At 38.7% G+C, this 57,671-nt stretch carries 33 protein-coding genes (2 of these 33 running past the window's edge); 9 read left to right on the forward strand and 24 right to left on the reverse strand.

Annotation, left to right across the window (positions count from 1 at the left end):
- The 4 genes from NMG88_RS15635 to NMG88_RS15650 all read left to right on the forward strand — a co-directional run.
- Positions 1–210, forward strand: partial view of a hypothetical protein gene (locus NMG88_RS15635; protein WP_026787635.1) — the final stretch only. The gene continues 363 nt to the left of window position 1, outside the view; the window shows 210 of its 573 coding nt (coding positions 364–573); the start codon falls outside the window, past its left edge; its stop codon occupies positions 208–210.
- Between the two features lie 19 nt (positions 211–229).
- The gene (locus NMG88_RS15640) at positions 230–3,004 is read left to right on the forward strand and encodes an ATP-binding protein (RefSeq protein ID WP_235751484.1); all 2,775 of its coding nucleotides are present in this window, start codon (positions 230–232) and stop codon (positions 3,002–3,004) included.
- Between the two features lie 6 nt (positions 3,005–3,010).
- A complete protein-coding gene (locus NMG88_RS15645) occupies positions 3,011–4,315 on the forward strand; it encodes a sensor histidine kinase (RefSeq protein ID WP_254035589.1) in 1,305 nt (434 codons plus the stop codon).
- Positions 4,316–4,445: 130 nt separating this feature from the next.
- Positions 4,446–5,564, forward strand: a complete 1,119-nt coding sequence (locus NMG88_RS15650) for an alkene reductase (RefSeq protein ID WP_227397841.1) — start codon at positions 4,446–4,448, stop codon at positions 5,562–5,564.
- A 179-nt stretch (positions 5,565–5,743) separates the two neighbouring features.
- On the opposite strand, the gene NMG88_RS15655 is transcribed toward NMG88_RS15650, so the two are convergent.
- Entirely contained in the window at positions 5,744–6,073 is a 330-nt protein-coding gene (locus NMG88_RS15655; protein ID WP_235751482.1) for a hypothetical protein, read from the reverse strand.
- A gap of 431 nt (positions 6,074–6,504) precedes the next feature.
- Positions 6,505–6,630, reverse strand: coding sequence for a hypothetical protein (locus NMG88_RS22515; RefSeq protein ID WP_264477052.1), 126 nt, complete (start codon positions 6,628–6,630; stop codon positions 6,505–6,507).
- A gap of 105 nt (positions 6,631–6,735) precedes the next feature.
- Between NMG88_RS22515 and NMG88_RS15660 the strand changes: the two genes are divergently transcribed.
- Positions 6,736–7,020, forward strand: a complete 285-nt coding sequence (locus NMG88_RS15660; RefSeq protein ID WP_227365598.1) for a hypothetical protein — start codon at positions 6,736–6,738, stop codon at positions 7,018–7,020.
- Here the strand turns inward: NMG88_RS15660 and NMG88_RS15665 are convergent.
- Positions 6,991–7,782 (reverse strand): thioesterase II family protein, encoded by a 792-nt coding sequence (locus NMG88_RS15665; RefSeq protein WP_235751481.1) that lies wholly within the window; start codon positions 7,780–7,782, stop codon positions 6,991–6,993. The two genes, NMG88_RS15660 and NMG88_RS15665, sit on opposite strands and share 30 nt — an antisense overlap.
- 313 nt (positions 7,783–8,095) lie before the next feature.
- Positions 8,096–11,389: a tetratricopeptide repeat protein gene (locus NMG88_RS15670; RefSeq protein WP_254035590.1), complete on the reverse strand. Its 3,294-nt coding sequence runs from the start codon at positions 11,387–11,389 to the stop codon at positions 8,096–8,098.
- A gap of 153 nt (positions 11,390–11,542) precedes the next feature.
- Between NMG88_RS15670 and rpiA the strand changes: the two genes are divergently transcribed.
- Both rpiA and NMG88_RS15680 read left to right on the forward strand, forming a co-directional pair.
- Entirely contained in the window at positions 11,543–12,253 is a 711-nt protein-coding gene (gene rpiA, locus NMG88_RS15675; protein WP_042154161.1) for a ribose-5-phosphate isomerase RpiA, read from the forward strand.
- Between the two features lie 146 nt (positions 12,254–12,399).
- Positions 12,400–13,284, forward strand: a complete 885-nt coding sequence (locus NMG88_RS15680; RefSeq protein WP_042154159.1) for a hypothetical protein — start codon at positions 12,400–12,402, stop codon at positions 13,282–13,284.
- A gap of 340 nt (positions 13,285–13,624) precedes the next feature.
- Here NMG88_RS15680 and lptC read toward each other — a convergent pair whose 3' ends face one another.
- From lptC to NMG88_RS15700, 4 genes are all read right to left on the reverse strand, one after another.
- A complete protein-coding gene (gene lptC / locus NMG88_RS15685) occupies positions 13,625–14,752 on the reverse strand; it encodes an LPS export ABC transporter periplasmic protein LptC (protein WP_235751479.1) in 1,128 nt (375 codons plus the stop codon).
- Between the two features lie 86 nt (positions 14,753–14,838).
- On the reverse strand, positions 14,839–15,456 hold the full coding sequence (locus NMG88_RS15690) for a LabA-like NYN domain-containing protein (protein WP_026795546.1): 618 nt from the start codon (positions 15,454–15,456) through the stop codon (positions 14,839–14,841).
- Positions 15,457–15,563: 107 nt separating this feature from the next.
- Positions 15,564–17,171 (reverse strand): methionine--tRNA ligase, encoded by a 1,608-nt coding sequence (metG, locus tag NMG88_RS15695; protein WP_026795547.1) that lies wholly within the window; start codon positions 17,169–17,171, stop codon positions 15,564–15,566.
- Positions 17,172–18,099: 928 nt separating this feature from the next.
- Positions 18,100–18,279 carry a hypothetical protein gene (locus NMG88_RS15700; protein WP_227350608.1) on the reverse strand — a complete coding sequence of 60 codons (180 nt, stop codon included), beginning with the start codon at positions 18,277–18,279 and terminating at the stop codon, positions 18,100–18,102.
- A gap of 109 nt (positions 18,280–18,388) precedes the next feature.
- On the opposite strand from NMG88_RS15700, the gene NMG88_RS15705 reads away from it, so the two are divergent.
- Positions 18,389–19,687: a TldD/PmbA family protein gene (locus NMG88_RS15705; protein ID WP_042154152.1), complete on the forward strand. Its 1,299-nt coding sequence runs from the start codon at positions 18,389–18,391 to the stop codon at positions 19,685–19,687.
- 109 nt (positions 19,688–19,796) lie between these two features.
- The gene (locus tag NMG88_RS15710) at positions 19,797–20,495 is read left to right on the forward strand and encodes a haloacid dehalogenase type II (RefSeq protein ID WP_235765790.1); all 699 of its coding nucleotides are present in this window, start codon (positions 19,797–19,799) and stop codon (positions 20,493–20,495) included.
- Positions 20,496–20,512: 17 nt separating this feature from the next.
- Here NMG88_RS15710 and NMG88_RS15715 read toward each other — a convergent pair whose 3' ends face one another.
- The 16 genes from NMG88_RS15715 to NMG88_RS15790 form a co-directional block, all read right to left on the reverse strand.
- On the reverse strand, positions 20,513–22,333 hold the full coding sequence (locus NMG88_RS15715) for a tetratricopeptide repeat protein (RefSeq protein ID WP_042154147.1): 1,821 nt from the start codon (positions 22,331–22,333) through the stop codon (positions 20,513–20,515).
- 38 nt (positions 22,334–22,371) lie between these two features.
- Positions 22,372–24,921, reverse strand: coding sequence for a COG1470 family protein (locus NMG88_RS15720; RefSeq protein WP_235751475.1), 2,550 nt, complete (start codon positions 24,919–24,921; stop codon positions 22,372–22,374).
- A gap of 43 nt (positions 24,922–24,964) precedes the next feature.
- Entirely contained in the window at positions 24,965–27,256 is a 2,292-nt protein-coding gene (locus NMG88_RS15725) for a WD40 repeat domain-containing protein (RefSeq protein ID WP_052369517.1), read from the reverse strand.
- Between the two features lie 47 nt (positions 27,257–27,303).
- Positions 27,304–28,761 carry a PDC sensor domain-containing protein gene (locus NMG88_RS15730; RefSeq protein WP_042154145.1) on the reverse strand — a complete coding sequence of 486 codons (1,458 nt, stop codon included), beginning with the start codon at positions 28,759–28,761 and terminating at the stop codon, positions 27,304–27,306.
- Between the two features lie 64 nt (positions 28,762–28,825).
- A complete protein-coding gene (locus NMG88_RS15735; RefSeq protein WP_081846370.1) occupies positions 28,826–30,160 on the reverse strand; it encodes a hypothetical protein in 1,335 nt (444 codons plus the stop codon).
- 261 nt (positions 30,161–30,421) lie between these two features.
- Positions 30,422–31,444, reverse strand: a complete 1,023-nt coding sequence (locus NMG88_RS15740; RefSeq protein WP_254035591.1) for a phage tail protein — start codon at positions 31,442–31,444, stop codon at positions 30,422–30,424.
- A gap of 109 nt (positions 31,445–31,553) precedes the next feature.
- Positions 31,554–33,764 (reverse strand): putative baseplate assembly protein, encoded by a 2,211-nt coding sequence (locus tag NMG88_RS15745; RefSeq protein ID WP_227350604.1) that lies wholly within the window; start codon positions 33,762–33,764, stop codon positions 31,554–31,556.
- 54 nt (positions 33,765–33,818) lie between these two features.
- Positions 33,819–34,235 (reverse strand): GPW/gp25 family protein, encoded by a 417-nt coding sequence (locus NMG88_RS15750; RefSeq protein WP_042154138.1) that lies wholly within the window; start codon positions 34,233–34,235, stop codon positions 33,819–33,821.
- Between the two features lie 306 nt (positions 34,236–34,541).
- Entirely contained in the window at positions 34,542–36,503 is a 1,962-nt protein-coding gene (locus NMG88_RS15755; protein ID WP_052369514.1) for a VgrG-related protein, read from the reverse strand.
- A 105-nt stretch (positions 36,504–36,608) separates the two neighbouring features.
- Entirely contained in the window at positions 36,609–37,469 is an 861-nt protein-coding gene (locus NMG88_RS15760) for a CIS tube protein (RefSeq protein WP_235751471.1), read from the reverse strand.
- A gap of 77 nt (positions 37,470–37,546) precedes the next feature.
- Positions 37,547–51,223 (reverse strand): hypothetical protein, encoded by a 13,677-nt coding sequence (locus NMG88_RS15765; protein ID WP_254035592.1) that lies wholly within the window; start codon positions 51,221–51,223, stop codon positions 37,547–37,549.
- A gap of 27 nt (positions 51,224–51,250) precedes the next feature.
- Positions 51,251–51,745 (reverse strand): phage tail protein, encoded by a 495-nt coding sequence (locus tag NMG88_RS15770; protein WP_042154132.1) that lies wholly within the window; start codon positions 51,743–51,745, stop codon positions 51,251–51,253.
- Between the two features lie 38 nt (positions 51,746–51,783).
- Positions 51,784–52,035: a hypothetical protein gene (locus NMG88_RS15775; RefSeq protein ID WP_026785219.1), complete on the reverse strand. Its 252-nt coding sequence runs from the start codon at positions 52,033–52,035 to the stop codon at positions 51,784–51,786.
- Between the two features lie 97 nt (positions 52,036–52,132).
- The gene (locus NMG88_RS15780) at positions 52,133–54,535 is read right to left on the reverse strand and encodes a substrate-binding domain-containing protein (RefSeq protein ID WP_052369512.1); all 2,403 of its coding nucleotides are present in this window, start codon (positions 54,533–54,535) and stop codon (positions 52,133–52,135) included.
- Positions 54,536–54,688: 153 nt separating this feature from the next.
- Entirely contained in the window at positions 54,689–55,840 is a 1,152-nt protein-coding gene (locus tag NMG88_RS15785; RefSeq protein ID WP_254035593.1) for a type III secretion system chaperone family protein, read from the reverse strand.
- 96 nt (positions 55,841–55,936) lie between these two features.
- Positions 55,937–57,671: the 3' portion of an eCIS core domain-containing protein gene (locus tag NMG88_RS15790; protein WP_254035594.1), read on the reverse strand. It continues 584 nt past the right edge of the window; the window shows 1,735 of its 2,319 coding nt (coding positions 585–2,319); its start codon lies beyond the right edge, outside the window; the stop codon is at positions 55,937–55,939.

Raw genomic sequence — 57,671 nt, forward strand, 5'->3', positions numbered from 1 at the left:
TGGAAATATCTCCAGACCTATTCCCGTCCCATTGCTCTCAAGGATGAGACCATCCCCTATCGTTTTAATCGTTCCCGTTATTTTAAAGCCCTCCATCCCCGGGTTGATCTTTCCCAACCTTTGACGGTGAATAGTTGCATCAGTTGTCATCCGGGTGCATCGCAATTTGACTTTCGCAGCTTAACACCAGAGTTGCAAAATTCTCCTTAAGTTAACTGCTTTTATTACTATGATATTATCATTCTTTCCCATCTTTCGTCGATCGCATAAATCCCAAGGAATTCCCCTAAGTTTGGCACTTGTAGTTCCTTTTTTATTGGAAATTTCTATTGCTGTTGGTTTGACAGGTTGGTTAGCTTTCAATCATGGAGAAAAAGCTATTAATAAACTCGCACAAGAAATTGAAAATGAAGTTAGTTCTCGGATCAAACAACACTTAAATAATTATCTTTCTACACCCCATAAAATTAATAAAATTAATGCCGATGCTGTTGAATTAGGGTTATTAGATCTGACCAATTATTCTGAAGTTGGGCATTATTTTTGGAGACAACTTCAAGCCTTTGATGTGGGTTACGTTTATTATGTATTACCTACGGGAGAATATGCCGGAGCCGGATATTTTTTAGATTTGAATAAAGCTACTATTGATGAACTTTCTCCTAAAACCGAATGGAATTCTAATATTTATGCAACAGATCCCCAGGGGAATAGAACTAAATTAATGGGATCTTTTGATAATTATAATCCCCGCAGTGAAGCCGCTTATACCGATGCAGTTCGGGCAAAAAAACCGATTTGGAGTAAAATTTATCAATGGGATAATTTTCCCGATATTATCTCTATTTCCGCCAGTTATCCCCTATATAATGATAGCAATAATTTAATTGCTGTCTTGATTTCTAATTTACGCTTATCACAAATTAGTGAATTTTTAAAAAATTTAAAAACCAGTAACTCTGGACAAATATTTATTTTAGAACGTAACGGACTTTTGGTGGCAAGTTCATTGTCCAAACCTCCTTATCAAATGGTTAATGGTGTGGCAAAACGGCTGAATGCTGCTGATAGTCAAGATCCACTAATTCGAGAAACCTTTAATACTATCACTCAAAAATTTGGTCAAACTTACTCGATTACTACAAGTCAATCTCTATATATTAAGATCAATAATCAACGTCAATTTGTCAATATTAGTCCTTGGAAAGATCAATGGGGTTTAGATTGGTTAATTGTCGTGGTAATTCCAGAATCCGATTTTATGGGGCAAATTAATGCGAATACTCAAAAAACCATTATTCTTTGTTTAATTGCCGTGGGAATTGCTATGATATTTGGACTATTAACCTCCCGTTGGATTACCCAAAAAATCATGGATTTGAGTATTGCTTCCCGGGAAATTGCCAGTGGAAATCTCAGACAAAAAATTCGGATTAAAGGCATTAAAGAAATCATGCTTCTGGGGGATTCTTTTAACCAAATGGCTCAACAATTACAACAATCCTTTACGATTTTAGCCACTTCCAATGAAAGTTTAGAACAACGAGTAGAAGAACGTACAGCACAACTCCAAAATGCGAAAGAAGATGCCGAATCTGCTAACCAATCTAAAAGTGAATTTTTGGCTAATATGAGCCATGAACTCCGCACTCCCTTAAATGGAATTTTAGGCTATGCTCAAATTCTACAACGGGAACCAACTCTAGCTCCTAAACACCGACAAGGACTCCATATTATTTATGAGTGTGGTTCTCATTTATTAACCCTAATTAATGATATTTTAGATTTCTCTAAAATCGAAGCGCGTAAACTAGAACTCTATCCTGTAGATTTTAATTTAGAACATTGTTTATGGGGAATTATAGAAGTTTGTCGCCTGAAAGCTGAACAAAAAGAATTACAATTTACTTATCAATCTTTAACTCCTTTACCCGAAGGAATTTATGCTGATGAAAAGCGGTTGCGTCAGGTTTTATTAAATCTATTAGGAAATGCGATTAAATTTACTGATACCGGGTCGGTTTGTTTTGAAGTCAAGGTTTTATCGGAATCAATCGAATCTGATTCTATCAAAATGTATATGATAAGGTTTAAAATTGAGGATACGGGAATTGGGATGACCTCTGAACAAATTCAAAAAATATTTTTACCCTTTGAACAGGTAGGAGAACACGCCAGAAAATCAGAAGGAACTGGATTGGGATTAGCCATTAGTAATCAAATTGTAGAAATGATGGCAGGGAAGATTAATGTTGAGAGTATTCCAGGAATTGGAAGTAAATTCTGGTTTGATGTCAATTTACCCGCAGCCAAAGATCAACCGATTAAGAAAACTGAAACTTCACAAAAAATTGTCGGTTATCAGGGAGAAAAACAGACTATTTTGATTGTAGATGATCGCTGGGAAAATAGATCCGTTATGGTTAATTTATTGGAACCCCTCGGCTTTGAACTCATCGAAGCAACCCAGGGACAAGAAGGATTAGAAAAAGTTAAACAATTGTATCCTAATGTCGTAATTACTGATTTAATGATGCCTATTCTGGGGGGCTTAGAAATGACTCGACAATTAAGAACCGATCCCGAATTTTATGATCTAATTATTATTGCTTCTTCTGCTTCTGTATTTAGTGCAGATCAAGAAGAATGTTTAAAGGCGGGTTGTAATGGGTTTCTATCTAAACCCATACAAGAAGAAGTTTTATTAAATCAACTCCAAGAAATGTTAAAATTAACCTGGATTTACGAAAGTTCAGAGCCAGTAGTATACAAATCAAGATCACCTGTGTCTGTTAGTTCTTTAATTATTCCTCCTTCTCAAGAACTGATTAACTTGTATAATTTTGCCAAAGGGGGTTACATTTTAGATATTCAAAATGAAGCCGATCGGATTAAACAGTTAGATGCTGAATATACTGCTTTTGCTGATTATATGATTCAATTGGCTGAAACCTTTGAAGACGAACAAATTATCCACTTTATTCAACCCTATATTAATAATTAATAATCCATGAAAAATTCCTATTCCTATTCTATTTTAATTGTTGATGATAACTTGACTAATGTTAAGTTATTTTTAGATATTTTAAATCAATCTGGCTTTAGAGTTTCTATTGCCAAAAGTGGGGAAAATGCTTTACTAAAACTTCAAGACACCTTACCAGATTTAATTTTATTAGATGTGATGATGCCGGGAATTGATGGGTTTGAAACTTGCCGTCAGTTAAAGGAAAATCATAAAACTAAGGATATTCCCGTAATTTTTATGACGGCTTTGAGTGATTTGGTGAATAAGGTAAAAGGCTTAGAAGTTGGCGGAGTAGATTATATTACTAAACCCATTCAACCGGAAGAAGTATTAGCCCGAATTAATGTGCATTTACAATTAAGAAAAATGCAGCTTCAGTTAATTCAAACGGAAAAAATGTCTTCTCTTGGTCAGTTAGTCGGGGGTGTCGCCCATGAAATTAATAATCCGATTAATTTCATTTATGGAAATATCTTTTATGCTCAACAATATGTGGGAGATTTACTCAAAACAATTCAACTTTATGAACAGTATCTTCCACCGCATATTCCTGAACTTGAACAATGGTCTGAAGAAATTGATTTAGAATTTTTGAAAAATGACCTTCCTCACCTTTTATCCTCAATGGAAGTCGGTGCAAATCGAATTCGAGATTTAGTACGATCATTGCGAGTATTTTCTCGACTGGATGAAGCACAATTAAAAACCGTAGACCTCAAAGAAGGAATTGAAAGTACATTAATGCTGTTAAGTCATCGTTTCAAATCTACCTCCCATCGTCCTGAAATTCAAGTGATTCGAGATTACGATAAATTATCGACTATTGAATGCTATGCTAGTGAAATTAATCAAGTTTTTATTCACTTATTGAATAATGCTATAGATGCCATTGATAGTAAGGTCATAATGTTAAAAAAACAGCCAATCCCGGAGGAAGAATTTGTCCCTAACGTTACTATTAAAATTGAACCTCACATCGATAAATCTCAATTAATGATTAATATTGGTGACAATGGAATTGGGATGTCCCCAGAAGTAATCCGTCGCAGTTTTGACCAATTTTTTACCACAAAACCTGTGGGACAAGGCACGGGTTTAGGATTGGCAATTACCTATGCTATTATTGTTGATAAACATGGGGGAACCTTAACCTGTAGTTCTGAGGTGGGAGAGGGAAGCGATTTTACAATGATTTTACCGTTTTACCAGGAAGTCAGCTATAGCAGGGAACAGGGAACAGGAAACAGGGAACAGGAAACAGGGAACAGGGAACAGGCCGCTTCGTGAGCCGTGAGCCAGTCGAACGGTCGAACGGTCGAACGAGAACATAAATCAGTCTATGTCCTAAGAGAATGTTTTATCCTGATTATTAAACAGTTGTTTAACTACTAAACCAAGTCTAGGGCAAAAAGATATAATGAACAGTCAATCTAACCTATTTTCCGCCTTCCAATTGGGTCGCTATACCTTACCCAACCGCCTTGTTATGGCCCCACTAACCCGCAACCGCGCCGGAGTTGGAAACGTCCCCGTCCCCCTCAACGCCCAATATTATGGACAACGAGCCTCGGCGGGATTAATTATTACCGAAGCTACCCAAATCTCCCCCCAAGGAGTAGGCTACCCAGGCACACCTGGAATTCATTCAGCCGAACAGACCGAAGGCTGGAAACTCGTCACCAAAGCAGTTCACCAACAGGGAGGCCGGATTTTCCTGCAACTGTGGCACGTTGGCCGGATTTCCCATCCCTTACTACAACCCAATGGAGCCTTACCCGTGGCTCCTTCAGCCATCGCCCCGGAAGGCACAGCCAGCACCCTAGAAGGGGAAAAACCCTTCGTCACCCCCCGAGCTTTAGAAACCGAGGAAATTTCTGGAATCGTAGAGGACTATCGCCAAGGGGCGGAAAATGCTTTGGCGGCGGGTTTTGACGGGGTAGAAATTCATAGTGCCAATGGCTATTTATTGGATCAGTTTCTTCAAGATGGTACAAATAAACGCACCGATCTGTATGGTGGCACACTCGAAAATAGAAGCCGATTTTTATTAGAAGTAACAACAGCAGTTGTTAGTGTTTGGGGAAGCGATCGCGTCGGGGTGAGACTGTCTCCGGCGGGTACATTTAATAGTATATCCGACTCTAATTCCGTGGCAACCTTTAGTTATGTAGCTAATGCTTTAAATCAATTTAATCTAGCCTATTTGCATATTGTTGAACCGCGATCAAATGCTGATGCTCTGAATAATTGGGCTAAAATAGATCAGGCAGAAATTCCTTTAGCCGAATTAAGTGCGGGGTTTTTCCGTAACTATTTTAAGGGGGCAATTATCTCCGCCGGATCTCATAATCGAGACAGTGGAAATCAAGCGATCGCTTCTGGAAATGCCGATTTAATTGCCTATGGGCGGTTATTTATTTCTAATCCCGATTTGCCAAAACGTTTTGAGATTAATTCCTCCTTAAATCCTTATGATCGATCTTCATTTTATGGGGGAAATGAAAAAGGCTATACCGATTATCCCACTTTAGAATAACTGCCATCTGTTGCCGTTCATTCGTAATCATAGCAGTCGGCCTTGGCAGTTAAGACTGATACTGATCTCTATTGCCTGTTCCGGTGTTCCCTACTATACAAATTAGTTCTCAAAAATATAGGGGCTAATTAGCCCCTTGGGAATTATCATAGGATTTTACAGTTAAGAAACAGCAACAATTAAGCGGCAATAGGGATATAGATTCTAGCATTTTCAATCCGATTAATAATTGCTTTAACTTGCGATAAATCCTGGGATTCAAACCAATCGTCGGTTAAATAATCGTAGGCTTCCCAAGTTTGAGTGACTTCAAAATCATAGCAGATAAACCATTCCCGATAGAGTTCCCCTTGATCGATATCAGGACACAACGAAAGCCATTCATCTCCAGTAAAAGTTTCAATCTTATTAATAATTTCTTGCAAATCTGAAATACTCAAGGAACTATCACAAGGGTTAGTAAAACTGACAGTATATTCAAAAGTTGTTAAAGTCAGATTTGATTTCATGGTTAAAATTTAACTCGATATTCTTACTTTACTTATATTTACTCTGACAAATACAGGGGAGTGTGACACTATTTAAACTAGACCAGTTCCGAGTCATCCTATTAACACAACCGACTCAAAAGATTAAGCTAAAGTTCCAGGGTGCATTCTAATTATTACTATTAAACATAAAAAATTATTTATTACTCCCCCTTCCCTAGTAGGGAAGGGGGTTGGGGGGTTAGGTCTTAGGGGTTGGCAATGGAAAATGAAACAGCCCTGCCCTAGCCCCCCGTGCACGGGGGGCTAGGGCAGGAGGGAACACCCGGGGAAAACACTTTACCGTCTGGGTTCCAAGATCTGTCTGGTGTTTTAACTGCCTTGGCGGTTGCTATATCCTTTGAAAATGGCCCATGACCCAGAAAATTTTTTCTCTTAAACCTTGTTATCCTTTATGCGGCTACTACCTCAACGTCCTTAGCTTCAGGTTTCACAACAATCCATTTTCCCGTTTGGGGATCACGGTAGGCGATGAAGGGGTTGGGGCGTAGTTCTTTTGCGGAAAGTTGAGTTGCCATAGGTCAGCACTCCAAAGACTTAGCCTTATCTTTAAAATTGTGCCATTCTCAATTGAGGTTTACCGTGATATCATCCTGATCTAATTGTGAGGTTGATCAGGGGTTATGAGTGATGGAAGACACAGGAATTGGGTGATTTGTCCCATTTTAATGGGCGCGGTAGGATTAGTTGGTTATCTTTCCTATCGTAGTGGACAAAAAGCGGTAGAAGATATGGCAAAACCTTTGATGGTAGAAATCGGCGATCCCGATGTCCAAGTTGTAATAGAATTAATTAAAGAAATTCCAGATCCAGAAATTCCTCTAATCCAATTTCTAACAAAAGCAGTGCGGAAATTTCAATTTGAACAGATAGTTGACTTAATTGATCCCCTGATCAATGATCAATAGCGATTTTCCCAAGCATTCTAGGACAAGAGATTTGGCTGAGTGCAAAAAGAAATGATCTCCGGGAAACATCTCCACAGAGAAAGCCGAGTTGGTTTGTTCCCACCAAGCTTCTATCTCCAAGGCGTTAGGTTTCAAATCTTCTAATCCACCAAAAGCAGTAATTGGACAATCCAGAGGCGGTAAGTCCTTGTAGGAGTAAGTTTCAACTACCGAAAAATCGGCTCGGAGAGTAGGAAGCAACAGTGCCATCAACTCAGCATTTTCTAGTACCGCTTCCGGTGTACCAGCATAGCGACGCAATTCCTTGATCAATTCCGATTCTGGTAGGGCGTGAATTTGGGGAGTGCGATCGGGAATTTGCGGAGCGCGGTATCCCGAAACGAACAGGTGTAATGGACTTTGGTTATATTCTTTACGAAGTAGCCGCGCCAGTTCAAAGCTAACTAATCCGCCCATACTGTGACCAAAAAAAGCAAAAGGTTTAGTTAGGTGGGGTAATATGGCTCGATCAAGAGCCTGTATCAGAGGCTCCATTTGGGTAAAAGGGGTTTCCCGCAGTCGAGAATTACGTCCGGGAAGTTCGATTGGACAAATCTCAACCGTTGATGGTAGACTATCAATCCAAGAACGAAATATCGCGGCTCCACCCCCGGCATAATGGAAGCAGAATAGTCGTAATTTAGCTTCAGGATTAGGTTTTGGATATGTTACCCAGGAGTTAGCAGTTGGGGTTAGATTGGGCTTTGGTTGGTCTATTTGCATAAATTTCTGTTTAGTGGAACTTCAACAAATTTTAATTTAAGTGAGTAAATATTTCCAGGACTTACGCAAGCACGCTATATATAGCGTACTAAAAGTAGGCGATCGCATACCAATGATAATAGCAATCACCCTAAAAAGTCCTGATTATTTATTTAAAAATAAACCCAAAAGAATCAAACAAGTTCCATTTTTATCGAAGGACAATTCAGTTCTTTGATTAAATAACTGGACAAAGATTCAGCTTTTAACTGACAGGACTTACGCAGGCACACTATATATAGTGTGCCTGCGTAAGTCCTGTAAAAACTATTTCCTATTCCCGATAAAGTTTCTCAAAAATATCATACATTTCCCTCGCTAATTTTTTAGGATTCCATAAAGGGGCTAAGGAATTTTGGTTTTGAGATTGAATTAAATGGGATTTAATTTGATCGCGTAAATTAGCATCTAAACCTAATTTAATCCCTAATTGTGTATATTCTTCCCAAGTCCAAGCCGCACCGATATCGAGATTAACTGCTTTTAAAAACGAGTAACCCATGCGAGATAAATATTGTTCCCCAGCCCGGGTAATAATGGGTAAATTAGCCGATAGAGCCTCTAAATTATGGGTTCCTCCATTATAAGGATAGGAGTCTAATAGGGCATCCGCCACATAATAAATCGCTCGATGTTCTTCTTCGGTTTTGGTTAACCCAATAAAAATTACTCGACCTTGATCAACATTCTGTTCAACACAAACTTGGTGATAAAGTTCTCGAATTAAGTTATTATCCCCTTGACCTTTCCTGAGTAATACACTATTGGGAACTCCTTGAAGAATTTTAACCTGAGCTTGAATCATTTCTAGGTTAGTTTTTCGTCCGGGTGCTACACATAAATAAACTATTTGATCCGGCTGAATATTTAAACCCTTTCTCACCGCATTTCTATCCACTGGACGGCTTTTAAAAGGTTCTAAAGCGACGGAAGTATGGGGTAAACGGATTAACTTTTCTAGGTAATGTTTTTCAATTCCTTGGGGATGGCTATATTGATCACAAAAGAAATAGTTATCACCGGAAACATAGGGAGCATCAAACCCTAACCAAGACACACAAACCGGGGCAGGTCTACGATATAATATCTGAACATTTGTAGGCACGGTCATAGAGTCCAAATCCACTAAAATATCTAATCGATCTCCCAGAATTTCTGTAGTTAATTCCTCTGGCGAACCAAACCCATTCGGAAAGGATTTTGGCCAGTAAAATTTCGCCGCTATTTGTTCAAATCTTTGGGTAACTTCATCCGTTGGTAACTGTCCGGTGACATAAATATAAATATGGGGGGAAATTAGGGACAATTCTTTAATTAAGTTCTCACTACACCAGCCCACAGAATGCCGTCGGAAGTGTTTAGAAATCAAGCCAATTCTTAGGGGTTTCAAACTCGTTTTTTCAGGTATCAAGGCATACTGAGGCGAGGGGACTCCACTGAAGCGATGTTTAGCATATTGTTGGGCAATTAAGCGATATAATTTGGCGTTGGCTTCCACATCATCCCGCAGGTGGGAAACCGTAAATAGGAGAATTTCATAGAGAATAATTACTTCTGAAACCTCTAATTTATCGGGATCTTGATAACAAATTTTTTCTAATTCTATGAGTTTTTCTAGCGCCTGTTGACAAGCCCCCGATTGACTATAGGCAAAAATATAGGCAACTGCTGATAAAACCGGAACTTTATCCCCACATTTCTGACAATATAAATCCGACATTTCTCTAGCTTTAGCTAAATTTGTGGAATGGCTGAGTAAATCACACAATTGTTGATAGGCTTCGACAAAATCCGGTTTAAGCTCAATTGCTTTTTCTAAATTAATTAGGGCTTCTGAGGGCTGATCATGTTTGCGAATATGGGCTAATCGACAATGAAGTTCTGCCCAATCCGGTTGTAAAGCTAAGGCTTGTTCAAAGTTTTGAATCGCTGCTTCTACCCTACCAATTTTAGCATAAATATTCGCAATATTGGCATAACTATCAATAGAATCGGGTTTAAGTTTAATTGATTGTTGATAATGATAAATAGCCTGTTCCGATTCCCCTTTATTTGAGAAAATATGACCGAGATAGAGATAGGGTTGAGGTAAATCGGGTTTAAGTTCAATCGCTTTTTGATAATATTGAATAGCCTCTTGTTCTTCTCCTTGTTGCGATCGCACACTCCCTAGATTAGCATAAACTTCTGCCCACTGAGGTTTTAAAGCGATCGCTCGTTGATAATTTTTAGCAGCTTCATCCCAAAGACCTCGACGGGCTAAACTATTGCCAAATTCAAAGTTAAATTCCGCTTCAACTAAATTCGGTTGTAATTCTAAGGCTTTTTGCCAAGCTGTAATAGATTCATCAACCCGACCCACGGTTTGAAAAACCTTGCCTAAATTCCAGTAAACTGCCGCTAAATTAGGATTAAGTTCTAATGCTTTTTCATAACTCGAAATTGCCTGTTCCCACTGTTGCATTTTAAACAACATAGTGCCAATATTAGCATGAATTTCTGCGAAATTTGGTCGCATTTCTAATGCTTGAAAATAAGCCCGTAATGCCGATTCTATTTTGCCTTGGAATTGCAGAATATTTCCTAGTGTTAAATAGGCGGGTAAATAATCCGGTTGTAATTTCAAGGCTTGATGACAAGCGACAAGGGCTTGTTGATAAAACCCTTGACTCATGAGAATTTCAGCTTTTTGTTTATATTGTTGAACTTCTAAATTTTCACTCTCTTTTTCTGGGGGAGTGTTCACTAAAAACTGTTGATTTGCAGACGCAACTAAAGCTGTTTCAATATTGGATTCAGATCGAGATTGGAATTGGGTTTCTAGTCCAGCATTTGCTAATTCAACTCCCCCTTCATAAAACCCTGGATTCTCGCCTTCAACCTCGCCAGACTCTTGAAACTTTAATTGCAGTAGTCGGTTTAGTTCCTGATGGGTAAAGGCTTGTTTGGGATTAAGTTGAATCGCTTTTTTATAACAATTAATTGCCTGATTAACTTGATTTACTTTAACTAAATTTTCAGCTATTTTTAAATAAAATATTTCTTTATCTGGTTGTAAGTCTATGGCTTTTTGATAATAATTAATTGCTAGTTCTATTTTCTCCTGTTTTGTGAGTAAATTTCCCGTCATCCAATAAATTAACCCTTGATTTGGATTAATTTCTAGTGCTATTTGATAACAGGAAAGTGCTTCATCTAAACGTTCTTTGATAAAATAAATACTGCCCAAATTAGCATGGGCTTCTGTAAAATCAGGTTGTATTTCTAGGGCTTGGGTATAGGCTAAAATCGCTAAATCTAACCGAGATTGAACATAAAGAGCATTTCCCACAACCAAATACGCAGAAGCCAAATCCGGTTGTAAATTTAGGGCTTGATGTAAATAGTTAATTCCGTCTTCTTCCTTACCGATTAAAATATAAACTTCCGCCAGTCTTTTATAAACTTCTGCGTCTTGGGAATCCATGGCTAAAGCCTGCTGAAATATATGAATTGCAGCTTCTAAATTCCCCAATTCTTTAAGCTGAATCCCTTGTTTTAATAGGGAAGAAACCGAATCTAAACTCACAATTTACTCTCCAATTACGAATCAAATGCCCACGTTAATCAGTATATCAATCAGTCGGTTAGTGTTTATAACTTCTTTGTGTTGGTTGTGTCTTTGTGGTTAAATTAGACTTGACTCCCATCTAAAACAACCCTTTATTGAGGATAAATTAAAATGAGCCAACCAGATCCCGTAACATTAATGAAACAGTATGTGGGCAAAGCCGCCGCTGATCGAGTACAATCGGGAACGATTGTTGGACTCGGAACTGGTTCCACCACAGCCTACGCGATTCAGTATATTGGAGAACGGCTCCAAAGTGGAGAACTCAAAGATATTAAAGGCATTCCTACCTCCTTTCAAGCCACAGTATTAGCCAAACAATATGGCATTCCATTAACCACATTAGACGAAGTGGATCACATTGATATTGCCATTGATGGTGCTGATGAAGTTGATCCTAGCAAAAATTTAATTAAAGGAGGTGGGGCTGCCCATACCCGTGAGAAAATTGTTGATAGTTTGGCAGAAGTTTTTATTGTAGTTGTCGATAATTCTAAACTGGTTGATAGACTCGGATCAACTTTTTTATTACCCGTTGAAGTGATTCCGATGGCGATGACTCCAGTGATGAAAGCCCTGGAAAAATTAGGGGGAAAACCGACCCTAAGAATGGGGGTAAAAAAAGCGGGGCCAGTGGTGACAGATGAAGGAAATTTGGTGATTGATGTTAAGTTTGATCTGCTGGAAAATCCCGCCGAATTAGAAAAAGAAATCAACAATATTCCTGGGGTTTTAGATAATGGTTTATTTGTGGGGGTTGCTGATATCATTCTTGTCGGTGAAGTTATCGACGGAGAAGCGAAAGTTCGAGAAATTTTATAACCTTAAATAACCTTAAATACCCTCGTTACTCTCGTTCCCTGGTTCTCCAGGGGACGAACTTTCAGAGCATCTACTTCGGTTAAAATCAGGTAGAATATAGCAACAATAAAAATCATATATTTTAGCCATCAAACCTGCCAATTTCTATGCCATCTATTCCAGTTGCTACAGTCAAACTTGGATACACTCCCCAGTCAGAAGACACCAGCATTGATGCAGATGTGCTAATGTTTCAACTGTTGCGAGAACTTACACCCCAACAGAAAGCTCAACGAGTTCGCCACTTCAATCAATCCACTCGAAAATTAATACTAATTGGCATCAAAAATCAGTATCCTAATAGTTGTTTGTCTTGGGTTCGTCAAGAATTAATTAGAAGGCGTTTAGGTCAAGAATGGATTACAATTTTAGGGTTAAAAACAATAGAATCCGAGATAGAGGAGAAATGGATGATTTTAGATCCCCTAGAATTAGCCTGTCGAATAGCTGTGCTGTTTGAAACTTTAAATATTCCCTATTTGGTGGGGGGTTCTGTGGCGAGTTCTCTTTTAGGAGAAAGTCGTTCAACACAAGACCTAGATTTAGTGATTAGTATTTCACCGTCGCAAGCACCGCAACTTATTCAAGCATTGACAGAAGATTTTTATATTAGTGAATCTGCTGTTATAGAGGCTATTAATCAGAGAAGATCATTTAATATTATTCATTTAAAATCAATGGAAAAAGTCGATATTTTTGTAATTGGAGATGATGGTTTTTCTCGTTCTAAAATGAGTCGTCGTCAAATTTATAGGATTGATGATTCCGAAACCGGAATTTATATCTATTCATCTGAAGATATTATTCTACAAAAGTTGTCTTGGTATAAACTTTCGGCTACGGAGTCTCAAAAACAGTGGAGAGATGTCTTAGGGGTTTTAAAAGTCCAAGGAGAACGTCTTGATTTTAACTATCTGAATCAATGGACTGAAATCCTTAAACTCCAACCTCTTTTAGAGTCAGCTTTACAACAAGCTGGGTTACAGGAATAATTGTGAACGAATGGGATCTGACTTTCACGAGTTTTTAAGCCGAGCCTGGTTTTATCTTGACACTAATATTTGATGCCGTTTGCAGAAAACAGAAGGATTTTAGGGTAAACCTTACCTATTATACATCTTGGCGAATTTAGCCCTAATAAATTAAATAGAATCTCTGCATAATTATATAGTCCTAATAACTGAATATTTTTTATTTCTATCTCCATAGTTAGATGTTTAGTTAAATTAATTAATTTAAAATAAGAGGGTAAAAATAGATCAAAAACTGTTTTGATTATATATAGCAATCCTATTTGAGTTGTGTTTAAAATCCCTGTTCCCTGCTATATCACTATTCAGGGATAATTTCCGTAACTACAGGGGTTCCCGTATTCCCTCCACTAACCACAATTGTATCATTTTCAAACCGACCCACGGCTTTTTCTCCCATCAAACTAAATGGGGGATCAATTTGACGATAGACGACGTTTCCTTCGGCGGAAAAAGACTGTTGAATAATATCCCAATTAACTGCATTAGCATTTAATTGGACTTGACGTTTTTGACCAATTCCGACTACATTCCCAGTTAAATAAAAGATATTATTTTTCAAATCTCCCCATCCTTGATTTGCGGTTAAAGTTACTTGCTGCTCTCGTTGAATAATGGTAATAAACTGGGGAGAACTAATCGTTTGTTTCTCATAATTCCATTGTAATTCCTGACTAGAAATTTGTAAAGGTGGTTGAGATAAAGCGATTTGAGCATTCTTTTTCAGAATACCAATTTTAGTTTTTAAATTCATTTCTGCTGTTTCTGCCACCCCTCGGTCTGTAATAGTTTGATTTTGATAGCGTTCAATCTCAGTTTTCATATTACTGATTAAAAGTTGCGGTTCCATTTGCCAAATAATATGATCACTTTGTAACTTAACAACCGGATCTTTTGCGCTGACAGTGGCTTTATCCCAAAATTCTACTCGTTTTTGGCGATAAAATACCTGAACTTCCCGAGCCACCGCTTGCAATTGAGCATGATCTCCGGTGACTCCATTTCGCACTACAATAATATACTGTTGGACAATCCATTCTAGTTCTTTTCCCTTCAAAACTAGACCCGTATTTGGATCGGTAGCCACAATATTATTGCGTAAAAAAATACGTCTGCTATTCTGTTCAAATTCCCCTTGATCGGCTTTAATTTTATATAGTAATTTACCCTGATCGTATAATTCACCAACGGGATTTTTTACCGTTGCCATTTTTTTGTCTTTACTATAATTGATCTGCTTGGCTTTAATTTTCCATAACAATTTTCCCTGATCATCCGCCTGTTCTAAGGTGACATCATCTAAAGTTAATGTCCGTTCAAATTCTTCAGAAGGCTTAGATTTAGAATCCTTTGAGGTCGGTTCAACATTTTTGGGAGCGCAAGCATAAATTCCGACTAAAATAATTACCCAAACCAGTAACAACCGCATCTAATTTTAATAATTTAGGAATTCAGAACTTCAGAAATAAATGGAGTAAAAACCAGCCTAAGCCAGCTTTTACTCTGTTTGTTTTTCTAGGAATGCTCCTCAATTATTTGTCCATCAATTAAACTAATTCCCGATAGGGGACGATAGCTATAGCTGGGACTACGGGGGGTTTTTTGGATTTCTTCTTTGATCATTTCTAAATCAATATAGCGATCGGCGACATTAATTAAACTATCACTGGTCATCGCTCGCAAACTCACTACTTCTACCCGCACACCGCGATAACTCACGGAGTCCACCGCATAGGCTAAATCTCCATCGCCACTGACTAAAACCGCCGTGTCATAGGAACCTACTAAGGCCATCATATCAACGGCGATTTCTACATCCAAATTGGCTTTTTTAGACCCATCAGGAAGTTGAACTAAATCTTTAGAAATCACCCGATAGCCATTCCGTCGCATCCACAATAAAAAGCCCTGTTGCTTCTCATTAGTCCGATCGACTCCCGTATAGAAAAAGGAGCGTAACAACCTAGATCCGGCGGTTAAACGACACAATAATTTGCTGTAATCAATTTCAATTCCCAGTTGCAAAGCTGCATAAAATAGATTAGAACCATCAATAAAGATAGCAACCCGGCCCCTGTTTTCCAGAACTTGTTCAGGAGTAAACAGTTCTCCAGTGGTGAGATGATTGAACATTTTTATACCTCTTTTTTATGAAAAAAATGATTTGAGTGTGAGTAAGGTAAACCAATTGAAATTGATGTTTTATGTTAAACCAGGCTATCATTAAAACGGGGTTGAATTTAGGATGACACCTCCTCTAAATCCTCCAAGCGTCTAAACACGGGTTGTCCTTCCTGTATGGGTTGATTGGCGGGTAAAGCGCCCCAAACCCCATGGATATCAAAGGACAGTGATGTTGTGATTATAGTCTGGTCATTAAAGTCAATAGTATATCCCAGTTGTTGATAAATCCGAGTGCTAATATTCGGAATAATCGGGGACAAAAGATAAGATGATAACCGAACTGATTCTAAAACCGAGTACAGAACTTGAGCGAGCGCTTCTTGTTTTCCTTGTTTATAAAGACTCCAAGGAGCTTTCTCATCAATGTATTTGTTCCCAGCCTGGATTAAGCTGAAAATAGCCTGGCAAACTTCGCTAAAAGCGAGGGAATCATAACCTTGAGTTACTGTATCCGTTAAGGTTAGACCGACGGATTTGAGCCCATCTTCTTGGGGGATATCCTGACTCTTAACATTAGGAACACAACCATTAAAATATTTATGCGCCATTTTCAGCGTCCGGTTGAGTAAGTTTCCTAAGTCATTAGCTAAGTTAGCATTAACGGTATGAATAAACCGAGTCTGACTATAATCACCATCCTGTCCAAATTCTATCTCTTTCAAAAAATAAAAGCGAATAGCATCGGAACCATATTGATTGACTAAAGCCACGGGATCAAGAGTATTCCCTAAGCTTTTGCCCATCTTCTTCCCATCTTTGGTTAAAAAACCGTGTCCAAAGATACGACCGGGTAGAGATAAACCTGCGGACATCAACATTGCTGGCCAATAAATGGCGTGGAACCTTAGAATATCCTTACCAATTAGATGTAAATTAATCGGCCACCATTTCGATAAAGCATTTTCTAAGGTGGGTTCATCTTCGGGGTCAAGCAAAGCAGTTACATATCCCAATAAGGCATCAAACCAAACATAAATCGTATGACTCGGATCGGTAGGAATGGGAAATCCCCAGTCAATATTAACGCGAGAAATCGAAAAATCCTGTAGTCCTTGCTTCACGAAGTTCATGACTTCGTTACGCCGACTTTCTGGCTGAATAAATTCAGGATGCTCTTGATATAAGATTTCTAAATGTTTCTGATAATTAGATAACCGGAAAAAATAGTTCTGCTCATCCCTCCATTCTACCACTTTATTAGTATGAATGGGGCATAATTTTCCTGGTGCTAATTCTCGTTCTTCTTTGTATTCTTCACAGGCGACACAATACCAACCTTGCTGTTGGCTGAGGTAGATATCTCCGTTATCCCAAACCCGTTGAAAAAACTCTTTAACAATGGCTTCGTGACGGGTTGCAGTTGTTCGACTAAAGCGATCATACTGAATATCAAAATGTTCCCACAGGGAGGCAAAACTAGAGGCAATTTGATCACAATGATCCTGGGGAAAACGACCTAATTCCTCTGCTGTGCGTTGAATTTTTTGACCGTGTTCATCGGTTCCCGTAATCAGAAGAACTGATTTTCCTTGGAGTCGTTGAAATCGGGCAATGGCGTCAGCCGCTATGGTTGTATAAGCGCTGCCAATGTGAGGAACATCATTGACATAATAAAGAGGTGTTGTAATAGAAAAGGTATTTAAAGGGGTTTGTGTCAATTTCATTTAGATTTATTTAAAAGATTTTTAATCAAAGCTAGGGGGATAATGGGGGTAATAAGCTGTACTGCATTTAAACTGTATATTCGCTTCGTGCGAGGACGCGCTGCTGACGCCGGGCTTCGCCAACGCTAACCTGACTGGGTGAACTACTTTTAAGTCATATTCCATACTACTCTATAGGGAAAGATAGATCACATCAAATTAAAGGCGGTTGAAACCGCATCTACACAAACAAAACCCGCCGACGCGGGTTGAAGATTCTGGGGCGGATTTTTCCTACCCACATACCATATAAGTCCGCGCAGGCGGACATCGTTTGTGTAGCCGTGATTTCAATCGCCGAGGGCTTTATTTCTACTCTATAGGGAAAAATAGATCACATCAAATTAAAGGCGGTTGAAACCGCATCTACACAAACAAAACCCGCCGACGCGGGTTGAAGATTCTGGGGCGGATTTTTCCTACCCACATACCATATAAGTCCGCGCAGGCGGACATCGTTTGTGTAGCCGTGATTTCAATCGCCGAGGGCTTTATTTCTACTCTATAGGGAAAAATAGATCACATCAAATTAAAGGCGGTTGAAACCGCATCTACACAAACAAAACCCGCCGACGCGGGTTGAAGATTCTGGGGCGGATTTTTCCTACCCACATACCATATAAGTCCGCGCAGGCGGACATCGTTTGTGTAGCCGTGATTTCAATCGCCGAGGGCTTTATTTCTACTCTATAGGGAAAAATAGATCACATCAAATTAAAGGCGGTTGAAACCGCATCTACACAAACAAAACCCGCCGACGCGGGTTGAAGATTCTGGGGCGGATTTTTCCTACCCACATACCATATAAGTCCGCGCAGGCGGACATCGTTTGTGTAGCCGTGATTTCAATCGCCGAGGGCTTTATTTCTACTCTATAGGGAAAAATAGATCACATCAAATTAAAGGCGGTTGAAACCGCATCTACACAAACAAAACCCGCCGACGCGGGTTGAAGATTCTGGGGGCGGATTTTTCCTACCCACATACCATATAAGTCCGCGAAGGCGGACATCGTTTGTGTAGCCGTGATTTCAATCGCCGACGGCTTTATTTCTACGAAGGCCGACATCGTTTGTGTAGCCGCGATTTCAATCGCCGAGGGCTTTATTTCTAAAAATAAATCACCGATCACCGATCAGGGTACGATGAACGATGACGCCATGCCATCACTACTATCCATGACCTACGACCAATCAGCCGAACAGCTATTAGAGTTAGCTGCCGCATCGGGCGCTGAGGCTGCGGAAGTGTTTCAATCTCAATCCCTATCCAAGCCGATTTTTTTTGAAGCCAATCGACTCAAGCAAATAGAAAGTAGCCAATCGGAAGGGACAACCCTGCGACTTTGGCGAGATGGACGTCCGGGTTTAGCCGTTGCCTATGGGCCAGTGGAACCGGAAAAATTAGTTACCCGGGCGCTGGCTTTAAGTACCCTAAATCAGCCAGAAACCATTGAATTAACTGAATCTAAGGCCCAATCCACCTATGCCGATATTGGGGAAACTGTACCCGTTGAACAATTGATCAGTTGGGGGAAACAGGCGATTGAATTAATTCGGGCTGCCTATCCTGATATCTTATGTGCAGCCGAATGGGATTGCGAAGTGGAATCAATTCGCTTGATTAATTCCAGGGGACTTGAATGTAGCCACACCGACACTACCCTCAGTGGCTATATGGAAACCGAATGGGTTCGCAAGGATGATTTTTTATATGTTTCCGATGGCCAAACTCAACGGGATTTTCTTGATCCTACGTTACTCGCCGAACGGATTTTAATGCGGTTAAATTGGGCTAAAAATAACGTGCCGTCTCCGGTAGGTCGGATTCCGGTGTTATTTACCGCTAAAGCTGCCGATATGCTCTGGGGAACCCTGGATGCAGCTTTGAATGGTAAACAGGTCTTAGAGGGGGCTTCTCCTTGGAGCGATCGCTTAAATACTCCTGTCATATCTCCCCTGTTAACCCTATATCAAGAACCCGATGCTGGGCCATTTAGTTGCCCCTTTGATGATGAAGGTATCCCCACCCGTCCAATTACTTTTATTCAAAACGGAGTTTTAAAACTATTTTATACTGATTTAACTACGGGTCGCACCCTGGGAAGTGGTACAACCGGAAACGGATTTAGAACCCATTTAGGCAGTTATCCTACTCCTGGTTTATTTAATCTTTTAGTACAACCTGGAAAAAGTTCCTTAGCTGAGTTAATTAAAAGTTTAGATCGAGGTTTAATTATCGATCAAATGTTAGGAGAAAGTGCGGGAATTAGTGGGGATTTTTCGATTAATGTGGATTTAGGATATCGAGTCGAAAAGGGCGAAATTGTCGGACGGGTAAAAAATACAATGGTCGCCGGAAATGTTTACACCGCCCTCAAACAAGTTATAGAATTAGGAGGTGATGCCTCTTGGAATGGTTCCTGTTATACTCCTTCTATTATTCTTGAAGGGTTATCGGTTACGGGTAATGGGTAATGGGTAATGGGTAATGGGTAATGGGGATTAGCATAGATTAAAATCTGTGAAATCCGTGAAATCCTCTTAAATCTGTGATCCCTGTTCTCTCAAAATACTATCTACTAAAATGATTGAATTTAATCAATTTGAAGCCTTGAGTTTTGATTGCTATGGCACTTTAATTGATTGGGAAAACGGAATTACTCCGGTTTTACAACAATTAGTTAATGCTCATGGCATTGAGATGAGTAATCAACAGTTACTCGAATTATTTGCTATCTTAGAACCGGAAGCCCAAAGTGGAGAATATAAAACCTATCGGCAAATTATGCGAGAGGTGGTGCAGAAGTTCGGAGAACGTTTAGGGTTTTCTCCCACTTCCACGGAATTAGAAAGTTTAGCCAATTCAATTCAAGATTGGCAACCTTTTCCTGATACGGTAGCAGCCCTAAAAGCCTTAAAACAAAAATATAAATTAGTGATTATTTCTAATATTGATGATGATTTATTTGCCCAAACTAACCAACATTTACAAATAGAATTTGATCATATTATTACAGCACAACAAGCTCAATCCTATAAACCTTCTGCCCATAATTTTCAATTTGCCTTAAATAAAACGGGGCTTTCTTCTGATAAGTTGCTGCACGTTGCCCAAAGTATTTTCCATGATATTGCCACAGCAAATAGTTTAGGATTAACAACAGTTTGGGTTAATCGTCGTCAAGGACAACCTGGAGGAGGAGCAACGAAAATTGCGATCGCCCAACCGGATTTAGAAGTAGCTGATTTAAAAAGTTTAGTGGACTTGATTTTTGAGGTTTAGAAAAGCACGATTAAATATTATTTATTTACTTTACCCTGAAAATACCGACTAATTAAATCCCGATTTTCTAAAGCTGGTAAATAGTTCGGATCAATCTTTAACGCTTCTTCCAAGGCATTTAAGGCTTCTGAATAGCGCTTTAAATAGAAGAATCCCATCCCCTGAGCCACCCAAATATTAACCGCTTTTGGATCAAGTTTCAGAGCTTGTTGATAAGACTTAACTGCTTCTTCATAATCTTTTACACCCGTGAAAAATAACCCTCGATTAAACCAAGCGGATACGGAATTAGGATCGATCTCAATCGCACTATTCGCTGCGGCAATTGCCTCTGGATATTGCCCTAAGTCCCACAAAATTGCACTGGAATTAGTCCAAACTGACCCCAGGGTTTCTATTGGTACAAAAGTGATATCGCTACCGATAGCACGCTGATAGGCTCTTAGAGCCTCTTGATTTTGCTGCATCGCCCGCAGAATACTCCCCCGATTAAACCACCCTTGAAAGTAGTTAGGATCGGCTGCTAAGGCCTTTTCTGATGCGTTGAGAGCTTCCTGATATTTTTGGGCTTGCCATAAAATCACGGTTTTTGTATTCCAAGCGATCGCTGAGTCGGGTTTCAAACTCAAGGCTTGATCAATCGCCAAAATTCCCTCCTCATAGCGTTTCAGACCTGCTAAAGCCTGTGCTTTCTGGATAAAAGTATCAGCAGGCTCACTTTCTAGCCAATTACTATCTTGTTGTAATCCACTTTCACAGGCTGTTAGTGCTTCTTGATAATTCCCTAATTTATTCAGAGTTGCACACAAATTCACCAAAGCTAAGGCATTATTAGGATAAATTTTAATAGCTGTTTCTAAAGCCTTTTTTGCTTGCACATATTCGTTTAATTCTCCTAAATTGATCCCTTGATATGTCCAAGCCACAGCAAATTCAGGATCGAGGGTTGTTGCTTGTTCATAAGAAGTTTTTGCCGATTCTAAGCGAGAGATTCGAGTAGTTAAAATACAATTATTTTTGACTCCAATATTAGTCTCTAAATCAGTTTTCTTTGCCTCACAACTGGCTAAAACTTGCTGATATTTTGCCAAACGACTAAAAGCCAAACCTCGCCAAAACCAGGCTTGAGCCGGAGAACTTTCTCCCCAATTTTGATTAACTTTTAAAGCGTTATCACAATTGGTAATTGCTGGTTCATGCTTCTCCATTTCTAACAAAACTCGGCAGCTACTGACTAAAACAATAGAATTCTGAGGATCGAGTTTTAAAGCTTGATCAAAAGATGCTAAAGCTTCAGAATATTGGGCTTTCTGTTCTTGAGCTAAACCTCGACTTAACCAAGTCAGACTCGGAGAAAATTCCTCCCAATTTTGATTAATTTCTAAAGCACTATCACAAGCGGAAATAGCCTGATCTGGTTGACCTAATGCTAAAAGAGATCTACACTGTAGGGTTAAGGCTAGAGAGTTTTTAGGTTGAATTTCCAGGGCTTGTAAACTCGATACTAAAGCTTGATCATATTGTCCTAATTTTAATAATAGATCGCTGCGAAATCCCCATAAATCGGCTCTCTTTTTTTTACTCAAATTAATTGCTTGATTACAGGCTGATAACGCTTCTTCAAGCCGGGGTTGTTTCCGCAGGACATTACATAAAGAAAAATAGTAGTTAAAATCTCCGGTAATGGGAATAGGGGGAATAGGAATTGCGGTCGGTTGTTGAGGGATATTAATATTAAAAGGTAAGGAAAATTGAGCAATAATTATCGACCCCCAAAAATTAAAACTTAGAGCAACAGAAGGAAAACGCACTTTTTTAATTTTATTTATTTTGGTCATAGTTTTAACATAAGAGTGAAAATTATTCTATTAACTATTTAATCAAATTGAGGAGGAATTTCAATCGGCGAAGCCGAGAAAGAAGGGGTTGGAGTTGGAGAAGGGGTTGGAGAAGGAGTTGGAGTTGGAGTTGTTGGTAATAAAGGAAAATTAGGTGGAGTTGTTAACAATTTAGGGACAGTTTGATTAGGTCGATTTGGAGAAAGGTTGGGGTTATTTGGGGTTAATTTAGGGTTTCTGGAATCTTTTATAGAAGTATCCTGCTGTTTATCTACCGGGGGCGTTTTAGGTTCGGAAATAGGAACAACAATTTTTTCAAAGGTGACAGTTCGATTCAATTGTTCCCCCGATTCTCCTTTAACCGCAAGTGTAATTGTTTCTACACCCGGTTGTTGAGTAATCGGATAAATTATCGAACCTTCAAGACCCACTGTTCCGGGTGCGGGAAGTAATTCAACAATTGTATTTTTACCCCCTTCTACCTTCCAACTAATCCGAATAGTTTTAGCAGTTTTTTCAGGATTAATCGGTAAAATATATTTAGGTAAAGCGTCCTGATCATTCACTAAAAAAGAGACAATTTTAGTCGGGTAAATATAAGGGATAATCTTAATTATATCACTTTTATGGCTAATAGCAGTTTCCTCTGGTGTCTCCTTAGAGACCGCCGACAATTCAAAAATATAGTTTCCGGCTTTTCGGGCATTTGTAGGGACTCTTTGACAAATTAATTCCGATTCTAATAAGCAAAATCCACTTAACTCCGAGGGGATACCGTCACTAAAATCGTAGGTTTTTAATGGAATTAGAACAGTGTCATCTGTGGAACGAGCAATTAACTTTAATGCTTGCAATTGTTCGGGATTTTTAATTTTCCAATTCAAGGCAATTTCATTATTAAATGTTAGGATAGGCTGATTTGGGGCTGCTTCTTGATAGGCTGTTTGTGTTGCCATAAAATCCAAGATTTTAGGCTGGGGTAAAGCACTAATACGAATCGTGTTTGTTTTTTTAGAATCAGCTAACTGATAGCGTTTTTTAGCAAATATATCCATTTGAAAAATATAAGTTCCCGCTTGTTGGGCATCGGTACGAATATTTTGACAATTTAAAACCGATTCTAATGTGCAAAATTCCTTCAATTCCGGCGGAATCCCCTTGCTAAAATCATACAATATATCTTCACTAGAAACAATACCACTATCGGCGGCAATCCCAGTAATTTTAATCGTTTTTAACTGTTGAGGCTGAAGAATTTGCCAATTTAAGTGAATCGCATCTCCTGCGGCTTGTTCATAAGTCGGAAAAACCGAAGTAAATTCTAAAATTTTCGGGGGTGTTGGCGGTCGGAAAAATACCCACCAAATCGCAAAAATTAGGGATGCGATCGCCCCCAAAATCATAAAAATTAATAAAATAAATTGCCAAAGGGGTCGTGCTTCCCAAATTAAAGTTCCTGGCAACCGTTCGGGAACAGGTAGTTGATAACTATCCTCAATTTCTATATAAAATTCAATAGGTAATCCCTTGCCAAACCAAGGACGTCGCCACCATTTATTCGGTTTAACTTTTAGGTCAATTTGAGTTTTTAATTGCGCCCCTAATTTCACCTGTTCAGGGTCAAAAATATAAGTACAAATTGGTTTACCTGCGTCTTCTTCGGCCGTAAAACTAACATTGCGGAGGGTGTTTCCCCCATTCCCTAATAACAGCCGAAACCATCCCGTTTCTTTACTAACTTTCCCAATTTTCGTTTGCAATTCTGGGATTAATCTATAGGTGGGAAGTACCCGCAAATACAAGACATCAATTAGTACCAAATCGAGGTTATTCAAGGAAGTTAAACGTAGGGTTGGGGAGTAATTTCCGGCTTTGACGTTTAGAGGAAATTGTAAGCGGAAAATAATCTCACTTTTCGCCCCCGGATTCAATGCTAAACTTTGCCGTTCTCCGACTAATCCTAATTCAACTAATCCCTCTGGATAAATCACAGTAAACCAATCATTGGGCAGATCAGAACAACTTAAACGAAAGCGATCAACCCGTGAAGAACGGTTATTAACTATAATTTTACAATCTAAAGGTTTGCCCGGTTCAATAATAGTTGGTTTTTGATAAGTTGTAATTGGTAAAATTTGAAATGTCGGGTCATTAATCTGGGTCGCGGATTGTACTGATGGTAAAATTTGCAGTCGCGCTTGATGACGAATTGGCGTGTCTTCTGGATAGTGTTTAGGCGCATCAATAACTAATAAATAACTATGATTTTCGGGGGTAGCATTAATAGGAATTGCGAAGTAAAAAACTACCTCTGCGCTACAATTATTAGCTAATGCTAAACTTTCCGAAGCAGAGCTACACCACTGACGTAACAAGCCAGAAGTTTCATCAATATAAACATTAATAACAGCGCCTTTATTGCCTTGATTGCTTACTGTAACCCGCAGTTCAAAAATCTCTCCAGCACAGGCAGAACTGTCTTCGGAAGGGTTAATAATCAAGGCGATGGGTTTAGCAATTCCCGCATTTTCTGAATATTCAATATCATTCAGAGCTTGACCGTTAGTTTGTGGAGTTTGATGTACCATAATTTTAAATCCTCAAAAATAGTTAAATTAATTATTTAAGTCTCTACTCTATCTCAAGATTATTGCGAAAATCACAACCCAAATTAAATATTCTTTTTGTTTGGGTTATTCTGACTTGATCATCATCACCTCCACTAGCAATTAAGATATTTTTACCGACAATTTTAACATCAACACTATTAATTTTTTTCTGATGATAGGAATGGCTAACTTCTTGTTTAATTCCCAGATTGTTTTCTATAGATGAACCATCAGGCATTGTTAAAGGTCGTTTTCCTTCAGAAGTTAAAGCCCAAAGTATGACTTTACCATCGTCCCCACCACTGGCTAAATAGCAGCCATTGTTACTAAATGAAACTGAACGAACCGCTTCCCCCATCTTGCTTCCTTGCCAACGATCAATTACTTCACATTCTCCTGAACTATCTAAACAGTTTTTCATATTCCAGATCGTAATATTTCCTTGATTATCCCCTGTTGCTAAAATATTGGGAGCAATTTCTGCAACATCAACACTTAAAATATAATCATCTTGTCCTCCGGTTGGATAAGGAACTTTTAAGGTTTTATTCTGGTCAAGATTCCAAATTAAAAACTGATTATACCGACCGACAACTGCTAAATGACGATTATCTTTTCCGACAAAACTCAGGTCATAAACAGCAAAATCAAATTGTTTTTTCTTTAATAAGCGATCGCTTCCTTTAGTCATTTGATCTCGCTGAAGACTGGCATCCCACTGTACAACTAAACCACTACCATGACCACTAAATAATGTTTGAGAATCTTGAGAAAATTCTAAGGCAAAAACGCGATCATCTTTATTAATTGAAAAAGTATCAATTAACCCGGTTTCTTCCGTTAATCCCCACAATTGAATCTCCCCATTTTCCAATCCGGCGGCGATCATATTATTGTCAACAGGTCGGTAACGTAAGACTCGCACAGCCTTTTTAGTATTGCCAATTTTACCGATAAATTGATTGTGTAAATCATTAAAAAAGTTAGTAACTTTCCATTCAGCTATTGTCTGATCATTAGAACCACTCATGATCGTACTGGCTAACCCATCAAATTGAACAGAATTAACTGGTTTTTTATGTCCTAAAGAGGGATGATAAGGATTCAGTGCCGAAAACCACCACAGTAACCCCAGTAATACAACACTGCCCGTTAATATTAACCACCGGGGAATAAAGGGTAAAACCTTTAATTTTAAGGTTTGACTGGGGGGAGAAGTTCCAGACAAACGGCTATCAGAAACAGAGGAAAGATTTTGTGTTTGTATTGTTGTTACTTCTATTAAAAATTCTCTCATCCGACCTAACCAATGTCGTTTAACTTTTGTTAATAATAAGATTTGATTTGTTTCGCCAATTTCGAGATCAATAGTAGGATCAAAATCATTAATTTCCACATCATGATTTACGGGTTCTATGGATTTTTTTTTGTCTTGTATTAATAGAGATAAATCGGTTTTTAATTCATATTTTATTTTGTCTGAACAATTAATTTGGAGTTGAAATATCTGCGAAATATTGCTATAGTTTTTGATTTCTATATGAAAAATAACCGGGTCAGAACGCCAAAAAAACCTTCTTCTATTGGGGATGCGACGTTCCTGGGGAAAACACCTAAATTCTACAATTCCTTGGGGTAAAATTAATAAATTTCCGGTGATTTGCCTTGATAAACCATTGGTGATTGTTGCTGTAATAGTGAAGGGCTGAACTTGGCTTTTAGTTTGGATAATATCGGGGATTTGGCACCAGAAAACGGCATCAACTCGAAAACGAGATGGAATTTGGATAAGCTGTTGTTCTTCTATTAACCAGGTGGGATTAATTCCTGTTAATTTTAATACCGCATTGGCAGGTTGAGAACTGGGATTATAAACTTGAACAGGGATTTTAATTTGCTGTAGGGGGTAAGCTTGAAATTCCTGGACAGGAAGGGTTAATTTTAAGCCAACTCCCCCGCTTCCTTCGAGTATATTTAACCGCAATAATTGACGGGTTTCTTCCTGAAGTTCAATGGAAAAAACTCTCACGGTTAGATTCATTTGACCGACAAAACCAGGTAAAGGACTATCAATAATTTTAACCAGAAATTGTGTAGAATCTCCTGGGGGTTTTTTCGTGCAAATTTCGGGGGAGAGAATATACCAATTTGGGGCTAAATTTTCATCGGTACCCGCAGCTAATACTTCTACCTGAAAGCTGGCAAAACGATCACTATAGTTAATCGCATTGATTTCAAAAGATACGGCTGATTCACCCGGTTTGAATGTTAGTTCAGTTGTAGAAATCTCAGTGGTAATTAGATTGGTTTTCATGTTTAATTCCTTGAAATTTATCGTATTTAATTTATAATTAATTATCTTCAATTTATTGAATTTTTATCCTTTTCTCCTATTTTTGTCCTGAGTTGTTGTGATTCTCTCAATAATACTTCTAAGTTTTTAACTTGCTTTTGGGAATTATTTCCAGTCTTAATTTTTTGCTTTTGCAAATCTTGATTTTTAAGTTGATCAATCATTTGTTTCCAATTTTGTTCGCGGCTGTAAATAACATTTGCCATAGCTAACATTACTTTTCCTAACTGTCCAAATTCATCGCGACGACTACTCACCTCCTCTAATATACTTTGATCAAAGTTTTGTGACTCAATAGTATGGGCTGCTTGTTGTAACTGTTCAATAGGTTTAATAATCCAACGCACCATTAACAGAGCTAAAATCACGCCAATACCCGCCACCGAAATGCCAATAATTACGGTTAAAAGGGTATAGGTATAGATATGTTTAAGAAAATCAGAATAGGGAATCACAACCACCATTAACCAATCAATTCCTTCTTGATTTTGTAGAGGGGTGACTTGGACAAGCTGTAAATCTCCTTTGAATCGAAAGGTGAATTGTTGTTTGTCTTTAATCTGATCTAAACCATTAAATTTTTCAATTAAGTATTGACCTGTTCCTTGAATAGTCGGATTTTGACTTTCACTAATATTCAGTCGTTCAGTTTGATTATTTACTACTTTAAATGGTTGCTCTAAAGTTGAGATGGCAATTACATCTCCCGTCCTTTCTATAATTAAAGCTTTTCCATTCTGACTAATTTCTAAATTTCCTAAAAATTTGCTAATTTGTACCAGACTAATATCAGTGGAAATCACTCCTTCAAAATTCCCAGATTCCTGATTGTAAATCGGAATAGAAAAATCCATCCCCACCGTATTGATACTGCCAAATTTATAAACCGGAGTCCAGGTTGGTTTTTCTGCGCTTTTAGCAAATTTATACCAGAGACGAAGGCGAGGATCATACTCCACGCTTTTGATCAATCTTTTGCGATTTGCTTTGGAGTCAACTTCATAAAAGTTTCGATTCGAGTTCGTTGATTCATCTCTAATTTTTTCTATAAATTCATTTTCTGTTTTTTCATAACTTACATGATTTCCTTGTTCTGTTCCTATATAAATGGAATTTAAAGCGGTTTCGTCTTGTATTTGTCGCCAAAAATATTGCTTGACTTCCGGTAAATTATTAACATCAACATTTCTACTTTGGATAGCTGCTAAATATGCAGGTAATAATAATTGTGGCTTTCCTAAATAATTGCGAACATTGAGTTCAATTATCTGAGTCGATTTTTCACTGACTTGTAACATCAACTTTTCAATCTCTTGTTTTCCTAATTGAAAGTTAAACCAGCCAATCACGGCGATGGAAGCCAATAAAGGTGTAACAATAATCAGGGGCAAGGTATGGCGAATGGATAAAGAACCCACGGATTTATCAAAAATTTTATACAAAGTAGAGAAAGTTTTGTTGGCCATAGTAAGTTTTAATTTTATAGTAGCAAAAAGATTAACAACTTCAATCAATTAATTGTTCATAAACCTAAAGTAGAAGTTGAGTTAATTGTCGCCTTTTTACTGCAAAATGTAGAAAATTAATCCCTAGTTCTTGAGCAGTTCTAATCGTTTCTCTGGGAAAACTAAACCCTTCATTTAATCCCCAACCTATTGACAAATCCCCTAAAACCAAGATAATATTACCCCAATTAAATAGACTAATTTCCTGTTCTTTAATGATCGGAAACTGACTAAACAAAAATGGCTGATTTCGCAGGGGATGTTGACGAGTAATTGCTCCTGAATCGTTGGCTGTAACTTCGCCTGTTTTTTGGGCTAAATTTCTGACGGCGGCCATAACATCAGCCAACTGTTTATCTAAAATCTTTGTTGTCGTCTCTAATTCGCTTTCCAACTGTTGTATCAACGGATCGAATTCTCCATCTTCTTTAAGATAATTTAGGGTTTCTTTCAGTTTTTGTTGAATTTTAATTAACTGCACAATTTCGTTTTCCAGAGTTGTTAATTCTATAAAAATTATCCCTCCAGTTTCCCTATATTCTCTGAGAATTTCAGTTTCTGATTCTGTTAATATAGCAATTTTTTGATAACTGAGGTAGAGTAAATCATAGTTTAAAGATTCGTTATTTTCTTCTGTCTGTAATTTAATTTTGCCAATTTCTGACCGACCTCCAAGGGCGGGATAAAGTGCAGGTAAAGATTGAATTAGTCCAGATAAAGATGATAAAATCATCTGATCAATGGGTGAATCGTTGGCAATTAAACCGACGCTCACCACCCCTTGATGACGTGCCATTACTTGTTGCCGATAGCGCAAATCAATATGATTTCCGGCGGGGAAGAAAACATTAGTTGGGGAGGTAATTTGAACGTTTCCTGCTAATAAGATAATCCGGCAGAGTTCTACCTCTAGTTGTTCAGGTTTATTAATTTTTTCATCAATTCTAAACATTTCCTCGATCAAATATTTTGATTCGGGTCGATATAGTGTTTCTGGATTAACGTATCTGATAGTAATATAAATTAATAGAGGGTTTTCCCCAGCTTCAGAGGCAATATGAAATTCCATCGGTTCGGGAACAATTATCGGATTCCCGATTAAATCAATCGCAATTCCACGGTCAATTTTAATCCAGCGATTATCCCGATATTTAGCGACAATATGATCCGGTGCAGGAATAGCAGAAACCCCTAATCCACAGACGATTCCTGGTTGATTCAGGGATTGATAATGGAGATTTTGACGATTCTGGTGATAGGCGTGGGCAGATTGCCAACGTTCAGCATTTAAGAGCAGTCCATCCTCGACGGATAGACGTTTTAGGGGCGATGGTTCAGGGTAATCAAATAAGGAAAACATAATGATAATTATATGATGATTTTGTCAAGAAAAGGATAAAGTTTTTAAGAGAGGGAATGGGGAATAGGGAATGGGGAATGGGGAATGGGGAATGGGGAATGGGGAATGGGGAATGGGGAATAGGTAATGGGTAATAGGTAATAGGTAATAGGTAATAGGTAATAGGTAATTACGAATTACTTACGAATGGGTTTTGGGTGATATTCAGCGAGCGAGGACGCTCCCCCTGCCCCTGCCTCCCCTGCCTCCCCTGCTCCGGTGTTACCCTGTTTCTATAATTAACTCGTAACTACAAAATGCCGGTTTTTCCTGTTCAATAATAGTTCGCACTAAGGCTTCTTCAATGGGGCGATCGGGTTCTGGACGCAGGCGAACTGTAAAATGAAAGGGTCGCACTCCTCCCAAAATAGCGTCGTAACCTAAGCGAGTTTTGTCCAAGACGAAGCCGGAATTAAAAAACTCATAAATTCCAATATGTTTTTCATCTTCATTCATAATATGATCATCTAAAGGTAAACGAGTTGCTAAGTAAATATATAGGCGCAGACCCCGACGAGTTCCTCGCCATCTATAAATTTCAATCGCATTTCGGATTAAGTTTCTTTGCTGTTCTAAGGTTAAATAAGGTTGATTTTTCCAGCCTACCCAGTGAGCTAGAAACTCTAACATTCCGATCGGGGCTGTTAGGGGATCTAAATAAGCCCAAAGGTTAGAAAGAATTTGGACATCCGGTTCTAAAGTCGCTTCAAAAATTTGCAGAAAACGTCCAACAAAATCAATTTCTCGATAAAAATTAGGTAGAAATTGTTGATAACGGCTAATAGGGCGAACATAAAGGTTAAAAGTTGCTATTTCTAGCAATTGTGATCCTGTTCCCGGGGCTGCTCCATAAACAGCTAAACGGCTTTGATAATCTAATTTCAGAACTTGACCCACACCAAGGGCAAAGGGATTTTCAAAGAAATCCGCCGGGGTTTGAAAGCGGATAATCGCTTTGATTGTTTCGGCAGGTGTTAGTAAAAACGCGGGATTTTCTTCCTCTAGTTCTGTGATGATAGTATACCAATTCTGGGGAAAATCTCCTGTAATTTCTAGGGTTAATTCTAAAGTATAACTTCCTAAATTTTCTAAATTAACCACCAATTCACTGGCTTCTCCTGGGACAAGTAAAAGACTCGGATTTTCCAGATTAATATTTTCCGATGCCTGAATCGGAAGCGTGTTTAAATTTGCTTCCGGTGATCGCATAGGAATTAATTTTAAAATCAGGAGTTCACGAGCCATAAATCAGTTATCAGTTATCAGTCATCAGTCATCAGTTATCAGTGTAAGAGGTATCAGTGATCAGTTGAGGAGTTAATAAATTAACTGTAAACTTAATAACTGTAAACTGTTAACTGATAAATGAAATAACGTGCTGCGATCGCAGGGTCGAATCAGCCCAGGAACAGATCAATCCCTTGGGGCCAGGATTAACAGTGGGGGATGGGGGCAGACGCATCCAAGATTGTCCTTGACGCTGAAGTTCAAACAGTTGCAGTGTCCCAATATAACGAATCGCATCAAACTGCTGGATCACAGTGATCGCATCGCTGAGATAGACAGGTTGACCCAGGGGCCAGCCCTTTTGATCCATGCCTCCGGTAATGGGATTAAAAAAGCTGTAAAGAGCGACTAGCATTTGTTGGCGGAGGGTTTGCTGGGCAACGGGGTGATTGTATTCGGGTTTGAGGGCAACTTCCGCCTGAATTGCCACCCCCGTATAGTCACCGGAGACACATAACACCTGTACCCCTAAAAGCCGCCGTTCGTCCAGGTAGGCGATCACTTTTTGCTCCAGATCATCGGTGAGGGTGAACTGGTCGGGGTGAATGCCCTCACTGCGGATGATGTCATCCTCCCCCAAGCCCCCCGTGAACGGGGAGTTTAGGGGTGTCACCTGTGGAACAATTAAAACCCGTACTGTCCCTCCTTTGCCACTGGTAACAGGTAAACAGTGGGCGCGAGCCACGGCCCCAGCCCCGCCCCTAATCGCCAACTCCTCAAAATCTTCAGGGGTAACGGCCCGATCGCGGGTACGAAGCATTTGAGGCACACGGATCGCCGCCTGTTCTAAGGTTTCAGCCTCGGCTCCATTTCTGGCTGGTTGATGGTTAATCACACTGGCAACATAGGGAACGGCCGTTTTCAAAATTTCTAACGTCCCCACCTGAACGTTTCCCCCCGAACCTCCTCCCGTGCGGTAACGAGACATCTGCAACGTCGCTCCTTTTGGGGGAATACTGCCATATTGGTTTTGTAAGTCGGAACTTGAAAGTAGCATTTGCCTAGAGGTATGGGTTTGTGCGTTTGCCCTTAACTCCATTGCTTCCTTGAGTTGGCTGGCTTCCCTGACTAATGGGCCTAATTGCAGGACACCTGTTAGGGAGTCGATAATATAGTGTTGATCGTTTACTCCCGACTCTGAAAAATCCTTGACTTCTTGCCAGCGTTGGGGAATGGCACCTGGGGGGGTAACAATCAGATATTCGTCCTCTCGCCGTTCTAGTACGGGTGTTCCTTGAAGTTGAAAAAACTGTCCGGGGTCGCCGTTGCTTTCCCCTAAGATTTCATCTTCAATAATTTCACATTGGGTGGCTTTGACTGTTCCGCCAATGGCTGTGGCCGTAATCCCAATCATCCGAGGTGAGCGACTGTAGGCGGGTTGTCTGGGATCGGTTTCTGTACAAACACACCGCAACCACCGACCTCGATAGGCGGTGAAGTTAGCCGGAGGAAAGTTAATTGGCAGGTGCAGGGTCACGTCGGCACCTTGTAATGGGTTGCCGCCTTTTTGGGCGAGGTTACTGAAGCTAAATCCTTGGGTTTCGTCATCGGATTCTTGTAGGAGGACGGGTTGCCATTCACTTCCATTCCAGGCTTCCCAGCGACGGGGGGGCGATGCGGGGTTAATTCCGGTGGGAGTGGCTTCTTGACCTTTAATCCTAATGGTGAGAACGTTACCATCCAGGGGTTCATCGGGGTCAAAGACCAGATAGAAGCAATTACCAGGTTGGGGACTATCACTGAACAGGGAAAGCTCAGGGCCAGACCAGTTACCCGGCAATGCGGCACTCCAGAAGTTGGTAAAGCGATCGCGCAAAACCTGCGGGTTCGAGGGTGCCGTATCCCCGGTGAGAAAGTGTTGGATGGTGGGTTGACCAATAATCAGGGGTTGGTCGGTTGTAAACACAATGGCGGACTGGGTGGCCGTGCGTCCTGTGGCGACTTCGGTTCCCGTTGTGATGGTATAAGTATCTGGCAGATCGCCGACTAAATAAAATGTGATTTCTGTTGTTGCTGGTTTGGGCGGTTGTAAACGAATACCGAGCAATTCTAAGAAGGTAATATAATTACGTCGGGGGACTTGATTAAACCGAGCTAACATTTGGTCGGTTAACCAAGCAAATAGTTCAACTAAGGTAATACCTGGATCACTGGGATTATAGTTTGTCCACTCTGGACAATAGCGGGGAATCCTCAGAATACATTCTTTTACCAGGTCTTCATAGTCCCGATCATCTAAGTTAGGTTTAGGTAGTTTAGGTAAAAAGTCAAAAACCATAAAAATCAGTTATCAGTTATCAGTCATCAGTTATCAGTAATTCGTAATTCGTAATTAGTTTTCAACTTGCAAATAAAAGGGAAAAACAATACTGCGTCCTTCGTAAGTTTTTTGCAGATGGTAAATAATATTAAGATCAACTCTTCCTTGATAGGAGTCAGGGTCAGTTAGGACTTCATCAACAATAATTCGGGGTTCCCAAAGTTCTAATGCTTCTTGGACATAAATTCGCATTAACATCAGGGTTTGTTGGTTAATGGGGGCGAAATTCAACTCGGACAAACGACAGCCAAAATTCGGCCGATAAACCCTTTCTCCCCATTGGGTCAGCAGGATAATATAAATTGATTCTCTGATATTCTGTTCCTCTGCACTCAAGTCGAGGTTGCCCTGAAGGTTGATTTGCACGGGAAATCGTAAACCTTGACCCAAGTAAGGACGGCTTAATTGTCGATTCGCTAAATTAACCATTACCTATTACCCATTACCTATTACCCATTATCTGTATCCAGATGGATGCCCTTAATTTAGCTTATTGATTCGACCGGGTGTATTCTCCAAAGGTCTAATCACACCTAAGATATTTTTTATGGAAGTTCCCAGCCGTTGAAACGGCGGGTTATACAAACTAAGTCCACCTGCGTGGACTAAGAGAAAATTCAGGTCTTAAACCCACGAAGGTGGGTTTTGTCTGTGTAGCCACGATTTCTAATTGCTTGGTTCTTTAATTTTTTCTTAAACCCACGAAGGTGGGTTTTGTCTGTGTAGCCACGATTTCTAATTGCTGGGTTCTTTGATTTTTTCTCGCAGGTCGCTTAAGGTTTGAGCTTGCTGAATATCAGTGGTGATATTTTGTTGAACCTGCTCCTTAAGTTGAGCCATTTCTTGAGCACGAGAGAGATCACTGTTAGTATTTTGCTGAATTTGCTGTTGCAAATTAGTTAAGGTTTCTCCAACATTAATACTATTAACCGTTGTACCCATTAGGAATTGTGTCGCTAAAACATTGCCCGATACTAATACCTGTCCCGTTCCCGGTTGTAGCTGAATATTTCCCTTTGACTCAATAGTAATACCCCCCTGATCATCTAAACGAATTGACTGTCCCGCCTTAGTCCTCACCTCAATTGACCCATTACTATCATTGAGGCGAATTTGATGGCCCTGACTGGTTTGAATATAAATACCCGCCGCCGTCCCATCTTTATCTTCTTCCACAAATTGTAAAGTGTGCTGGGTACGAGTTTTAAATGTTCTTAAGCGGACTTTCCCCTTGTCAACCGAGTCTTCAATATTGGCGGGGGGCTGATCTTTGCCATTCCAAACCCCACCAATAATATAGGGGCGATGAATGTCTCCATGTTCAAAGGCAACCAACACCTCATCATTAATTTCCGGTAAACAGTCGAACCCACGATCTGGGCCAGCCCCCACCCCCACAACCCTCGCCCAGTAACTCGCATGGGCGGTACTATCTTGTTCCGGGGTCAGGGTCGGAAATTTCACCCGCACCCGTCCCCAACCCTTGGGATCTTTGTTATCTGTGACAATACCCACCAGATGGGTCTGTCCAGGTCTGAGGCGTGTACTTGGGGAAAGGGTTTGCAGCAAGTTGTCTCCCCGGAGTCCCCGCACACTAAATTCCGTTGTGTAAATTCCCTCATAAAATAGATGGCGACTTTCTGTAACGTAATAACTGCCACTATAACGACCCATTCTATCTAGTTCTACAACTTTCCCCGGTCGGATGCGGGGGTTGCCCTGTCCCCGGGTATCGGCATAGATAAAGTCCCCTTCTAACTCATTAAAAAGTGCCTGTGCCATCACTTCTGCTTCTTTAATGGTAGCAGTGGGTTGATCCACAACTAATAGCTTAGGTTCAGAAGGGTTCAACCCGAACTTTTGGCTATAGTCCCTGCCTTTTCCGTATTCGGTACGAGTCAGAATCTCAGAAGTAGTTAATTGACTGGTTTCTTTGGGAATACGGGCAACGATGGGCTCCTTTCTTTCATAGTCCCAACTCCGTACTTCCACCGCTTTCACTTGTTCAGCACTGGTTAAACGAACACGAAAACTGGTAAAATCAGCCAGCCAAACTAACTGTAAAATCTCATTAATCTGAGGATTGCGAAAATTCAGTTTACCATCTTGGACAAACAATTCAAACCCAATGCGGGCGGCTCGTTCCCGCAGAAATGCCATATTGGTTTGATTTTCTTGAAACACATATTCATGTTTTTCCCCACTAGAGTCAATTGTATGGGTTTCAATTCCCACTTCTTCGGCGATTTTTTTGACAATATCCGAATCAGTATAATCTTGAAAAGATCGAATATAAAGTCCTCGATGTAAGCGATGGGAAATGTCATAACCCCGAATTACAATAGGAGCTTGAGTTTGTCCTGAGAAATGAGTTTCAATTGCTGTAATTTCCCCATCAATTAAATAGGTTGGCTGATTATTGGGTTGTTCAGAATCAGAATTCGTACTGGGAATAAAACCAATTTTAATAACTTTACCAATTTGGATAATGTCCTGATCATACTTCCAGGTTTTTGTTTCTTGATCAGTGGCAGCATAGGGATTATTAATAACTACGGTAAACATAGCGGGTAAATGCAAACTTTCTTCTACAGAAATTTGCAGAATATCCCGCCTAAAATCATTCATTAAGTCTGGATCAACTCCATCAACTGTAATAATAGGAGTCGAGACATAATCCGTTGCTTGTGAACTCATAAAACAACCCACTAATAATCAGTTATCAGTCATCAGTTATCAGTTATCAGTCTTTCATCCCTATTCCGGTGTTCCGGTGTTCCGGTGTTCCCTAACTAAAAGTGATTATGTCACCACAAATTTTTGGCGCTCGCTGAAGGCTCTACTTGCCACCCCTAAATCAACTTCTTCTAAAGTAATGTTAACCATAGCTCGCACGGGTGTTCCATTGGGTAAAAACATGGTTAATTTATAGTCTAATTGTTTAATCATACAACACATATAATTCTTTTCACCCCAAATAAAATAAAAAACAGGAGGTCGTCTTGTTTCCAATGTCTGACTACCGACCTTTTCTGAACCAAATTCTCTATAACCCAAGACATTTTTTCCCCCGACCGATCCTACAAAGGATTGCATTGCTGTTTCCGATGAACTTAATTTAACCAGCCTTTCTTGGTATCCCCCACGAGTTGTGGGCTTCGCAAAAGGATCTTTAAATTTAGAAAAATCCACTGCATCCAATAGGGGTTTAATACTATCAAAAACACTCGCACCCGTTTCATAGGTATCAAATAAAATCCCAGATAAGGTAAGTTTATAAGCTTCAATAGAGCCAAAGTTAACTTTCGGTAAGCCCCTTTGTGTTCTCGATCCATCCATTGTTTTAATGGTAACAGATCGGCTTAAACTCAAATCAGTTGGATTGAACATAAAGTAAATCGGAGAAGCTGCTTCACCCGTTCTCGGTATTAGAGCAGCTTTGACTAACCGTTGATCCCTTTGTTGCGCTTTGTAACTTTGCTGAGCTAGAGTTTTGTTACTATCTTCTTCTAATATAAACTGCCGATCTCTTGCCAGATCCTCTGCTGCGGCAGCTTCTAAAATTTTTATATCGGCCGCTTCGAGCATAGCATTTTTCAACGCTGTTTGCAATGTTGAAAGAACTGCTGCTGCTGGTGATCCTGATGAACTTGATTCAGCCATGTTTTTCTCCTATTCTATGTCCTATTTGTTGATAGCATCAAAAAATTTATTAAGAACTTTTTGAGCCAAAATCATACTTAAAATAATCGACGATCATAAGATGAACCCTGTCGCTCCCTTTCTATTTCAAAACGTTGTCGGACAAGACCATAAATTTCTCTAGCTAAAACTTCAACTTGATCTGTTTTAGTTTCTGCCTGTTTTGTTTCCTCCTTTTGTGCTACACTTGCTGATGAAGACTGATGATATTCTAGTCCTAAATTTGAGCGAGTAAGAGTTTCAACAGGTTCAGCTTTACGACTAGCAGTTTTTTGCTCCTGTTGTATTCTAGTTTGGATTGTTTTTTCCATTAGTACCTTCACAGAAGTTGGCTGCTGTTGTAAATCTAAATTGTGAATTCCCGCAACACCACTAGAAATTCCAGGGGGTAACAGCATCCCAGCAGGGAAGTCCAATGTCTGATGCTGGTGTTTACGGTGCTTCGCTTGTCGCCCTTCTTTTTTGAAGAAAGCTTGCACAACAGTTGGCTTACTTGGCGTTGAGTTGCTTTCACCGAGCAATTCTTCAATACTTGACCAAGAATCAGGAACATCTGAGGTTGAAAAATCGCTTTCTTGCTGTTGAATCATTATACCTTGTTTTGATGATTCATTGTTAAAATTCGGCTCAGATTTTGGCTCTATATTAATCGTTGAAGGAGAAGCAAACTGATCCAGATTATCTAAAACATTTTCATGTTCATCTTTTGATAGCATAGGATTAGTTTGAAGAAAGGAAGTTTCTGAGATCAATTTAGATGGTTGAATTAAAGATTTGGAAATACCTAAAGGTTTGCTATGGGTAATATTTTCTAATACTTGAGGAAGTTGAGGAATAGCACCAGGTTGTCTTAACAATTGTGCAACAGTTTGACTTTCCGTTTGTTTTTGGATATCAGAAACCGGGATTTCTGGTGTAACAATACCCGTGGGATTAATTGTTGATACTGATTCAGTTTGGGGAAGGTTATCAACGGTGGAATCCGATTGTTTTTGGATATCAGAAACCGGGATTTCTGGTGTAACAATACCCGTGGGATTAATTGTTGATGCGGAATCCGGTTGTTTTTGAAGAGTTGAAACGGGAATTTCTGGGTTAATAATATCTGTAGGATTAATTGTTGATGCAGAATCCGATTGTTTTTGGAGAGTTGAAACTGGAATTTCTGGTGTAACAATACCCGTGGGATTAATTGTTGATACTGATTCCGTTTGGGGAATGTTATCAATTGCAGAATCCGGTTGTTTCTGGAGAGTTGAAACGGGAATTTCTGGGTTAAGAATATCCGTGGGATTAATTGTTGATACTGATTCCGTTTGGGGAATGTTATCAATTGCAGAATCCGGTTGTTTCTGGAGAGTTGAAACAGGAATTTCTGGGTTAGGAATATCTGTAGGATTAATTGTTGATACTGATTCCGGTTGTTTCTGGAGAGTTGAAACAGGAATTTCTGGGTTAGGAATATCTGTAGGATTAATTTTTGATACTGATTCAGTTTGAGGAATGTTATCAATTGTGGAATCCGGTTGTTTTTGGAGAGTTGAAACTGGAATTTCTGGTGTAACAATATCTGTAGGATTAATTGTTGATACTGATTCCGGTTGTTTTTGGAGAGTTGAAACGGGAATTTCTGGTGTAACAATATCTGTAGGATTAATTACTGATACTGATTCCGGTTGTTTCTGGAGAGTTGAAACAGGAATTTCTGGGTTAGGAATATCTGTAGGATTAATTGTTGATACTGATTCCGGTTGTTTCTGGAGAGTTGAAACAGGAATTTCTGGGTTAGGAATATCTGTAGGATTAATTGTTGATACTGATTCCGATTGTTTTTGGAGAGTTGAAACGGGAATTTCTGGTGTAACAATATCTGTAGGATTAATCGTTGATACTGATTCCGATTGTTTTTGGAGAGTTGAAACAGGAATTTCTGGGTTAGGAATATCTGTAGGATTAATTTTTGATACGGATTCCGATTGTTTTTGGAGAGTTGAAACGGGAATTTCTGGGTTAATAATATCTGTAGGATTAATTACTGATACTGATTCCGGTTGTTTCTGGAGAGTTGAAACAGGAATTTCTGGGTTAATAATATCCGTGGGATTAATTGTTGATGCGGAATCCGATTGTTTTTGAAGAGTTGAAACGGGAATTTCTGGTGTAACAATATCTGTAGGATTAATTGTTGATACGGATTCCGATTGTTTTTGAAGAGTTGAAACTGGAATTTCTGGGTTAATAATATCCGTGGGATTAATTACTGATACTGATTCCGGTTGTTTTTGGAGAGTTGAAACGGGAATTTCTGGGTTAGGAATATCCGTGGGATTAATTTTTGATACGGATTCCGGTTGTTTTTGGAGAGTTGAAACGGGAATTTCTGGGTTAATAATATCCGTGGGATTAATTGTTGATGCGGAATCCGATTGTTTTTGAAGAGTTGAAACGGGAATTTCTGGGTTAATAATATTCGTGGGATTAATTACTGATAAGGATTCCGGTTGTTTTTGAAGAGTTGAAACGGGAATTTCTGGTGTAACAATATCTGTAGGATTAATTACTGATACTGATTCCGGTTGTTTTTGAAGAGTTGAAACGGGAATTTCTGGGTTAATAATATCTGTAGGATTAATTACTGATACTGATTCCGGTTGTTTCTGGAGAGTTGAAACGGGAATTTCTGGTGTAACAATACCTGTGGGATTAATTACTGATACTGATTCCGATTGTTTTTGAAGAGTTGAAACGGGAATTTCTGGGTTAATAATATCTGTAGGATTAATTACTGATACTGATTCCGGTTGTTTCTGGAGAGTTGAAACGGGAATTTCTGGTGTAACAATATCTGTAGGATTAATTGTTGATACGGATTCCGATTGTTTTTGAAGAGTTGAAACTGGAATTTCTGGTGTAACAATACCCGTGGGATTAATTACTGATACTGATTCCGTTTGGGGAATGTTATCAATTGTGGAATCCGGTTGTTTTTGGAGAGTTGAAACGGGAATTTCTGGGTTAATAATATCTGTAGGATTAATTACTGATACTGATTCCGGTTGTTTCTGGAGAGTTGAAACAGGAATTTCTGGGTTAATAATATCCGTGGGATTAATTGTTGATGCGGAATCCGATTGTTTTTGAAGAGTTGAAACTGGAATTTCTGGTGTAACAATACCCGTAGGATTAATTACTGATACTGATTCCGTTTGGGGAATGTTATCAATTGTGGAATCCGGTTGTTTTTGAAGAGTTGAAACGGGAATTTCTGGGTTAATAATATCTGTAGGATTAATTACTGATACTGATTCCGGTTGTTTCTGGAGAGTTGAAACGGGAATTTCTGGTGTAACAATATCTGTAGGATTAATTGTTGATACGGATTCCGATTGTTTTTGAAGAGTTGAAACAGGAATTTCTGGGTTAATAATATCCGTGGGATTAATTGTTGATGCGGAATCCGATTGTTTTTGAAGAGTTGAAACTGGAATTTCTGGTGTAACAATACCCGTAGGATTAATTACTGATACTGATTCCGTTTGGGGAATGTTATCAATTGTGGAATCCGGTTGTTTTTGAAGAGTTGAAACGGGAATTTCTGGGTTAATAATATCTGTAGGATTAATTACTGATACTGATTCCGGTTGTTTCTGGAGAGTTGAAACAGGAATTTCTGGGTTAATAATATCCGTGGGATTAATTGTTGATGCGGAATCCGATTGTTTTTGAAGAGTTGAAACGGGAATTTCTGGTGTAACAATATCTGTAGGATTAATTGTTGATACGGATTCCGATTGTTTTTGAAGAGTTGAAACTGGAATTTCTGGGTTAATAATATCCGTGGGATTAATTACTGATACTGATTCCGGTTGTTTTTGGAGAGTTGAAACGGGAATTTCTGGGTTAGGAATATCCGTGGGATTAATTTTTGATACGGATTCCGGTTGTTTTTGGAGAGTTGAAACGGGAATTTCTGGTGTAACAATACCCGTGGGATTAATTACTGATACTGATTCCGATTGTTTTTGGAGAGTTGAAACAGGAATTTCTGGGTTAATAATATTCGTGGGATTAATTACTGATAAGGATTCCGGTTGTTTTTGAAGAGTTGAAACGGGAATTTCTGGTGTAACAATATCTGTAGGATTAATTACTGATACTGATTCCGGTTGTTTTTGAAGAGTTGAAACGGGAATTTCTGGGTTAATAATATCTGTAGGATTAATTACTGATACTGATTCCGGTTGTTTCTGGAGAGTTGAAACGGGAATTTCTGGGTTAATAATATCTGTAGGATTAATTACTGATACTGATTCCGGTTGTTTCTGGAGAGTTGAAACAGGAATTTCTGGTGTAACAATATCTGTAGGATTAATTACTGATACTGATTCCGGTTGTTTCTGGAGAGTTGAAACAGGAATTTCTGGGTTAGGAATATCTGTAGGATTAATTGTTGATACGGATTCCGATTGTTTTTGAAGAGTTGAAACAGGAATTTCTGGGTTAATAATATCCGTGGGATTAATTACTGATACTGATTCCGGTTGTTTTTGGAGAGTTGAAACGGGAATTTCTGGGTTAAGAATATCCGTGGGATTAATTGTTGATGCGGAATCCGATTGTTTTTGAAGAGTTGAAACAGGAATTTCTGGGTTAATAATATCCGTGGGATTAATTACTGATACTGATTCCGGTTGTTTTTGGAGAGTTGAAACGGGAATTTCTGGGTTAAGAATATCCGTGGGATTAATTACTGATACTGATTCCGGTTGTTTTTGGAGAGTTGAAACGGGAATTTCTGGGTTAAGAATATCCGTGGGATTAATTACTGATACTGATTCCGGTTGTTTTTTGAGAGTTGAAACGGGAATTTCTGGGTTAATAATACCCGTGGGATTAATTGTTGATACTGATTCCGTTTGGGGAATGTTATCAATTGCAGAATCCGGTTGTTTCTGGAGAGTTGAAACAGGAATTTCTGGGTTAATAATATTCGTGGGATTAATTACTGATACGGATTCCGATTGTTTTTGGAGAGTTGAAACAGGAATTTCTGGGTTAATAATATTCGTGGGATTAATTACTGATACTGATTCCGGTTGTTTTTTGAGAGTTGAAACGGGAATTTCTGGTGTAACAATACCCGTGGGATTAATTACTGATACTGATTCCGTTTGAGGAATGTTATCAATTGTGGAATCCGGTTGTTTTTGGAGAGTTGAAACGGGAATTTCTGGTGTAACAATACCCGTGGGATTAATTACTGATACTGATTCCGGTTGTTTTTGGAGAGTTGAAACGGGAATTTCTGGGTTAATAATATCCGTGGGATTAATTACTGATACTGATTCCGGTTGTTTCTGGAGAGTTGAAACGGGAATTTCTGGTGTAACAATATCCGTGGGATTAATTGTTGATACTGATTCCGATTGTTTTTGGAGAGTTGAAACGGGAATTTCTGGGTTAAGAATATCCGTGGGATTAATTACTGATACTGATTCCGGTTGTTTTTGGAGAGTTGAAACAGGAATTTCTGGTGTAACAATACCCGTGGGATTAATTGTTGATGCGGAATCCGATTGTTTTTGAAGAGTTGAAACGGGAATTTCTGGGTTAATAATATCTGTAGGATTAATTGTTGATGCAGAATCCGGTTGTTTCTGGAGAGTTGAAACAGGAATTTCTGGGTTAAGAATATCTGTAGGATTAATTGTTGATACTGATTCCGGTTGTTTCTGGAGAGTTGAAACAGGAATTTCTGGGTTAGGAATATCTGTAGGATTAATTTTTGATACTGATTCCGATTGTTTTTGGAGAGTTGAAACAGGAATTTCTGGGTTAACAATATCTGTAGGATTAATTGTTGATACTGATTCAGTTTGAGGAATGTTATCAATTGTGGAATCCGGTTGTTTTTGAAGAGTTGAAACAGGAATTTCTGGGTTAATAATATCTGTAGGATTAATTACTGATACTGATTCCGATTGTTTTTGGAGAGTTGAAACAGGAATTTCTGGTGTAACAATATCTGTAGGATTAATTACTGATACTGATTCCGGTTGTTTCTGGAGAGTTGAAACAGGAATTTCTGGGTTAGGAATATCTGTAGGATTAATTTTTGATACTGATTCCGATTGTTTTTGGAGAGTTGAAACAGGAATTTCTGGGTTAGGAATATCTGTAGGATTAATTGTTGATACTGATTCCGGTTGTTTCTGGAGAGTTGAAACAGGAATTTCTGGGTTAGGAATATCTGTAGGATTAATTGTTGATACTGATTCCGGTTGTTTCTGGAGAGTTGAAACAGGAATTTCTGGGTTAGGAATATCTGTAGGATTAATTGTTGATGCGGAATCCGATTGTTTTTGGAGAGTTGAAACGGGAATTTCTGGTGTAACAATATCTGTAGGATTAATTACTGATACTGATTCCGGTTGTTTTTGAAGAGTTGAAACGGGAATTTCTGGGTTAGGAATATCTGTAGGATTAATTGTTGATGCGGAATCCGATTGTTTTTGGAGAGTTGAAACGGGAATTTCTGGTGTAACAATATCTGTAGGATTAATTACTGATACTGATTCCGGTTGTTTTTGAAGAGTTGAAACGGGAATTTCTGGGTTAGGAATATCTGTAGGATTAATTGTTGATACTGATTCCGGTTGTTTCTGGAGAGTTGAAACAGGAATTTCTGGGTTAGGAATATCTGTAGGATTAATTGTTGATGCGGAATCCGATTGTTTTTGGAGAGTTGAAACGGGAATTTCTGGTGTAACAATATCTGTAGGATTAATTACTGATACTGATTCCGGTTGTTTTTGAAGAGTTGAAACGGGAATTTCTGGTGTAACAATACCCGTGGGATTAATTACTGATACGGATTCAGTTTGGGGAATCTTATCAATTGTGGAATCCGGTTGTTTTTGGAGAGTTGAAACGGGAATTTCTGGTGTAACAATACCAGTGGGATTAATTGTTGATGCGGAATCCGGTTGTTTTTGGAGAGTTGAAACAGGAATTTCTGGGTTAATAATATCCGTGGGATTAATTGTTGATACGGATTCCGATTGTTTTTGAAGAGTTGAAACTGGAATTTCTGGTGTAACAATACCCGTAGGATTAATTACTGATACTGATTCCGTTTGGGGAATGTTATCAATTGTGGAATCCGGTTGTTTTTGGAGAGTTGAAACGGGAATTTCTGGTGTAACAATACCAGTGGGATTAATTGTTGATGCGGAATCCGGTTGTTTTTGGAGAGTTGAAACAGGAATTTCTGGGTTAATAATATCCGTGGGATTAATTACTGATACTGATTCCGGTTGTTTTTGGAGAGTTGAAACAGGAATTTCTGGGTTAACAATATCTGTAGGATTAATTGTTGATACTGATTCAGTTTGAGAAATGTTATCAATTGTGGAATCCGGTTGTTTTTGGAGAGTTAAAACAGGAATTTCTGGGTTAACAATACCCGTGGGATTAATTACTGATACTGATTCCGATTGTTTTTGGAGAGTTGAAACAGGAATTTCTGGGTTAGGAATATCTGTAGGATTAATTACTGATACTGATTCCGGTTGTTTTTGAAGAGTTGAAACTGGAATTTCTGGTGTAACAATACCCGTGGGATTAATTACTGATACTGATTCCGGTTGTTTTTGAAGAGTTGAAACAGGAATTTCTGGGTTAATAATATTCGTGGGATTAATTACTGATACTGATTCAGTTTGAGGAATGTTATCAATTGTGGAATCCGATTGTTTTTGGAGAGTTGAAACAGGAATTTCTGGGTTAACAATATCTGTAGGATTAATTGTTGATACTGATTCAGTTTGAGGAATGTTATCAATTGTGGAATCCGGTTGTTTCTGGAGAGTTGAAACAGGAATTTCTGGGTTAGGAATATCTGTAGGATTAATTGTTGATACTGATTCCGGTTGTTTCTGGAGAGTTGAAACAGGAATTTCTGGGTTAGGAATATCTGTAGGATTAATTTTTGATACTGATTCCGATTGTTTCTGGAGAGTTGAAACAGGAATTTCTGGGTTAGGAATATCTGTAGGATTAATTTTTGATACTGATTCCGATTGTTTTTGGAGAGTTGAAACAGGAATTTCTGGGTTAGGAATATCTGTAGGATTAATTTTTGATACTGATTCCGATTGTTTTTGGAGAGTTGAAACAGGAATTTCTGGGTTAGGAATATCTGTAGGATTAATTGTTGATACTGATTCCGGTTGTTTTTGGAGAGTTGAAACGGGAATTTCTGGTGTAACAATATCTGTAGGATTAATTGTTGATGCGGAATCCGATTGTTTTTGAAGAGTTGAAACGGGAATTTCTGGTGTAACAATACCCGTGGGATTAATTGTTGATACTGATTCCGGTTGTTTCTGGAGAGTTGAAACAGGAATTTCTGGGTTAGGAATATCTGTAGGATTAATTGTTGATGCGGAATCCGATTGTTTTTGGAGAGTTGAAACAGGAATTTCTGGGTTAATAATATCTGTAGGATTAATTGTTGATGCGGAATCCGATTGTTTTTGAAGAGTTGAAACGGGAATTTCTGGTGTAACAATACCCGTGGGATTAATTACTGATACTGATTCCGTTTGGGGAATGTTATCAATTGTGGAATCCGGTTGTTTTTGGAGAGTTGAAACGGGAATTTCTGGGTTAGGAATATCTGTAGGATTAATTGTTGATGCGGAATCCGATTGTTTTTGAAGAGTTGAAACGGGAATTTCTGGTGTAACAATATCTGTAGGATTAATTGTTGATACGGATTCCGATTGTTTTTGGAGAGTTGAAACAGGAATTTCTGGGTTAGGAATATCTGTAGGATTAATTGTTGATACTGATTCCGATTGTTTTTGGAGAGTTGAAACAGGAATTTCTGGGTTAGGAATATCTGTAGGATTAATTTTTGATACTGATTCCGATTGTTTTTGGAGAGTTGAAACAGGAATTTCTGGGTTAACAATATCTGTAGGATTAATTGTTGATACTGATTCAGTTTGAGGAATGTTATCAATTGTGGAATCCGGTTGTTTTTGAAGAGTTGAAACAGGAATTTCTGGTGTAACAATACCAGTAGGATTAATTGTTGATGCAGAATCCGGTTGTTTTTGGAGAGTTGAAACGGGAATTTCTGGGTTAGGAATATCTGTAGGATTAATTTTTGATACTGATTCCGATTGTTTTTGGAGAGTTGAAACGGGAATTTCTGGGTTAAGAATATCTGTAGGATTAATTGTTGATACTGATTCCGGTTGTTTCTGGAGAGTTGAAACAGGAATTTCTGGGTTAGGAATATCTGTAGGATTAATTGTTGATGCGGAATCCGATTGTTTTTGGAGAGTTGAAACAGGAATTTCTGGGTTAATAATATCTGTAGGATTAATTGTTGATGCGGAATCCGATTGTTTTTGAAGAGTTGAAACGGGAATTTCTGGTGTAACAATACCCGTGGGATTAATTACTGATACTGATTCCGTTTGGGGAATGTTATCAATTGTGGAATCCGGTTGTTTTTGAAGAGTTGAAACGGGAATTTCTGGGTTAGGAATATCTGTAGGATTAATTGTTGATGCGGAATCCGATTGTTTTTGAAGAGTTGAAACGGGAATTTCTGGTGTAACAATACCCGTGGGATTAATTACTGATACTGATTCCGTTTGGGGAATGTTATCAATTGTGGAATCCGGTTGTTTTTGAAGAGTTGAAACGGGAATTTCTGGGTTAGGAATATCTGTAGGATTAATTGTTGATGCGGAATCCGATTGTTTTTGAAGAGTTGAAACGGGAATTTCTGGTGTAACAATATCTGTAGGATTAATTGTTGATGCGGAATCCGATTGTTTTTGAAGAGTTGAAACGGGAATTTCTGGTGTAACAATATCTGTAGGATTAATTGTTGATACGGATTCCGATTGTTTTTGAAGAGTTGAAACAGGAATTTCTGGGTTAATAATATCCGTGGGATTAATTACTGATACTGATTCCGGTTGTTTTTGGAGAGTTGAAACGGGAATTTCTGGTGTAACAATATCTGTAGGATTAATTTTTGATACGGATTCCGATTGTTTTTGGAGAGTTGAAACGGGAATTTCTGGTGTAACAATATCTGTAGGATTAATTGTTGATGCGGAATCGGATTGTTTTTGAAGAGTTGAAACAGGAATTTCTGGGTTAATAATATCCGTGGGATTAATTACTGATACTGATTCCGGTTGTTTTTGGAGAGTTGAAACAGGAATTTCTGGGTTAGGAATATCTGTAGGATTAATTTTTGATACTGATTCCGATTGTTTCTGGAGAGTTGAAACAGGAATTTCTGGGTTAGGAATATCCGTGGGATTAATTTTTGATACGGATTCCGATTGTTTTTGGAGAGTTGAAACGGGAATTTCTGGGTTAAGAATATCCGTGGGATTAATTACTGATACTGATTCCGATTGTTTTTGGAGAGTTGAAACGGGAATTTCTGGTGTAACAATATCTGTAGGATTAATTACTGATACTGATTCCGGTTGTTTCTGGAGAGTTGAAACAGGAATTTCTGGTGTAACAATACCCGTGGGATTAATTGTTGATACTGATTCCGATTGTTTTTGGAGAGTTGAAACGGGAATTTCTGGTGTAACAATACCAGTGGGATTAATTGTTGATGCGGAATCCGGTTGTTTTTGGAGAGTTGAAACAGGAATTTCTGGGTTAATAATATCCGTGGGATTAATTGTTGATGCGGAATCCGATTGTTTTTGAAGAGTTGAAACTGGAATTTCTGGTGTAACAATACCCGTGGGATTAATTGTTAATACTGATTCCGTTTGGGGAATGTTATCAATTGCAGAATCCGGTTGTTTTTGGAGAGTTGAAACAGGAATTTCTGGGTTAATAATATCTGTAGGATTAATTACTGATACTGATTCCGGTTGTTTCTGGAGAGTTGAAACAGGAATTTCTGGGTTAGGAATATCTGTAGGATTAATTTTTGATACTGATTCCGATTGTTTCTGGAGAGTTGAAACAGGAATTTCTGGGTTAGGAATATCCGTGGGATTAATTTTTGATACGGATTCCGATTGTTTTTGGAGAGTTGAAACGGGAATTTCTGGGTTAAGAATATCCGTGGGATTAATTACTGATACTGATTCCGATTGTTTTTGGAGAGTTGAAACGGGAATTTCTGGTGTAACAATATCTGTAGGATTAATTACTGATACTGATTCCGGTTGTTTCTGGAGAGTTGAAACAGGAATTTCTGGTGTAACAATACCCGTGGGATTAATTGTTGATACTGATTCCGATTGTTTTTGGAGAGTTGAAACGGGAATTTCTGGTGTAACAATACCAGTGGGATTAATTGTTGATGCGGAATCCGGTTGTTTTTGGAGAGTTGAAACAGGAATTTCTGGGTTAATAATATCCGTGGGATTAATTGTTGATGCGGAATCCGATTGTTTTTGAAGAGTTGAAACTGGAATTTCTGGTGTAACAATACCCGTGGGATTAATTGTTAATACTGATTCCGTTTGGGGAATGTTATCAATTGCAGAATCCGGTTGTTTTTGGAGAGTTGAAACAGGAATTTCTGGGTTAATAATATCTGTAGGATTAATTACTGATACTGATTCCGGTTGTTTCTGGAGAGTTGAAACAGGAATTTCTGGGTTAGGAATATCTGTAGGATTAATTTTTGATACTGATTCCGATTGTTTCTGGAGAGTTGAAACAGGAATTTCTGGGTTAGGAATATCCGTGGGATTAATTTTTGATACGGATTCCGATTGTTTTTGGAGAGTTGAAACGGGAATTTCTGGGTTAAGAATATCCGTGGGATTAATTACTGATACTGATTCCGATTGTTTTTGGAGAGTTGAAACGGGAATTTCTGGTGTAACAATATCTGTAGGATTAATTACTGATACTGATTCCGGTTGTTTCTGGAGAGTTGAAACAGGAATTTCTGGTGTAACAATACCCGTGGGATTAATTGTTGATACTGATTCCGATTGTTTTTGGAGAGTTGAAACGGGAATTTCTGGTGTAACAATATCTGTAGGATTAATTACTGATACTGATTCCGGTTGTTTCTGGAGAGTTGAAACAGGAATTTCTGGTGTAACAATACCCGTGGGATTAATTGTTGATACTGATTCCGATTGTTTTTGGAGAGTTGAAACGGGAATTTCTGGGTTAATAATATCTGTAGGATTAATTGTTGATACTGATTCCGGTTGTTTCTGGAGAGTTGAAACAGGAATTTCTGGGTTAGGAATATCTGTAGGATTAATTGTTGATACTGATTCAGTTTGAGGAATGTTATCAATTGTGGAATCCGGTTGTTTTTGGAGAGTTGAAACGGGAATTTCTGGTGTAACAATACCAGTGGGATTAATTGTTGATGCGGAATCCGGTTGTTTTTGGAGAGTTGAAACAGGAATTTCTGGGTTAGGAATATCTGTAGGATTAATTGTTGATACGGATTCCGATTGTTTTTGAAGAGTTGAAACAGGAATTTCTGGGTTAATAATATCCGTGGGATTAATTACTGATACTGATTCCGGTTGTTTTTGGAGAGTTGAAACGGGAATTTCTGGTGTAACAATATCTGTAGGATTAATTGTTGATGCGGAATCCGATTGTTTTTGGAGAGTTGAAACGGGAATTTCTGGTGTAACAATATCTGTAGGATTAATTGTTGATGCGGAATCCGATTGTTTTTGAAGAGTTGAAACGGGAATTTCTGGTGTAACAATATCTGTAGGATTAATTGTTGATGCGGAATCCGATTGTTTTTGAAGAGTTGAAACGGGAATTTCTGGTGTAACAATACCCGTGGGATTAATTACTGATACTGATTCCGTTTGGGGAATGTTATCAATTGTGGAATCCGGTTGTTTTTGGAGAGTTGAAACAGGAATTTCTGGTGTAACAATACCCGTGGGATTAATTACTGATACTGATTCCGGTTGTTTTTGGAGAGTTGAAACGGGAATTTCTGGGTTAGGAATATCTGTAGGATTAATTGTTTGTAAATCATTAGTTTCTATAGAATTAATAACCGATTCTTCTGTTGTTGATATATCCTGATTTTCTGCTGATTTTTTTGTTAGTTTATTAACATTTTCTTGGGATATTTTTTCTCTGGGAAATTCTGATTTTTTTTGAAAGAAATGAGATGTAGAACTTTTACTATTTTGAATAACAGAGTTTCTTCGTGTTTTTTGATCTATCTGAAAAGGAAAAATATTTTCTGTTTGTCCTATGGGTGATTCTGAGTCAAAAGATGGGGTTTCTGGTGGTTGTGGTATGGGTGATTCTGAATCGATAAATGAGGTTTCTGGTGGTTGCTGTATCGGTAACTCTGATGATAGTTGAATTGGGACTGAAGATGGTAAAGTTTTGTCAGATTGTGGTTCGATAATTGGTGAATTTTCAGTTAATGAATTTTTGCTAAAGGGTCGAAATTCACTTATTGAAGAATCCTGCCAATTTTCATTATCCTGAAAGTTTTGTAATAGGGTTTGATTGGGAGAAATTAATGACCAATTTATTAGGTTAATTGACCGTGAGCCCAGAGGTGATATTGATTGTAGGGACAAAAAGTTCTGTCCCAAGGTCGTTGGGGTCAAAAGAGGATTTTTAATTCCTAGAGCGTCTTCTTCTGTGGGTGTTTCTGTACTTTTTTGATTAATATTCTGTTGATTATACATCGACTCAGCTATCAATAAAATACCTGTCTAATTATTAGGAAAAAACCCAACACTACCTCGACTTAAACCAACACTAGCACGACCTCCTCCTTGGTTGGTTCTCACTTTTAAACCTTCATAGGCTAAGGTTAATTCTTCAATCGCAACTGAATTACCGTCGGATTGAAATCCAGGGGCTTTCCAACTAATTGGAACTGCACCAATTAATGTCCAACACAGCATGGTTTCTCCAGCTTGATTAAAGAGCAATATATTAACATTTCGACGGCTTTTTGGTATATCACTTAGAACAGAATTAATCCATGTCCAGAATGTTAAATCATCAGTCATTCCACGTTTGAGAGTGACATCGGTAAATTCAGCATGGCCTAAAATAATTCTTTGTTGATCATTAACACCCCCTTCTAAATAGGTTTCTTTTTTAACATTAACTCCTAAACCTGAACAATCAGTAAAGGAGGCTTTAACTTCGCTTTCCATTTCAACATAGAAACGATTAACGGTAATATAATTTCTTTGCATGATTTTGATATTCAACCTCTATAATTAATTCGTAATTCCTAATTCCTACTACGTTCTTTTTGCCAACGTAAATCTTCTAACATCAGTTGATAAATTCGGTCAGCTAATAGCCGCATTTTTAAAGGGTCGTTTCTGATTTCGACCGCAATATTGCAGAGGTGATCAAAATTATTTTCCGAGTTGCTATCAGACTGATTGCTTTGAATTTTAGCTGAGGCGCCGTAACCCGCAGGAGCATTTAATTCGCTGATGGGTTTCCAATTCGGCGGAATGTCTTGATTGAATGCCATAATAAGCGAACCTCTGCTAATTAGATCTAGTATAAAAAATCGGGGTGGAGGTAGGTATTAACCAAAGGTCGAATCTTGATCGCGGATTTCGCGGATTTCATGGATTAAAAATAGGTGTAATACCTGTTTTACTGAGTAATTCCTGACTTTCTTGGGTGTTTAAGATTTCGGCAAATCGATCACCGATGGCCTCTCGACGGTTATCGCGCCTGAAAATAACGGCTAGGGGATAGGCTAGGGGATAATTACCTGTCTGAAAGGCTTGGTAATCTGGGTAATAACTGCCTTTTTGACCGCACAAATCCGTAGTCGGATCAATGGGTTGCTGATTTTCTTGGATCAGGGGTTGAATGAAGTTGTTATTGCGATCGCCGATGGCTAAAGGATACACTGAACACTGGCCAAATACTTGAGAGATCGCCCCAAATCCGATCGCCCCTATTTGTTCGTTTTCAAACTCTTGCAAAACAGTCCGCAACGCCGGAATAGTTGACATTTGTACGATTTTAGGCATATTCCCCTCAGAATTCCCTGATCGAGAGGTGCGATCGCCTCTTTCTACCATTTTCCTAAATTGTGCAATTAATTCGGCTTCTTGAAGGACACGATCCTCAAAAAGACGAATCGCTTCCTGACTCTTAGGAATATACAGTCGCACGGGTAAGTCTGGCCCCCCTAACTGTTGCCAGTTGGTAATGCGTCCGGTGTAGAGTTGTTGCAATTGTTGAATGCTAATTTGGCCGTTAAGATATTTGGGGAGAGACAATTCCCGTTGCTCATAACTAAAGGGAACGTAAACGGTCAAACCGTCATAAGCAAAAGTTCGCGCCTTGAGGTCGTTGCTAAGATTGGTTGTCAGACTGCTAATGGCAAAATCAACATTTCCTAATTGAACTTCGGCGATCGCTTTTTCCCCTGTAGGTTGGGGCAGATATTCTAACTGAAGTTGAGGGCGTCGTTGGGCAAATTCGGCTTCTAAGGTCTGATCTTTTTTGATCAAATTCGGTTGTCGCCACACATAATTCCAAATCCCATTCTCCTCCCCACTATAGGTAAATTCCCCGGTTGGAACTCCCGCCACATCACTAATACAGCAAGTCGGAGTATTATTCTTAGCCATTGCCACGGGTCGCCGCCATAGCCACCAGGCTAACCCACTTACCAACAAACCTACAAGGAAAAATAGCAACAGCCACCACCACCATTTTTTCTGGCGTTTACGGGTCTCCTCGGTCGGAAGAGAATCCCTATAAATCTCGTCTAGGAGGTTTTCTTCGGGTAAGTTTAACAGGGCGCGACGGGCTTCTGTAGCACTACTAAAGGGGATATCGAGTTCTAATAAACGCAATAGAAACAACTTCAGGGCGATATCGGTTTTACCCCAATCTTGACTTAATCTAGGGTCAAAAAAGCGATCATTATAATCTCGTTCACCTCCTGCTAACAGGTAAAAACAGACATAACCTAATGCTTTTAAATCTTGGGCGACGGTGGGAATTAAACGCACGGATGGGGGTGGATCAAATAACCTCTCCCAAAGGGCTAAATCCCCTAAATAAACGCGAAATTGGGGATCGTGAAAATAAAGTTGTTCTTGAGGTGAAATAAACACACTATCAAGGCTCAAATTGCCATGAACAAAACTGGCTTGAATTTGGCCGTTTGGTAAGCGGAATTTTTGGCCATGAAGGTATTCTAAACTTTGCAGTGCTTGATTTGTAAAGTAACGCATTTGACGAGGGTACATCGCTCCTTTTCGAGTTAAATAGATTCGGGCGGTAATGCCATCATTAATAGTAGTAACTAGATAGCATCGTTCCCGATCATTGCGATCGCTAATCGCTTCTATAACTTCTGTAATCCGCCCGGTTTGGATTCTACCATCAGCTAAGGATATACCACTAATATTTTCAAAGGCAATTTGGGTTTGAATTGCTTCTTTTTCGTTAAAATAACGTTTGGGGAGTAAATATTCTTGAATCATAACGGGTTGTTCTTCTAGTAACTGAATCCCGGTATAAATTCGCTTCTGACCTCGACTATTAATAAAGCGTTCAATTCGATAACGTCCCCGTTTTCCTTGGATTTCTCCTAGAGAGGGTAAGGGGGTGGGAAATCCACATTGGGGGCAGGATTTTAGTTCAGGATTATCTGCGATCGCTGCACGAGGTTCTTGACAGTTTAAAGGGTTGTTAAACGGACAGCGATATTTTTCATAAAGCGATAAACCACCCGATAGAAATTCTTCCTCTATTTCAACGGATGGCGGAATTTCTTCGGCGGCGGTTTCTTCTTCGGTTTCCGGTCTAAATAAGTCCCTAACATCTTCTTGAATTAAGGGGAAGAACCAGCGCAGGGAAGGAGGTATTAGATAATAAAGTCCGTAGCGCAATCCGTAGGTTAAATAGCTCAATCTGCCAGTGATTGTCCACATTCCTTGTCTTTTGAATTCTTCGACGCTACGGCGGGGAACTTTTGGTTTAAATTTAGGTAAGGTCACGATTTATTATGGGTAATGGGGATCACGGATTTAAGCGGATGACGCTGATTAACACAGATTAAAATCTGAACACGGATTTAATAGAATTACGCTGATTAACACAGATTAAAATCCGTGAAATCCGTGAAATCCTCTTAAATCCGTGATCCTATTTTACTCCTGTTCTGAGGCAGATGATTCAGCGATGGCGATCGCATCATCTGGGGATAATTTATTATTGATAATAGCCATAATTCCTGGCAGGTATTTATCCATTGTCAAAACATTAATATAAACTAAATTATTCACAAGTCCGGTGGTAAAACGCTCATGTTCTACATCAATACTGGTTTTATAGCGAATTTCACCATCGCTATAATTTAGTTCAAAATTGCCTATTGTTGTGCCATAATTAACCTTAGTTAAGAATTGTGCCATAGCTGATATTTTTTCAGGCGGTGTATTGACTGGACACAGGGAGTAAAATACAAATTGTCGATTTTCTTCTATAGCTAAAGCAAAACAAGTCCAACGTCCATGATCTCCTTCAAACACCATTTGTAAAATCGATTCTTCCTCCATCTCCACAAATTCCCAATCATCTTCGCTAAAGAATTCTTGCATAACTTCGGAAATTGAGCGAGATTGATTAATTTCGCTATCTTCATCGGGATCAATAGTTTGGAGAAATTTAATAAAATTATTTGTATCTAGGGAAATCTGACCATTTGAGTGATCATTTTCAATTTCATCGGTTTCGATTTGATTAAAGGTTTCTTTGAGAAAATTAGATAGGGATTGTAAGATTTCTGAAGCCCCATTCAGGGTATTAAAAGCTGCACTTAATTTGAGATAATCCCATACTGTTCGATATCGAATAACATCGGTTTCTTGCTGTTGTTCTACTATTAAACAATACCAATTTTCTGTATAATTTAACTGTTGATCAGAATCGGTATTAGCAGGAGCAGTATTGAGGTGATCAATAATAGCATCGTTGGTCTGACATTCTGAGAATTGGGATAATAAATCGGGACGTAATTCTATGACCAAATCCAGATTTAAACCCGGTTTGAATTGTCCTTCTTTGATGGGAATTAAGGCATCTTTTTTTAGGTTAAATAATTGATTGTTGAGAATATTTTGATATTGTTCATAACTGATATTAAGTTTTAAACAACAGCGATCGTAGTGATTGTTGGGTTTTTTGTTAAGGGCGATCGCTATACCTTTAAAAACCAATAAATTATCAGAATCTTCCCGAAATATTAACTCTCGATCAATCGGCAAGAATTGTAATACTGTTTCTGTGTTGTCTATAAACATCTTAAACTGTTCTCCTGACGTTAATTTTTATTCAATCAAGCCATATTCCTAAAATTACTACATTCTTGATTAATAAATGGGGCAATTGATTTGATGTTATAAAGATTTTAATTGTTCCGCAACTGCACTGACAAACTGCCCTTCAGTCCCATAATTTTTTGGATCGCTCCTGGTTTTTTCTAAAAGTTGCATCATCTCTTCAATATTTTTAGGTTTTTTGATCATTCCTTTTTTCCCCGTCGGCCCCAATATTCTAAATAGAAGTCCTATAGGATCTAAATCTACTAACAGTTGTAAAGCTCTTTGATTTCCTTTGAATGCAGCTTCCACAATATGTTCCGCATTAATTTTACGCCCAACACCTCTTCGACCTGTGAGAATTTTTATAAAACCTTTAATCTTGTCCATAGCTACTTCGGCAAACTTTAGCACTCCCTGTGCGGTCTTAATAATAGCTCCTGGTATTATACCTATTCCAGTTACACAGAGAATATCGCTAATCATCTTAATAAAATAATTCACAGTATGGTAGATTGATCGATAAAATCTTCTTGAAACTTTAGCATAACCGTATTCAGCCGACTGCATCACTTGATCATCACCACTTAAGATAGCACCGTAATCAAACGTCTGGGTGGCGAAGTATTGATCGGCTTCCTCTTGGTTGCTCCAGTCTACTGAATCTGGGTCAATCTTATTTTTCGCCATCGCCGCTGTTTTTAATGCTTTCCTAATAGAATAGCTGTCATAAATACTATAAGCTGATGTCAAGAAAGATACGACTGAACCTGCTATCGAACTTAGAGGAGATGCTTTGATTAACTCAGCATAATTTAGAGATCGATTTGCGATTACTTCCCCAACTGATAAGTGTTCACCTTGCTGAATATTTTGGTTCACATCTTCAATAAAACTTTTAGCATCTGCTGCAAAGGCAGCATTATTTATATTCTCTCCGAATGCTTCATTGATTGACATATCTCTCCCCGATTTTTGTTGTTTAATTTTGTTTTTCTCATATTCGATTTGCTGCTTTAGTTCTTTCATAGATTTAGATCTACTATCCTTATATCCTTTTTCTTCTAACCACAGATGAGTTTCATGATAAATCTCATCTAATATTTTCTCGTGTTTATCGTAATCCTTATCGTTCAGGGGTATTTGATTATACGTTATAATTTTTTTTTGGATTGTTTCAGTTTTATTACTAAAAATCTTACCTGTCGTTACGACATTATCAGGAAGTGGTGTAAGTTGCTGAGTTTTCCGTTGAATGGTTTTAGATGAATACAATTTTGGTAAACTTTTTGCCCCTAAAACTTCTACTCGTTCTCCCTGAGATGCCTTGGCTCCTAAATTATCGGCTTCGGCTTCTAATTGATAATCAAAATTAATTCTATTTCCTTTACTTTGAGGTTTTTTATTCACTCTCCCGGCTCGTTGTTGAACAACATGGGTGAGTTCATGTCCTAATAATTCTTGACCTTGTTGACTGTGGGGATTATATTGATCGGGTTGAAAGTGAATATCTGAACCTTGAGTAAAGGCTTTTGCTTGAATTTGTTTAGCTTGTGGCCCTGTATGGACTCGCACCCCGGAAAAATTGGTATTAAATGCCCATTCCATTTTCCGTTGTATGGGTATAGGTAATGATTGAACACTATCTCTAGGTGCAAGATTCAGTTTAACCTGCATCGGTGGAAATTGACGATTTGACTGACGCCCTTTGTTTTCACTGATAACAGGTAAGGACTGTGCTTTCATTTGGGTAGGTTCATCATCTTCTTCTGAGCGTTGAACCATACCCGACTCTAATTTAGCTTGGGGTTCA

It is taken from the genome of Planktothrix agardhii (genome assembly GCF_904830935.1).
In the GTDB taxonomy this organism is placed as follows: Bacteria; Cyanobacteriota; Cyanobacteriia; order Cyanobacteriales; family Microcoleaceae; genus Planktothrix; species Planktothrix agardhii.

Bases quoted from the DNA above. Each gene is read 5' to 3' on its own strand.
- NMG88_RS15725 (WP_052369517.1), bottom strand. From the start codon at position 27,256: ATGAAAACCAATCTAATTACCACTGAGATTTCTACAACTGAACTAACA.
- NMG88_RS15690 (WP_026795546.1), bottom strand. From the start codon at position 15,456: ATGTTCAATCATCTCACCACTGGAGAACTGTTTACTCCTGAACAAGTT.
- lptC (WP_235751479.1), bottom strand. From the start codon at position 14,752: ATGCGGTTGTTACTGGTTTGGGTAATTATTTTAGTCGGAATTTATGCT.
- NMG88_RS15755 (WP_052369514.1), bottom strand. From the start codon at position 36,503: ATGAGTTCACAAGCAACGGATTATGTCTCGACTCCTATTATTACAGTT.
- NMG88_RS15745 (WP_227350604.1), bottom strand. From the start codon at position 33,764: ATGGTTTTTGACTTTTTACCTAAACTACCTAAACCTAACTTAGATGAT.
- NMG88_RS15765 (WP_254035592.1), bottom strand. From the start codon at position 51,223: ATGTATAATCAACAGAATATTAATCAAAAAAGTACAGAAACACCCACA.
- NMG88_RS15730 (WP_042154145.1), bottom strand. From the start codon at position 28,761: ATGGCCAACAAAACTTTCTCTACTTTGTATAAAATTTTTGATAAATCC.
- NMG88_RS15775 (WP_026785219.1), bottom strand. From the start codon at position 52,035: ATGGCATTCAATCAAGACATTCCGCCGAATTGGAAACCCATCAGCGAA.
- NMG88_RS15705 (WP_042154152.1), top strand. From the start codon at position 18,389: ATGACCTACGACCAATCAGCCGAACAGCTATTAGAGTTAGCTGCCGCA.
- NMG88_RS15720 (WP_235751475.1), bottom strand. From the start codon at position 24,921: ATGGTACATCAAACTCCACAAACTAACGGTCAAGCTCTGAATGATATT.
- NMG88_RS15680 (WP_042154159.1), top strand. From the start codon at position 12,400: ATGCCATCTATTCCAGTTGCTACAGTCAAACTTGGATACACTCCCCAG.
- NMG88_RS15740 (WP_254035591.1), bottom strand. From the start codon at position 31,444: ATGGCTCGTGAACTCCTGATTTTAAAATTAATTCCTATGCGATCACCG.
- NMG88_RS15735 (WP_081846370.1), bottom strand. From the start codon at position 30,160: ATGTTTTCCTTATTTGATTACCCTGAACCATCGCCCCTAAAACGTCTA.
- NMG88_RS15715 (WP_042154147.1), bottom strand. From the start codon at position 22,333: ATGACCAAAATAAATAAAATTAAAAAAGTGCGTTTTCCTTCTGTTGCT.
- NMG88_RS15700 (WP_227350608.1), bottom strand. From the start codon at position 18,279: ATGTCGGCCTTCGTAGAAATAAAGCCGTCGGCGATTGAAATCACGGCT.
- NMG88_RS22515 (WP_264477052.1), bottom strand. From the start codon at position 6,630: ATGGCAACTCAACTTTCCGCAAAAGAACTACGCCCCAACCCCTTCATC.
- NMG88_RS15770 (WP_042154132.1), bottom strand. From the start codon at position 51,745: ATGCAAAGAAATTATATTACCGTTAATCGTTTCTATGTTGAAATGGAA.
- NMG88_RS15660 (WP_227365598.1), top strand. From the start codon at position 6,736: ATGAGTGATGGAAGACACAGGAATTGGGTGATTTGTCCCATTTTAATG.
- rpiA (WP_042154161.1), top strand. From the start codon at position 11,543: ATGAGCCAACCAGATCCCGTAACATTAATGAAACAGTATGTGGGCAAA.
- NMG88_RS15785 (WP_254035593.1), bottom strand. From the start codon at position 55,840: ATGTTTATAGACAACACAGAAACAGTATTACAATTCTTGCCGATTGAT.
- NMG88_RS15645 (WP_254035589.1), top strand. From the start codon at position 3,011: ATGAAAAATTCCTATTCCTATTCTATTTTAATTGTTGATGATAACTTG.
- NMG88_RS15760 (WP_235751471.1), bottom strand. From the start codon at position 37,469: ATGGCTGAATCAAGTTCATCAGGATCACCAGCAGCAGCAGTTCTTTCA.
- metG (WP_026795547.1), bottom strand. From the start codon at position 17,171: ATGAAATTGACACAAACCCCTTTAAATACCTTTTCTATTACAACACCT.
- NMG88_RS15650 (WP_227397841.1), top strand. From the start codon at position 4,446: ATGAACAGTCAATCTAACCTATTTTCCGCCTTCCAATTGGGTCGCTAT.
- NMG88_RS15750 (WP_042154138.1), bottom strand. From the start codon at position 34,235: ATGGTTAATTTAGCGAATCGACAATTAAGCCGTCCTTACTTGGGTCAA.
- NMG88_RS15640 (WP_235751484.1), top strand. From the start codon at position 230: ATGATATTATCATTCTTTCCCATCTTTCGTCGATCGCATAAATCCCAA.
- NMG88_RS15665 (WP_235751481.1), bottom strand. From the start codon at position 7,782: ATGCAAATAGACCAACCAAAGCCCAATCTAACCCCAACTGCTAACTCC.
- NMG88_RS15655 (WP_235751482.1), bottom strand. From the start codon at position 6,073: ATGAAATCAAATCTGACTTTAACAACTTTTGAATATACTGTCAGTTTT.
- NMG88_RS15710 (WP_235765790.1), top strand. From the start codon at position 19,797: ATGATTGAATTTAATCAATTTGAAGCCTTGAGTTTTGATTGCTATGGC.